This is a genomic window from Desulfovibrio sp., from assembly GCF_041907885.1.
Lineage (GTDB): Bacteria > Desulfobacterota > Desulfovibrionia > Desulfovibrionales > Desulfovibrionaceae > Desulfovibrio.
Window position 1 is genome coordinate 57,672 of record NZ_JAYRGM010000007.1, and the last position, 52,826, is coordinate 110,497.

Below are 52,826 nucleotides of genomic sequence, written 5' to 3' on the forward strand. Positions count from 1 at the left end.
TGTGGCAGATGTCGGCCACTTCGCTTTTGAGATTGTCGGTGTAGGGCTTCCACAGGGGCAGCTGCCAGTATTCTTCGCCGCATGCCCCGCCAGCGGCGCGGATGCGTTCGGCAAGGTCTGCATCGTCGCTGAACAGGCCCGCAACCTGGGTTCCCAGGGCCACAGCGCAGGCCCCGGTGAGCGTGGCGATATCCACCACCGCAGCAGGAACCCAGTTTTTCTGGGCATAGGCCAGGGCGTCGCACAGGGCAAGGCGGCCTTCCGCATCGGTGTTCTGAATTTCAACCGTGTCGCCGTTGGCGGCGCGCACCACATCGCCGGGGCGCATGGCGCGGCCTCCGGGCATGTTTTCGGCGCAGGCCAGCAGGCCGATGACGCGCCGGGGCGCGTCTTCCTGCGCAAGGGCGGCAACAGTGGCCAGCACAGTGGCTGCGCCGGTCATGTCGCCCTTCATCTGGTGCATGTTGGCGGCGGGCTTGAGGCTGATGCCGCCCGTGTCAAAGGTAACGCCCTTGCCCACCAGTATAAGGGGCTTATCCTGCTCGTGCCCTGCGGGAGCGTGCTCAAGCACGACAAGCCGGGGCGGGCGGCCTGAACCCTGGCCAACGGCCATGAGGCAGCCCATGCCTTCCTTATCCAGCTCGGTTTCGTCCAGCACTGTGCAGGCAAAGCCTTTTTCGCGCGCCAGCTCCTGAGCCTTCTGGGCCAGCATTTCGGGGTAGAGCAGGTTGGGCGGGGTGGTTGCCAGATCACGCGCAAGGCTCACGGCCCAGGCGGCATTTTCGCCCCTGCGGGCGGCGGCGTGGGCGGCGTCGGGCACTTCCTGCCCGTCAAAGGCAATGGCCAGCCACTGCGGGTCGGCGTTTTCTGCGGCATCGGCCTTTTTGAGGGCCGTAAACCTGTACAGGGCCAGCTGGGCCGCGCACACGCATTCTTCAACCAGCCGTTCGCGGCCACCGGGCAGTTTTGCCAGCGCAGGTTCGGGCAGCACCATGGAGGTGTAGCCCTGCTTGCGGCACAGCTGCACGGCGGCGGCAATGCCCTTGCGGATGATATCTGTGGTGACTTTTTCGCGCGGGCCAAGGCCCACGGCCAGCACGCGGGGCACGGCAAGGTCGGGGTGGCCGTGTATGAGGGCAAGATCGCCCTGTTTGCCCTTGAAGTCGCGCATGGCAGGGGCTATGACCAGCCAGGGGGCCACCTTGTCCAGTTCCGGGATCTGTTCAAGCAGGGTCTCGCCCTGACATGCGGGAGCCAGCAGAACTTCTCCCTTCCAATGTTCCGGCCCAAGATTCTGAAAGCGTATATCCATAGAGCTGCGTTCTCCTGAAGTACTATGCTGGCGCGGTGCAGGGGCCCTGTGGCAGCCGGCAGGCGGTGGCCTGACTCTTGCGCCGCATTCGAATAGGTGAATATACTTCGCCGTGGCCGTTTTGCCAAGGGCAGGCAGCTGCCCGGTCGCGGAATTCCCGCCAGGCAGGCAGATTCGGGCATATTCCTTGCAATGTTATTGCAAAACTGGCCTCATCAAGGCTTCGTGCGGCCCGCAGGGTTTTGCGGAGCGTCGTGTTATTGTCACTCACAGGATTACCTATGCTTTTGTACGTCCATGTTCCTTTTTGTTCCACCCGCTGCCGCTACTGCGCCTTCCATTCCATTCCGCTGGGGCGTGGGGTGGATGCCGCCGCCTCGCCAGCCGTGCGTGACTATGTGGACACCCTGTTTCTGGAATTGGCCCACTGGGGCGACGAATTCGGCGGCAGCGAGGTGCAGACCGTATTTTTTGGCGGCGGCACGCCCAGCCTGCTTTCGCCGCGTATCATCGGCCTGACCATGGAACGCATAAGCAAGTATTTCAAGCTGGCTCCCAAGGCCGAGGTTACGCTTGAGGCCAACCCCGAATCCCTGCGTGGGGGCCACCGGGCCGCCCAGTATCTGGATGCGGGCATCAACAGGCTTTCCATTGGCGTGCAGAGCATGGACGAGGGCATGCTGCGCCTGCTGGGCCGCCCGCACAAGGCACAGGACAGCCTGCACGTGGCCTTTCTGGCGCGCGAGGCGGGCTGCGCCAACATCAACCTTGACCTCATGTGGGGCCTGCCGGGGCAGAGCGTGCGCCAGTGGCTGCAAACGCTCAAGGATGTCATCCGCATGGCCCCCGACCACATTTCGGCCTATGGCCTCACCCTTGAGCCGGGCACGCCCATCGAACTGGATGTGGAAGAAGGCCGCCTGACCCTGCCGCCAGAGCGCGACCAGAACATCATGTTCATGGAAGGCGCGGCCATGCTGGAGCAACACGGCTATCTGCACTACGAAATTTCAAACTTCGCGCGCATGGGCTTTCAGTGCCGCCACAACATGGGCTACTGGGAGGGCGAAGACTATCTGGGTATTGGCCCCTCGGCCACTTCCACGGTCAACAACCGGCGCTGGACAAATCCCTCAAGCCAGGCCGCCTGGAATGGCCGCACGCGCGAGGGCAAGCTGGGGCAGGAAGTGGAAGAGCTTTCGCCCGAAACGCGGGTACTCGAACTGCTGATGCTGCGCCTGCGCACAGCGCGGGGGCTGCGCATTGCTGCCTACCGCGAAATGACCGGGCGCGACTTTGTGCGCGACCACCAGCGCCTTGTTCAGGCATTGCACGAAAACAGCCTCATACGCATACGGCAGGGCTATCTGCGGCTCACCCGCAGCGGCATGCTGGTTTCAAATTCCATTCTTTCCAACCTGTTTGCCCGTACCCGAGAGGTGCTCAGGCAGGCGGCGCTTGCGGGCGGGCTCAAGCCGCAGCCGGTGGAGGCGCATGCCGATGCTGGTCCACAAAGTTCGCTGCACGAAGACAGCGCAGAAATCCGCCCTGTGCGCTGGCCCAGCGCCTGATTTTGGCCCTTCTGGCTGCCTGTGCAGGAAGGTTTGTGTCTGCCGGGTGTTTACGCGGAGTAAAAATGCCTCTAGTATGCGGCAGCCGGTCTGGACGGTTCCCCCCTCCGTCTGTCGGCTGATGCGACAGGCCGCGCCCATGCGCGGCCATGGCTGATCCTTCCCCGCTGCATGCGCAGCGCGGGACCAACCGTGCAAGCGTCAACGAGAATACGGAGAAAGGGTATGCGGCAAAAGGATTTGGTGGTTTTTGGCATTTGTGTGGCGGCGTTCGGTTGGCTGGCTTTTGGACCCGGAGCGCTAAACGGCTTTATCAGCCTGACTGCCCAGTATCCTTTTGGCATGAGTTTTCTCAAATTTGCCATTCTGGCGACGCTGGGCGAATGCATTGCCCTGCGCATCACCACGGGCGTGTACAACAGGCCCGGTTTTGGCGTGCTGCCCAAGGCGATTATCTGGGGTTTGCTGGGCATAGGCATCAAGATTGCGTTTACCGTGTACGGCGCGGGCACGTTCAAGCTGCTTAATGAAATGGGCCTGCTTTCGGGCGCGCCCACGACCTTTGGCTCCAAGCTGCTCATGTCCTTTTCCATCAGCGTGCTCATCAACGTGCTTTTTGCCCCGGTGCTGATGATCACCCACAAGCTCACCGACCTGCACATTGCAAAGACCGGCGGCACGCTCGGCAGCCTGTGTACCAAGCCCGATGTGGCTTCGCTTTTCTGCTCCATTGACTGGAATTCCATGTGGAGTTTTGTGCTCAAGAAGACCATTCCTTTCTTCTGGATTCCGGCCCACACCATTACCTTTATGCTGCCCGCGCACTTTCAGGTGGTATTTGCGGCGGCGCTGGGCATTGCCCTGGGTGTGATTCTGGCCTTTGCGGGCCTGCGCGCCAAGAAGGCGTAACTATACCGAAAGTCTGCGGGGTGAATCCGCAGAATCATACGAATGAAAAAGACGGTCACTCCCTGGGGAGTGGCCGTCTTTTATTTTGTGCGCGTCTGGGCGCGAGGCAGCAAATCAGAAAAACAGGCCGCTCTGCCGTATGATCTCCTGCCCGTTGGGCAACGAGGGCAGCAGGGTGACGGCCATGATGGCGTAGTGAACCGCCGTGGGCTTAAAGCCGTAACGCGGGGTGCCAAAGATAAAGATAAGGCACAGGGCGGCTACCACAAATACCAGTACGTTTGCCTGGTTCGAGCCCCAGGGCAGGGCAGCCGTGTACAGCAGGGCATAGATGCCCCAGGCTGTGGTCATGGCGCAGAGAAACAGGATGTTGAAGCCGGGGTGGGTGCGCCAGCTTTGCCTGTAGGCTGCAATCATGGTTATCTGCCCGCGCCAGCAGAGCCAAGGTCAAGACCCATGGCCAGAATGGCGGCAATGTTGCGTGCTGCCCTGCGCAGATTTTCGTTGCCTTCGGTAAGGGCCTCGTCAATGGTGCAGGGGCGGTAGAGCACGCTAGAAACAGCGTCGATGCCGTGGGCAAAAACCGCGTCCACATCGTTGCGCAGCGAACCGCCAATGGCGATGACAGGCTTGTTGTGGCGCTTGGCCACACGGGCCACGCCCACCGGGGTTTTGCCAAAGGCTGTTTGCCCGTCAATGCGGCCCTCGCCGGTGACCACAAGGTCGGCATCGCGCACGTGCGCGTCCAGGCCCACGGCTTCGGTGACAATTTCGCTGCCGGGGCGCAGCCGCCCCTTCAAAAAGGCAAACATGGCCGCGCCCATGCCGCCCGCCGCGCCAGCGCCGGGCAGTTCGGCCATTTCCACGCCAAGGTCGCGCAGGGCAATGGCCGCAAAATTCTGCAAATATCCGTCGAGCTGCTGCACCATGTCGGGGCTGGCCCCCTTTTGCGGGCCAAAGATGGCCGACGCGCCACGCGGGCCGCACAGGGGGTTGTCCACATCGCAGGCCACATCAATGGTGCAGCTGGCAAGGCGCGGGTCAAAGGCCGACATGTCGATGCGCGCAAGCCTGCCAAGGCCCATGCCTGTGGGGGCGATTTCCTGCCCTTCCGCATCAAGCAGGCGCACGCCAAGGGCCTGAAGCATGCCTGCCCCGCCTTCGTTGGTGGCGCTGCCGCCAATACCCAGAATAAATTTACGCGCCCCGGCATCCAGCGCAGAGCGTATGAGCTGCCCCGTGCCGTAGCTTGTGGTGTTAAGGGGGTTGCGCATGGCGGGCGGCACAAGGGCAAGGCCGCTGGCTGCGGCCATTTCTATAACGGCGGTCGAGCCATCGCCCGTCAGGCCGTAAAATGCCGCCACCGGGTCGCCCAGGGGCCCGCGCACAATGGTATCCACGCGGCGGCCGCCGGTGGCTTCCACCATGGCCTCCACCGTGCCTTCGCCGCCGTCAGCCACGGGAACCTTGACATAGACCGCGTCGGGAAAAACCTCGCGGAAGCCGGATTCGATGGAAACGGCCACTTGCAGGGCCGAGAGGCATTCCTTGTACGAGTCGGGAGCGATGACGATCTTCATTGCAGATTCCTTGCTGGGGGGGCTGGCGATGGCAGACAGGACATGCATTCCATGATAGCGCCGGGGCCTGTGAAACGCCAGACCCCGGCGCAGTGATTCCTACAGGAACATGGAGAGCAGCAGCGTGCCAAACAGGCCAAGCACCGAGGCTATGGTAGTGCCAGCAGTGTATGTTGCGTACATGGAACCCATGGGAATACCCAGAGATTCCTTGACAAACCAGAAGCCGGAGTCGGTCACGTGCGAAGCGCCGGTTGCGCCAGCGCCGATGACAATGGCCATGAGGGCCGGGTCAATGCCGGGGTTGCTGCTGAGCACGGGCAGGATCAGCCCGGCGGCGGTCATCATGGAAACCGTGGCGCTGCCCAGGGCAAAGCGCAGGGCAATGGCGATGATCCAGGCCAGAATAAGCGGGCTGATGTGGATGCTGGTAAGCACCTGCTTGAGCACCACGCCCACGCCGCTGTCGGTAATGATCTGGTTCAGTGCGCCAGCCGCGCCGATAACCAGCATGATGGAGGCCAGAGGGGCCATGCCCTGCTCGCTGAAGCGGCCCAGCTGATCCCAGTTGAAACCGCGCTTGAGGCCAAACACAATGTAGGCCACCACGGCAGAGATGAACAGGGCGATCATGGGCGTGCCCACAAAGTTCACGTAGGGCATGTAGACAGGCGGATGCTGCTTGTCGATGGTCAGTTCCACCACTGTTTTGGCAATCATCAGCAGCAGGGGCAGCAGCATGACAAAGAGCGAGCTGCCAAAGGGGGGCAGTTCAGATTCCTTGCGAGGCTCGGTATTGGCATAAACGCCGGTAAGGGGCACGGCGGGCAGGCGGCTGGCAATAAACTTGCCGTAGATGGGGCCTGCAACACTGGCGGCAGGCAGGCCCACCAGCAGGCCAAAAAAGATAACCTTGCCAACGTCAGCCTTGAGCAGGTCGGTAACGGCCATGGCGGCAGGGTGCGGCGGTACGATGCAGTGTACCGTGGTAAGGGCCACCACAAGGGCCATGCCCACCTGAATGAGCGGCAGCTTGGATTCCTTGACGATGGAGAACATGAGCGGCGTCAGCAGAATGATGCCCACCTGAAGAAAAACCGGGATGCCGCAAATATAGCCCACAACCATCATGGCCCAGTGAGCTTTTGACTGGCCCAGAATGTTGATGAGCGTCCGCGCCAGTCTTTCTGCTGCGCCAGAAACTTCCATCAGTTTGCCCAGAATGGCCCCAAGCGCCAGAATGGGCGCAAGAAAGCCGAGGGTTTTGCCCAGGCCGCCTTCAAAGGCCACAACAATTTTGGCCAGTTCCATGTTGTGTGTGAGCGCCAGAAAAAGGCTGGCAGCTGTCAGCGAAACAAATGCGTGAATTTTAAAGCAGATGCACAGCACAATGACTATGGCAATGGAAATGCACAGCATGGTCATTGAATAGCCGATGCCGAACGATTGGACGGCAGTCATCTCAACCTCCGTGGATGTGGATGCGCTACGGCGGGCAACAGCCCGCACCAGTAAGGATTGGAAAACAGTTGACGGTCTGGTTTTGTGTGCTGGTACTTTATTCTGCTCGCCCTCCGGCTGCGGTGCGCAAGTCACATCCTCTGCCCAAAATCAGGCCCTCTTGAAATTGGGGGCGTATTCCGCAGCCAGGCGAATGGCCTCAACCATGCTTACGGGGCTGACCTTGCCCGTACCGGCAATGTCAAAAGCCGTGCCGTGGTCAACCGAGGTGCGCAGAATGGGCATGCCCAGCGTGAGGGAGATGGTGCGTTCAAAGTCCACCATCTTGGTCGCAATGTGGCCCTGGTCGTGGTAGAGCGACAGCACGGCATCCCACGCGCCCTTGAGGGCAAAGTGAAAAACCGAATCCGCCGGGTTGGGGCCGTAAACATTAAAGCCCTGCTTGCGCGCTTCTTCGATGGCCGGAACAACCTCGGCGTCTTCCTCGTTGCCAAACAGGCCGTGTTCGCCGCAGTGGGGGTTGAGCCCGGCCACCACCATGCTGGGATTTTTTAGCCCCAGCAGGCGCAGGGCGGCGGTGCAACGGCCAATATAGTCGACCACGCGTTCTTTTTTGACAGCGCGGCAGGCGTCGATCAGCGAGAGGTGGCGGGTGAGAAAGAACACGCGCAGGCTGTGTACCTGAAACATGGTCAGGGGGTCTTTTGTGCCGGTAAGGTCACCGAATATTTCGGTATGGCCGATGTAGGGCACATGGGCGGCCTTGAGCGATTCCTTGTTGATGGGCGTGGTGGCCACGGCTGCGGCCTTGCCCGACATGGTCAGTTCGATGCAGGCCTTGATGTACTCAAAGGCGGCCTTGCCGCACTGGGCCTGAACCTTGCCATAGGCAAAGGTGGACATATCCACGTTGTTGAGGCTGATGATGTTGGCAGCGCCCTCGCGCCAGCCGTTGAGCTCGGTGTCCACCTCGTTGAAGTCGAGGTTCACCTGCATGATGGCCGCAGCACGGCGCATGATTTCTGTATTGCCAACCACCACAACACTGGCAATGTCGGTAACGGTGCTGTCTGCCAGCGAGGCTGCCAGAATTTCCGGCCCCACACCGGCAGGATCGCCCATGGGCGCGCAAATCAGGGGTTTCATCTGTGAATCCTTGTTTTGATCGTGTTGGCCTGCAAGGCTGCTGCTAGGCAGGGCGCTTGCGGGTTGAAATCTTGGTGAACAGGTACTCCACGCATTCCACCAGGCTGTCCTTGTCGCCCACAAAGCCGCCCTTGGTGATCATGGGCAGATCGGGGTGCTGGCCGCCGATGATGTGGCCGTAAACGGCAAGGGGCAGCACCATTACCCGCACGGAAAAGCCGCCCGTTTCCAGCGCGCGCATGACAGAAACCGTCACCTCGCCGCCAGAAGTGTACAGACCGCCGATGCGCAGGCTTTCGTTTTTCAGGGTTTCCTGAGCCACATGGGCCAGGGCCGTGTTGATGCGGCGTGAAATTTCGCTGGGGGCAATGCCAAGGTGCTGTGACATCTCCTGCATGGAAAAAACGTCTTCCTTGCTGGTGGAGGTACACACGCCAAGAACCTTGGCTTCTTCAGGCGCGGCAAAAACGGCATCGAGCACGCGTTGGCACTCAGCCTGCGATTGAGCTTCACCTGCCAGCACCTTGCGCACGTCCATGGGCACGATGTGGCAGGGGTGGGCCAGCCGCAGGGCTTCCATCTGCACGCGCGAAAGCTCGCTTGTGCTGCCCACGGCCAGGAAGATGCGGTTTTCAAACTCCGCACGCGGAGCCTTGATGCGTGCGGCTGCCAGCTCTGCGGTAAATGGGCCGGGATCGTGCGAAACCAGCGGGTAGGGGGCGTCGGCCAGCGACTGGGCGATCACGGACACGTCGTCGTCAGACACGGCGTCGCAGACCACGGCGCGGCAGCCCCGAGCGCGGGCAGCCTCAATGGTCTCGCGCACGGCGGCAGGCCCGGCCAGCACCTTTTCAAGCGGTACAAAGCCGCAGGGCAGGCTGGTCTGGTCGGCAATGATCTTGAGCACAGCCGTGTGGTACACCGGGGTGGCGGCGTCCTTGGCAATGGGCGAGCGTTCCAGAGGCACGCCGTGAACAATCTGGTAGCCGCCCACGCAGATGCGCCCCGAATGCGGGTAGGACGAAACCATCACCGCAAGGGTTTCTGTGTGGCCGTGGGTGTCGTCCATGGCCTTGATGGATGCCTCAAGCTCTGCGCCCACGTTGCCGCGCAGGGTAGAATCTATGCGCTTGGAAACAAGAGCGGGTTTTTCCTTGTTAAACGAGCGTATGCCGTCGTACACGGCCTGCCAGGCATCCTGCTTGTGCAGCAGGCGGCTTTCGGCATTGAGGCACACGGCATCGCAATGCGTGAATTCCTGCGGGTTCCAGTGGGCAAGGCCCAGGCAGGTGGCGCTGGAAAAGCCCTTGGCGGCAAGCAGGGCGCCATTGTCGTTGGCCCCTGTAAAGTCGTCGGCGATAACGGCTATAATCATGCGGTAACCTTCCAGTGGTTGGGCGGGCCTAGTCGGCAATGCGCAGGCGCGCGCCCGCATTGTGCAGAGCGGCCTGGGCTTCTGCGGGCAGGCCGCCGTCGGTGATAATGTGGTCAAAGCGCGCTGCTTCGGCCACCAGCCAGGGGCTGAACTTGGCGTACTTGGAGGAATCGGCCAGCAAAAAGGTTTTGTCGGCGCTGCTCATGAGCTGACGCTTGTAGTGCATCTTGGCGGGGGTGCTGGTGGTGACGCCGTGGCGGGCATCCCACACGTTGGTTCCCACAAAGGCCATGGTAAGACGCAGGCCGCGCAGATAGGCCACGGCATCGCTGCCGTTACAGGCGCGGCTCACCGGGTCCACAAGGCCGCCGGAAAGAAAGACAGAAATGTTGTCGCAGCCCGAAAGCAACAGGGCGATTTCAAGGTCGGGAGTCACAACGCCAAGGCTGGTGAGAGGCAGGGTGGGCAGCAGGCGGGCCAGCTCAAGGCTGGTTGTTCCCGCATCCAGTGCAATAAAGTCTTCGTTCTTGATGTGCTGGCTGGCTACGCGGGCAATGGCCTGCTTGGCCTCAAGCATGGAAACCGCCTTGCGGGCGCGCGGAATGTCGTTGGCCTCAAAGCTCAGGGGAACAGCCCCACCCCAGGTGAGCTCCAGCTGGTTGCGTTCTTCCATTGCCCGGAGATCGCGGCGTACCGTCATGGTAGAAATACCAAGAGCCTCGGCCAGTTCGCGCGTGTTCACTGCGCCCCTGTTCTTGATGAGGCGGGCCATTTCTCTGCGGCGTTCTGCGGGCAACATGGCGGCTCCTGTCTGTGACGCTTGTGTGTTAATTTGAGTTCAAATTTGTTGCTTTGTGTTATGCTCCTGATGGCAGATATCGTCAAGATGGCTGGGGAAATTTGGGCGTGGCATGACAGATTTGTTTTGTATGTCACTTAAAAATTGTTATTTTTTGTTAGAGGATGTTGTGCCCAGGCTGGCCCGTATTTTCTTATTGAGCGCAAAAAACATCCTTTCAAAACAGAAAAAGCCCCAGCGGCAACCGGGTGGATGACCGTGGGGTGTACGTACTTTAAGGTAAAACTGTCTGTGAATACTGTTGCTTGCGCATGCTACAAAACGCAAAAAGGCCGCCGGGCACATGATCCGGCAGCCTTATGCTGAGGTTTACGCGGGTGGGGTAGACCCGCGCTGGCTACTACGCGTTGCCGAAAAACGGGGGCTGGCGCGTCTTGGCTTCGCCGCTGACCCTGAAAATCTGTACGGAATACTGATCCTTGCCGCTGCACATGGGGCAACCGTCTGTAACCAGCATGCATGAGGAATCGAGTTCAAGGGGGTCAATGCCCGCCAGATCGAGAATATGTGTTGCCTTGCCCTGCGCCCACATTACAGGTGCGCCACAGCGGGCACATTCTACATAGAGCATTTCAGGGTCGTAGCCCGTGGGCACGGGGGTTCCGCGCAAGGGTTCGGCAATGGCTTTCATGGTGTTGCTTTGCATATAAACCTCCCTGCTGGCTTTGCGTGCTGCCAGTAGTTTGGCAGCGCGCATACGCAGCCTCGCCTTCCATACATAAGCACAGCGCGCGCCGAGGCAAGCCCCGTGGGTGCAATTTGTTCGCCACGCGCAGGCGCGCATGCGGCGCAGGCAGGGCCGCTTGCCTTGTGCAGCCCGCCCGAATACACTGGGCTCATGTCTGAAAAACACCGTCATATACGTTTGCTCCCGCCTGAATTGCGCAATCAGATCGCCGCCGGTGAAGTGGTAGAGCGTCCTGCCAGCGTGCTCAAGGAACTGGTGGAAAACGGCCTTGATGCCGACGCCACGCAGATTGATGTTTGCCTCGAAAACGGGGGCCAAAGCCTTATCAGCGTGCAGGACGACGGCTGCGGCATTGCCGCAGACGATCTGGAACTGGCCGTAACCCGCCACGCCACAAGCAAAATTTCCAGCCTGGCCGATCTTGAGCACATCAGCTCTTACGGCTTCAGGGGCGAGGCGCTGCCAAGCATCGCCTCTGTTTCGCGTTTTTCCATCACCTCGGCCACGGTTGAGCCCGACGGCCAGCCGCAGGCGCACAGGGTGGAGGTGGAACACGGCCTGCTGACGGTTTCTGCCCCTGCCGCCCTGCACAGGGGCACGCGCGTGGAAGTGCGCGATCTTTTTTCCAACATACCAGCACGCTTGAAATTTTTAAAGACCCCTTCCACAGAGTTCAAACGTGCCCAGGACTGGCTGGCCCGCCTTGCTCTGGCCCGCCCCGCCGTTGGCCTGAGCCTCAGCGCAGGCGAGCGCGAGGCCCTGCGCTTCTTGCCCCGGCAAACGCTGGCCGAGCGTCTGGCCGTGCTTTGGCCCCGGCTGATTGTGGAGGCCCTGCGCCCCTTTGACGCAACCCGCCACGGCATACGCGTGTGGGGGCTTGCCGCCCTGCCCAATGTGAGCCAGCCGCGCGGCGACCGCATGCTTTTTTATGTCAATGGCCGTTCGGTTACGGACAAGCGCCTCATGGCCGCCGTGCGCGAGGCCTACAAGGGCCGCATGACCAGCCGCGACTTTCCACAGGTGGCCCTGTTTGTGGAGATGGACCCCGCCGAGGTGGATGTGAACGTTCACCCGGCCAAGTCCGAGGTGCGCTTTCGCGATGAATCGGCCCTGTTTTCTGCCGTGTTGCACGCCGTGCAGGGGGCCCTGGTCACCTCATTTGACGTGGCCGACAACATCTGGCCCGGTTCCGAAAATGCTTCGGCCAGCACGGCCCAGAACGTGATCCAGAGCGCGGAACAGCCTCATGCTCCCCGGCCCCAGGGTTTTTGGGGCAGACTGGACAATCCGCCGCTCATTGCGCCGCAGGAGCGGGAACTTGGGGCCGATGGCGATATGCCCTGGCAGGCCAGTGAGCCCAGAGATGCGGCCAGCGATGGGATTTCAGGCCGCGACAGCGCCCCTGACGGAGCTGCGGTGTGGCAGGCCAGACCCACCATGGCAACTGACGCGCCGCCCTCGCCGCTCTCGCAGAATGCGCAGCACGTGCAAGCCTCGCAGCAGGGCGAGCCCCTGTTTGTGGCCGGGCCGGATACCCGCATGGACGCAGACGGAGGAGCGGGCCTTGCCGAAGACGCATCCGGCTATGCGCATGCCATGCAGGCCGCTACGGCCCCATTCCATGCTGGCAGTGCGGCGGGAGACGGGGGCGAATCTGCGGTTTTTGCGCAGGGGCAGGAGCGCCAGCCCCTGAATGTGGGGCAGTTTGCCTATCTTGGGCAGGTGGCCATGACCTATCTGGTGCTGCGCGACACATCGGGAGCACTGTTGCTGCTCGATCAGCACGCGGCCCACGAGCGCGTGCTCTACGCCCGGCTGCGGCGCGGGGGTTTTGCCGGGTCTGGTCAGTTGCTGGCCCTGCCGCTTGATCTGCCCCTGCACCCGGCGGAAGCGGAACGCTTTTTTGAACTGCGGCCCCGGCTCGAATCACTGGGCTTTGGCCTGGAGGCCAGCGGCGGCAGCCTGCGCGTCAACGCCATGCCGCCGGTGCTCACCCGCGCCGAGGCCAGGGATTTTTTGCGCGAGGCCCTCGCAGGCCGCAAGGACGATCTGGCCGACATGTTCATATCCATGTCGTGCAAGGGGGCCATCAAGGCCGGGCAGCGCCTTGCCGACGACGAAGCCGCCGGGCTGCTGCAACAGTGGCTGGAAACGCCCGACCGCGAATACTGCCCCCACGGCCGCCCCTGCGTCTTGCGCTGGGACGCCGCCGAGCTGGAAAAGATGTTCAAGCGAAAGCAGTCGTAAGGTAAGGGGGGCATTAGCCCCCCTCGCTTAATTATAAGTCTTCGTCAGCACCGTGATCATCAATCGACTGATATTCCTTCAAATCAAAGGCTGGCTTGAACAGTCGGAAAAAACTTGGCGATTTTACGCCTTCAAATTGTTCAATGGATATCTGTCTGATGCCGTCTTTCAGAAACAGTGTTTCAGAAAGGCTGTCTGGGTACGGTTCTGTATATACAATTCGGCTTAACTGTGCCTGATAAATCTTTTTTGAGCATAGCTCGCAGGGGTATGTGGTTGTATAAATTGTGCCACCGGCAATGCCCGTGCCACCAAATCGTGCGGCCTGCAATATTGCATTCTCTTCTGCATGGAGTGCGCGAGCATATTCTAACCGTTTGACGCTTACGCCATTTTCTAGAATAGAACTATAGCGCTCTATGCTTTCTTTAGCTTGTATGTCGGTTTCTTTGTCCGCTATGTCTTTTGCAATTTTACGAATTTTTCCGTTTAATTTATTTTTAGATTGTAAATCTTTAAAACAAAAGCAGTCGCTGCCTTTTTTACTAATTAATCCCTGCTCTCTGAACTCTGAAATTAAACTATTCCAGTTTGAAAGAAGGTATCCATCTTTAGAAAACTCTGTATAGTCATCTATGCATAATTGTGAACAGCCTAATTGGCCTGAGCCGACAGAGTTCCATCCCGCAGCAATGATGAATCCCTCTGGATTGGTGATAACTGCACCAACCTGTCTGGAGAGGCATGTGGATCGCAAACTGAGTGAGTAAGAGAGGTTCATGACTTCTTCATCTGTTCTAGGGGGGATTATTCCCGGAAAGTCAATAAGCGAGAGAAATCTTATGGCCTCATATCGATAGTGATTTTCGCCTTTTTCAGTTGTTATGGCATAGTCAGCAAGAAGTGTACATCTGGAAACATCTTGCTTATGCAGTTCATGTGGTTCTTTATGTTTCCCAGCGTCTCGTTCATCGCAATATTCATTAAAATTTTTATTGTATTTTTCTATATTCTTGCGGCGAGTTTCTTTAGTAGCAAATAATGAGCATAGATAAAATGATCCATATCTTTTTCTGAAAAACTGTACTTCAGCTGGATTTCGAAATGAACTAATTACAAAGTAATGTCGTTCAGGTTTATTATTGTCATCTTTACTTCTTTCATCATTTTTTACTATCTTGTTTCTTTCATATTTTATTACTTTATTTGCTTCCTTAGCCAGAATTGTAAGATATTCATAGCACTGCGTCTCTTGCTTTCTAAACGGATTGTTTGTTGCTCTTGCATTGTCACCACAATTTTGAAAAAAAACTTCACAGGAGTCTGATGAATTAAATAGCTGTCTTCTAATTATGCCTAGCTGAATAAATAAATTGTCAAATCTGCAATAGTCCTTTTTTTCCCAATTTTTTTCGACGCATGCCAGATTGAATGCCTTGATGTCGGTAATCAGTCTTTTGGACTGATCTATCAAAATGTCGTGTAGTTTTTGATGGAGACTGTCTTTATCATGGAATTCAGCAGTATTGGGTTCGTCAACTATCTTTTCTAACATCAACTTGACCAGTAAATCTGCCATTGAAATTTCAATAAATTTATAACGAAAATTTTTTGATGCGTATTCAAGAATTTTTCTTCTAATTAAAAGCTGCCTCAAATTTTTATTTACAGCTTTTAACTTTTCTTCAAGTTCTTTTGCCCGTTCTTTTTTTCTTTTTTTATCAAAGAGGTGATTTATTTCTGTTCCTATGTATGTTGCCTCATATGTGTTTTGATAATCAGCGTTAAATTCATCTATTTTTTCTTTAATGAATTCAAAATGTTTTTTAATAGACTTATTTACTTGGTGTAAGCCGATATTTAATTGATGCTTGCTGTTGGGTAAAACATGTGAAATAAACTTTGATACTTCACTGCATCCACTTCCAATCGCACCGGTGAGTCCAATTATAAGAAATTTCTTGCGCATAATAATTCCCCCATGTATAAGTGGGATAATTATATAATAATTTATTTCATAAATAAATGTTTATATGAACCCATGTTGAAATTTGTTTAACACGTAAATAAAAAAGCCGCCATTGCGGCGGCCAAGGGAATGAAAATTCAGCGCACGGCGGGCGGCTCCCACGGGAACCGCCCGCCTCTTTGCCTAATCGCTGGCTTCGTCCACCAGATAGACAATGGAATAGTAGGGAATGCCGCCGTGCAGCGACAGGCCGATCTGGCAGGTGCGGCTGGAGGAATAGCCCACATCACAGGTGCTTACCTGCATGCGCAGGCCCTTGAGCGCGGCCTCGTTGAGTTCGGGGTGGGTAAAGCCCCGGTCGCCCGCCCAGCCGCAGCAGTTGATGCCTTCTGGCACAACGACGTTTTCGGCGCACTTGCGGGCCAGTTCTTCCAGCTTGCCCTCAAGGCCCATTTTGCGCATGGAGCAGGTGGCGTGCAGGGCCACGGTTTTGGGCAGTTTTTTGAGCTTGAGGGTGTCCATGAGGTTCTCAAGAATAAACTGCACAGGCTCCATAAGCTTGATGCTTGGGTCGAGGGTCTGCTTCATGTGCAGGAGGCAGGGGCTGGTTTCGCACAGTACGGGGTATTCACCATTATTGGTGGCCTGGCGCAGGGCTTTTTCCAGCTCCTGTTCCTTTTTGTGGGCGGCATCGGCAAGGCCCTTGCTGGCAAAGGCCATGCCGCAGCACAGCTTGTCCAGATCATTGGGCAAGATAACATCGTACCCGCCCTTGAGCAGCACGCTGATGACGGCTTCCGGCTCTGGCCTGCGGTCGCTGTGCTCCTCGCCGGGGCCCATGTTGCGGGCAATGCAGCTGGGGAAGTAGACAACCTTTTTGGCGTTGCCCGTGTACGGCGAGGGCAGATAGACCGAGCGCCCACCCTTGGGCATGTTCTTGTTCCACATGGGAATTTTGTTGAAGCTCAGGCAGCGCAACAGGCGCGAGCCATCGCGCATGATGGTTGTGCCAAGCATGCGGTGCAGGGTGTCCACGCTGTTGAGCGCAATGGACATGGCCTTGCATGTTCCCGCAAAGTGGTCGGCTATGGCCCCGGCAATGTTTTTGCTGAGTGATCCGGCGTCTTTTTTGCGCAGGCTTTTGATGAATACGCCCGTATCCACGCCAGCGGGGCAGCGGGGGCGGCAGAGGCTGTCTGTGGCACAGGTGGCCTTGCCCATGTATTCGTAGCCTTTTTGCAGGGTTTTGAGCTCGCTGCTGCCGGGGTCGGTGGCGCGCAGGCGGCAGATTTCGCGGTACACGGTAATGCGCTGGCGCGGCGTGAGGGTGAGGTCGCGCGAGGGGCACACAGATTCGCAAAAACCGCATTCCATGCACTTGTCCACCAGTTCGTCGGCAGGGTGCAGGGGCTTGAGATTTTTAAGATGCCCCTGCGGATCACTGTTGAGCAGCACTCCGGGGTTGAGGATGTTCTTGGGATCAAGCAGGGCCTTGATGCCCTTCATGATGGCATAGGCCTGCGTTCCCCATTCCAGTTCCACAAAGGGCGCGATGTTGCGGCCAGTGCCGTGTTCTGCCTTGAGCGACCCGTCGTACTTTTCCGTAACCAGCTTGCAGAAGTCTTCCATAAAGCCCTTGTAGCGGGTCACTTCTGCCGGTGCGCCAAAATCCTGCCAGAAAACAAAGTGCAGATTGCCGTCGCGCGCATGGCCAAAGAGCGGGGCCACCGTGTAGCCGTGCCGGGCAAAAAGCTCTTGCAGATCGGTGGCGGCTTCGCCCAGCCTGTCGAGGGTAAAGGCCACGTCTTCAATAACAATGGATGTGCCCACGGGCCGCATGCCGCCAACCGAGGCCAGAATGCCCTTGCGGATGAGCCACAGCTTGGTGAATTCCTCTGGCTTGTCGGTAAAGGCGTAGGGGCGCACAAAGGTGACGCCGCTGAAGGCCGCGTTGATGGTGGCAATGTTTTTTTCAAGCTGTTCGCGGCTAGAGGCGCGGGTTTCCACCAGCAGGGAGCATACGTCGTCGCCCAGGGTTTCGAGGCCTTCGGGCAGGCCGGGGGTTCCCTCAACCGAACGCAACGATGCCCTGTCCATCAGCTCTGCCGCCGCCACGGGCAGGGTTGCCACCGCAGAGGCCAGATCGCAGGCGGCCTTGACCGTGGGCAACAGCAGTAGGGCCGAGGCCTTGAAGGGGGCTTCTTCCACCGTGCGGTAGGTCACCTCGGCAATAAAGCCCAGCGTGCCTTCAGAGCCAACCATGACGTGCTGCAAGATTTCAAATGGGTCTTCGTAATCCACCAGGGCGTTGAGGCTGTATCCTGTGGTGTTTTTGATCTTGAACTTGCGGCGGATGCGGTCGGCCAGTTCCGGCTTGTCCATGATCTGCTTGCGCAGATCGGCCAGCCCGTTGAGAATGTGGGCATGGGTTCTGACAAAGGCGGCGCGGCTTTTGGCATCTGCCGTATCCAGCAGCGTGCCGTCGGCCAGCACCATGCGTGAAGAAACAACAGTCTTGTACGAATTGTCTGATGTGCCGCAGCACATGCCGCTGGCATTATTGGCAAAAATGCCGCCGATAAAGCAGCTGTCGATGGAGGCCGGGTCGGGCCCGATTTTTTTGCCAAATTCGGCCAGAATCTTGTTTGCGCCAGAGCCGATGATGCCGGGTTGCAGGGTGATGCGCTCGGCTCCTTCACCCACGCGCCAGTTGCGCCAGCCCTTGCCGATGCGCACCAGTACGGAATCAGACACCGCCTGCCCCGAAAGGCTTGTGCCCGCAGCGCGAAAGGTTACAGGCACACGCATGCGGTCGGCCAGGGACACCAGCTGCACCACCTCGGCCTCGTCCAGCACATCCACCACGATTTTGGGAATCAGGCGGTACACGCTGGCATCCGTGCCATAGGCCAGCAGGCGCAAGGGGTCTGTGTGGATGCGGTCTTTGGAAATAAAGTCCTGAAGGGCTTCCTTGAATTCCTTGTAGGGGGATGCAAGCATGGACAAACCTCCGTGGCGGCTCATGCCGTCATTGGGTTGGCGCAGATGGTGCGCTGGGGAAAATTGCTGCCGTTGAAACCTGGACGGGAGCCCGGCATTGGTGCAATGCGGGATGTGCTGATCTGGAAATGACAATGGATTAACAGTAACAATTATTGGGGCGAATGGCTACTGTTTTGCGGGCAAAAAGCACTTGGGTTCAGGCACTCCTTGTGCCTCTGCTGCCACTGCGCTACAAATACAGAAAAACAGTTAGCATATGTTTGCCTGTCATGCTCGTGCTGTCGCGCCGGGCTTTTGGGGGAGTGTAATGCCGGTTTAAGGATTTGTGGGTTCTGCTATCTGACCATACCTACGGAGGCTCCATGAAACAGCTGATCGTTGCCTGCTGTGTTTCTTTGGCCCTGTTGCTGCCTTCGGCAGCCCTTACCTGTACCACAACCATCGTCACCAGGGGGGCCAGCGCCGATGGCACGGTGATGGTCAGCCATTCGGACGACAACGACCTTGGCGACCAGTCGCTTGTTTTTGTGCCCGCCCGCGACTGGCCAGAGGGAGCGCAGCGGCCCGTGTACGATTCTGCCGTGGCCGTGCAGGAAAACCCCGCCACCAACACCTTTCTTGTGCCGCGCCTTTCTGATCCCAAGCGTGCGCCCGGCTACAACCACCCCGATACGCCGCATACGGTTCCCATTGGTTTTATCCCCCAGGTGCGCCACACCTTTGCCTACATTGACGGCAACTACGGCATCATGAACGAGCACGGCCTCATGTTTGGCGAATGCACCGACGGCGCGCACAATACCTGTACCGCAGAGCCGGGCAAGCGCATATTCTATTCTTCGGAGCTTTCGCGCGTGGCGCTTGAGCGTTGCAAGACCGCCCGTGAAGCCATTGAGCTGATGGGGGCGCTCATTGAGCAGTACGGCTACTACGGCACTGGCGAAACCCTGCCCGTGGCCGACAAAAATGAAGCCTGGGTTATGGAAATGGCCCCCTCTCCGGCGGGAACCGGCGGCCTGTGGGTGGCCCAGCGCGTGCCTGACGGCCAGTTTTTTGTCGCCGCCAACGAATTCCGCATCCGCGACATCACGCCCGGCAACCCGGACCAGATGTACGGCAAAACCCTGTTTGCCACAGTAGACAAGTACAACATGCGCAGCCCCAAGGATGCCTCCAAGCCTCTGGACTGGCTGGCCACCGTGAGCGATGGCGAATACAACCATCCCTACTACTCGCTGCGGCGCGTGTGGCGGGCGCTCAGCATGGCGGCCCCCTCGCTCAAGTTGCCCGCATGGGTAGAAAGCGGCACAACCCGCGCCTATCCTTTTTCCGTCAAGCCCGACAAACCGCTGAGCATGGACGACCTCAAGCGCATGCACCGCGACCACTACGAAGGCACGGATTTTGATCTTACCAAGGGCGTTGCCGCCGGGCCTTTTGGCAATCCCAACCGTTTTCTCGGCCCCAAGGACCCCAGCGGCGACGTGACCCCGGCCAGCAAGCTTGAAGGCGCGTGGGAGCGTCCCATGGGTATGTTCTACACCGGCTACACCACCATTGCGCAGTACCGCCCCGGCGTGCCGGAGCCGCTCTCGCTGGTGTGCTGGGTTGCGCTGGCCCCGGCGGCGGAATCGGTATTTGTGCCGCTGGCCGTTGCGCCCATGCCCGCAGGCTACGAGCAGGGTGACACCCGCCGTTTTGCCAACGATTCGGCTTGGTGGGCCTATGCGCTGGTGAGCGAATACGCCAATACCCGCTACGACGCCATTTCCAAGGACATTGCGGACAAGGCCGCAGGCATGGAAAAGGGCTTTGCCGCCCGCGTGGCCGCACTGCAAACCGAGCTTGCGCCCAAGGCCGCATCTGCCCCGGCGCAGGCGCAGGCCGCCTTTGCCAAGGCCCTGCGCGCCCAGGCCGAGGGTGCGGTGCGTGACTGGCGCGAGTATTTTCCGCAGCTGGTGGCCCGGTATTGTCAGGGCTTTATCAACAGCCCCGACAAAATGGCCCAGAAGGCCGGGTATTCCGATGCCTGGCTGCGCCGCACAGATTATTACAAGGGCCCGATATCGTACAAAAAGCCCCGGCAGTAGGCTTTGCAGTCTGCCAGAAAGGTCAGGAGGAATACCGCATGCAGTGTAATCGTCGTCGTTTTTTGCAATCCATGGCTGTAACGGGCGCGGGCCTGTGCCTGCCCACCCTTGGCTGGGCGGGCTTTGACCCCTTGTGGAAACCGGGAACCGTCTGCGCCAATCCCATTGATGTGACCGTGTTTGAAATGTTCAAGGTGGGCCCCGGCCCCTCCAGCTCGCACACCATCGCGCCCATGGCGGCGGGCAACGATTTTATCAGCCTGTGCGCCAAACTGCCGCAGGAGCAGCTTGCCCAGGCAGACGCCATCAAGGTGCATCTGTACGGCAGCCTTTCGGCCACGGGCAAGGGGCACGGAACCGACCGCGCCGTGGCGGCGGGCCTGCTTGGGCAAAAGCCCGACGAGTGCAAGGCCGAGTTTCTGGACAACCTGTTTGTGAAGCCGGACGACACCCGTACCGTGGAACTTGGCCCGGCAAAGATTCCGCTCAAGGACTCGGACGTGATTTTTGAGCAGGGAACCATCGAGGCCCCGTTCAGCAACGTGCTGGTCATCGAGCTGCTGGCAAAGGGCAAGGCGCTGGCCTCGCGCGAATACTATTCCGTGGGCGGCGGCTTTTTGCAGTGGAAGGGCTGGAAAGCGCCGGAAAAAGGCAAGCCCGTTCACGCCTTTGATTCCATGAACGGCCTGCTCGAAATTGTGAAAGCCACGGGCAAGAGTATTCCGCTTATCATGATGGAAAACGAGATGGCCATCACCGGCCAGGTAGAGCACAATATCAGGCAGGGCGCGCAGCGTATCATCCATGTTATGGACAGCTGCGCCGCCACCGGTCTTGGGCTGGAGGGCAAGCTCAAAGGGCCCTTTGGCCTTGAACGGCGCGCCAAACTTATGCTGGAGCAGGCGGCCAGCTCGCCGGAACCGGCAGATGCCTTTGCGGCGCGGCTTTCTGCCTACGGGCAGGCAGGGTCGGAAGAAAACGCCATGGGCCATCCCATTGTCACCGCGCCCACGGCGGGTTCGGCGGGGGTTATGCCTGCGGTGGTACACATGCTTATCAAGGAGCGCGGCAAGACAGAGGCCGATCTGGTGGATGGCCTGATGGTGGCCTCCATGGTGGGCACGCTCATCAAGCGGCACGCCAGCGTGGCGGGCGCGGATGTGGGCTGCCAGGGCGAGATAGGCTCTGCCTCAAGTATGGCTGCGGCCATGCTGTCACAGGTAATGGGCGAAACCCCCGATGTGATCGAAAACGCGGCGGAATTTGCCTTGGAGCACCACCTTGGCATGACATGCGATCCCGTGGGCGGCTATGTGCAGATTCCGTGCATTTCGCGCAATGCCATGAGCTCGGTAAAGTCGTGGAACGCCTGGATGATGGCCCGCACCGGGCAGGGAACCAAACACCCTGTGGGGCTTGATCTCTGCATCCGCACCATGAACCAGACTGGCCGCGACATGAAGGACGACTACCGCGAAACCGCCAGGGGCGGGTTGGCCCTGTTCTATACGCAGGGCTGCTAGCGTCTCAAGGTGTCTTTTGCCCTCTGGGCAGCGTCAACGGCCCGTTTCTGCGCAGGTCTGCACATAAGAGTGCTATCCCTGCCCAGAAACGGGCCGTTTTCTTGCCAGAGAACAAAATTCATCCTCGTGACGCAGAGCAAAAGACAATGGGAGGCAATGTTATGCCCGCGCCACCACCCACGCGCTGATCTCGCGGCCAAAATCCGCAAAATCATCAATGTGGGTATGGGCCACGGCGTAGACCACATTCCAGTCAAGGCTGGTGTATTCGTGTACGGCGATGTTGCGCAGGCCAACGCTCTTGGCCATTTTACGCGCTACATTTTCAGACAGCACTCCCTGCCGGTGCAACAGCAAAAAGGCCTCGGCCATGGTAGGAGGCACAGATGCGGATTCGGCGAGAATGGTTGTGGCAATGTCGGTGCTGATCTGCACGGCGCGTTGCAGATTGAGGACAAGAATATCCTGAAGGTCAAAATCTGCCGCCAGTTCTTGGGCACTGCCGGGAGTTTTTGTGCGTATGCGCTGCATGCAGCGTTGCAGCGAAACCAGCTTTGCCTTGATGACATCTGTATCCATCAAAACCCCCGTTCCAGACTCTTTTCAATAATTCTTTGGCGTAAAGGCTCCATGTCGGCCTGGTCAAACAGCATGCGCTTGATCAGCGCGGCATGGGCCGTGCCCGGCCGTTTGAGCGCCAGAATGCCGGTGGTGAGAATCTGCTTCAAAATCAGACCCCAGGCATTGTGCAGGTCTACAAGGTCAATCTCGCGTCCGAGGGCAAGGCTGAGTTCGGCCATGAGCGCAAGCCGCGCCTCTGTGGAAAGCTGCCCATCCGCAAGCACGGCCACGTCCACATCGCTGTCGGGCCGCAGGGCAGCTCGGGCTGCGGAGCCAAATACAAAGGCCAGCTGAATTTCTTCATGCTGGGCAAGGGTGATGGCTATTTGTTGAGCTATGGAGTTGGGCATGTGCGCATCCTGCTTTGGTTGATTGCAAGATAGCAATCAACACAAACGTTGACCAGCGTGCGTGCGCTCTGCCCAAAAAACAAAAGAGCTGAAACCCGCGAGGGCTTCAGCTCTTTTTAATCACGTACAAGCAAACTGGCGGAGGGGGAGGGATTTGAACCCCCGGAAGGCTCACACCTTCAACGGTTTTCAAGACCGCCGCGATCAACCGCTCTGCCACCCCTCCGCAGGGGTGTTTTCTCCGGGTTTGCGCAGTGGCGGCTATGCGCCGCGTACACGCCGGGAGAAAATGTCGACGGCGCGATTACCCTGTTTGCAAGGCAATAGCGCCGCCGAAAAAAATTGTGCCGCTACGCCATTTACTTAATGGCGTCTTTCAGGCCCTTGCCGGGCGTGAACTTGGCAACCTTGCTGGCAGGAATGGTGATTTCGTTGCCGGTGCGGGGGTTGCGACCCTTGCGGGCGGCGCGTTCAACCACTTTGAAGCTGCCGAAACCGGTGAAGGTCACGGATTCGCCAGCGGCGAGGGCTTCGCGCAGCGAGGCCACCACGGCGTCAAGAGCTTCTTCGGCTTTGGCCTTGGTGGGCAGGCCGGCTTTGGCATGGATTTTTTCTACAAGCTCAGCTTTGGTCATGATGCTACTCCATAAAGGATTTCGGTTATTCCCTGCTAGCCGTACCGGGGCGGCATGCCAGTGTTCTGGCTGTGACCCGGTTCGTCGCACTCAAATGAAACTGTCGCCAAAAAGCCGCCAGGCCTTCCAGCGTCATGTGGGGAATCGTAAGCGATGCCGCTTCCTCAGCGGTCAGAACTTTCGTTTCCTTACGTTAGGGGCGGTTTCCTGTCAACGAAAAAGCGCAGAATCCCGCGTCCGCTCTAGCTTTTCAAGAAATACCGTTTGTGCAAACAGTAATTCGCAAAAAATAAAAGCCCTGCGACCTGTTTTTTATCCTGCTGAAATATAATGGTTATAGTAGCTAGCTACAGATCGACCAGGCTCACTTCGCCATCGACAAGTTCGCGGCCCAGAAAAAGGCTGCCCGTGCGGGAAAACCGGGCGGTGTTGTCTGTGGTCAAAAATCTGTAGTGGGCCGGGCCAGTGCCCTGACACAGCAGATTTCTTGTTTGCAGTTCTTCTGCCACGCGCAGGGCCGTGGTGGCGGCAGAATCAACAATGCGTACCTGTGGCCCAACCACGTTTTGCAGGGCCTGCTGCAACAGCGGAAAATGCGTGCAGCCCAGCAGCAGCGTGTCGGGCGCGGCCTGGCTGGCCGCAACTTCTGGCGCAAAAATGTCGGCAAGGTAGCGGCTGGCCACACCCTCAACGATGGGGCCGTTCATCCAGCCTTCTTCTGCCAGCGGCACAAAAAGCGTGCAGGCCCGGCCAGTAACAACGGCCTCGGGCCGGATGCGGGCAATGGCCTGCTGGTAAGCGCCGCCAGCTATGGTGGCCTCTGTGGCAACCACCACGATATGCCCGTTTACGCTGGTCTGCGCCGCCGCCTGCGCGCCGGGGGCCACAACGCCCATCACAGGCAGGGGGGCAAACTGCTCGCGCACGGCGCTCAGGGCCGCAGCGGTAGCCGTGTTGCAGGCGATCACCAGCATTTTTACGCCCATATCCACCAGTTTTTGGGCGGCCTTAAGCGTGTAGCGTATGATGGTGTCGCGCCCCTTGGTTCCATAAGGCAGACGGGCGGTGTCGCCAAGATAGAGCAGGTCTTCGTGGGGCAGGCGTTCTGCCAGCGCCTTGAAAACCGTCAGGCCGCCCATGCCCGAATCAAAGAGGCCAATGGGCAGCCGCGAAAAATCGTTCATTGCACTTCCTTTACAGTGCCGCGCGCAACTGCCAGCGCACAGCTGAAACTTTTGCGCAAGCCTGAAACGGCAGAACGCCCCTGACAGCCCTGCGGCATGTCAAAGGCGCTCCGTCCATAAGCGGGGAGGCCAGACAGTATGGCCAAAAAAATCCGGGCGGCGCGCGCTAGAAACCTTGGCCCAAATAGCGCATGGCTGTAAAGAGCAAAACAAGGGCCAAAAACGCCTTGAGCGCGATGGAAGGCACATACTTCTGGCAGCGGGCCCCGGCATACATGCCGCACATGCCGCCCAGCCCCACCAGCATGCCCATGCGCCAGTCGGGCGCAACGGCCATGGCCGGGTACAGGGGCGCAAGCAGCGCATAAAAAGACACGCCCGCCACAGATGTTATAAAGGTGGCAAACAGTGTGGAACCCGCCACCACATAAACAGGCAGGCCGAAAAAGGAAACCAGAAACGGTGCCATGATTGCCCCGCCGCCAATGCCGTAAATCCCGCCGATAAGCCCCACCACCAGGCTCAGCAGCACCAGTGCGCGGGTGGCGACCACGTACTTGGTTTCCTGAAAAACAAAGGCCACTTCCTTCATGTTCCAGTACAGCACGTGGCAGCACATGAGTCTGCCGTTTTTGTCCTCGCACACGGGCATGTTTTCTTTCTTTTCCTTGCGCGACCACAACGATGCGCGCCCCTGCCATGTGGTCAGGGCCATGCGCCCGCCGATATACAGCAGCACAAGGCCCGCGAACATTTTAAAGCTCTGGGGGTTGGGCAGCAGATTAATGCGCACGATGGCCCCGATAAAAACGCCCGGCAGCGTGCCAATGGCAATGGTTATGGCCAGCGGCCATACGAGCCGCCCCTCGTGCCAGTAGCGCCATACGCCAGAGGGACAGGCAATCACGTTGAAAAACTGGTTGGTGGCGCTGACACTGGGGTTGGTGTAGCCCAGTACGCTCATCTGAAAGGGCAGCAGCAAAAATGCGCCCGAAATGCCGCCCATGGAAGTGAAAAAAGAGATGCCAAGGGCCACCACAAAGGGAACAACCGGGTTGCATTCAATACCAGCAGTGGGAAAGTACATGCGGGCCTCCTGCACTTGTGGCATGGTATCTATTTTGAAAATAAGGATTTTTGCGTTAAGTGCCGCTATCTGATGTTCACGGTTTTTATATTAAGCGTGAACATTGAAATTGTCACGCCATTCCCGATCAGTTTGCTCACTTTTTGTTGCGGCGTGTCGGGGGCAGGCTCACGGTGTGCGTTGCCTGCGCAATGGCAAAAAGGTATAGTGTTTTTTTAAACGCCACTAGCCGCCATTCCCCCCACGGCAACAACAAGCAGAGGATGCACCATGCTGGCCATTCTGGATTATAAGGCAGGCAATCAAACAAGCGTGCGCCGTGCCCTTGAGCATTTGGGTATACCTTGCGCCATCACGGCAGACCCCGCAACGCTGGAAAGCGCCCACGGCATTATTTTTCCCGGTGTTGGCGCGGCTGGTCAGGCCATGCGCGCCCTGCACCCCGCCGGGCTCGACAATCTGCTGCGCGATGCCGTCAAGCGCGGCCAGCCCCTGCTGGGCATCTGCCTGGGCTGCCAGATTCTGCTTGACCGCAGCGAAGAAAACGACACCAAGACCCTCGGCATTGTGCCGGGCCTGTGCCGCCGCTTTGACGACAACATGGTTGAAGAGAACGGCACGCCCGCGCCCATTCCGCACATGGGCTGGAACAGCCTGAACATTTCGGCTCCCTGCCCTCTGCTTGAGGGCGTTGCCCCCTCTGCCGAATTTTACTTCGTACACAGTTATTATGTGGAGCCAGACCCCACCTTTGTGATTGCCACAACCACCTACGGCAAGCAGTTCTGCTCGGTTTACGGGCGCGACGGCCTGTGGGCCACCCAGTTTCACCCCGAAAAAAGCGGGCGGCCAGGGCTGACCATATTGCGCAACTTCTACGATTACTGCGAGGCGCGTCATGCTCAGTAAGCGAGTCATTCCCTGTCTGGACGTGCGTAACGGAAGGCTGACCAAGGGCGTAAAGTTTGCGGGCAATGAAGACATCGGTGACCCGGTGGAAACCGCACGCCGCTATTACGAAGAAGGTGCCGACGAAATCGTTTTCTACGACATCACGGCTTCTGCCGAGGCACGCGGTATCTTTATTGATGTGGTCGAACACGTGGCAGAGCAGATATTCATTCCCTTTTCTGTGGGCGGCGGCATTTCTACCGTGGCCGACATGCGCGCCGTGCTGCTGGCCGGGGCGGAAAAGGTTTCGGTCAATTCCGCAGCCGTAAAGGACCCGCAGATCATCAGCGACGGGGCCGATGCCTTTGGCTCGCAGGCCATTGTGGTGGGTATGGACGTGCTGGCCGTGCCAGTGACGGACGAAATCCCTTCGGGCTACGAAATTGTCATCCACGGCGGGCGCAAGCGCATGGGCCTGGATGCCGTTGCCTGGGCGCGGCGTTGTCAGGAACTGGGTGCGGGCGAACTGTGCGTCAATTCCATCGATGCCGACGGAACCAAGGACGGCTACGAGCTCAAGCTCACACGGGCCATTGTTGATGCCGTGTCCATTCCTGTCATTGCCTCTGGCGGCGCAGGCGAACCGCGCCACATGCTCGAGGCCGTTACCGAAGGCGGGGCATCCGCCGCGCTCATCGCTTCCATTGTGCATTACGGGCAGTATTCCATCCACCAGTGCAAGGAATATATGGCCGGGCACGGGGCCAAGGTGCGCACCACATGGTAGGAAGCGCATTTTGAACCACACAGGCACTGCCCAGGATGCAGAGCCATGAGCAGCAGGCATAACAGCCGCGCGGCGGCGGTTCCGGCGGCGCTGGCCAGGGTGCTTGAAGGCCTGCCGCGCATGGCGGTGGCCTATTCGGGCGGGCTGGACAGCCGTTTTTTGTGTCACGCGGCCCTGCTGAGCGGCTGCGATGTGCTGGCTGTGCATGTGTACGGCCCGCACATCCCACCGCAGGAAAGCGCCGGGGCCGAGGCCTGGGCGCGGCAGCGCGGCTTGCCCCTGCGTATGGCCTTTTTTGATCCCCTTGCGCTTCCAGAAGTGGAAAATAACAGCCCCCAGCGGTGTTACGGCTGTAAAACCGGCCTTGTGGAGCTGCTGCGCGGCGAGCTGGCAGCCGGTGCAGACGGGCCGGGGCGCGTGCTGTGCGACGGAACCAATGCCGATGATTTGCAGGCCTACAGGCCGGGGCTGCGCGCGTTGGAAGAAGGCCGCGTGCGTTCGCCGCTGGCCGAGGCCGGGCTTTCCAAGGCCGCCATTCGCGAGGCCGCCCGCGCCACGGGGCTGGACAGGCCGCAGCAGCGCGCCCGGCCCTGCCTGCTGACCCGCATGGCCTACGGCATGCGGCCAGATGCCGCCACCCTGGCGCGGCTTGCGGCGGCGGAAGATGCGCTTGTTCATATTGGCGGCCCGAACGAAGGCGACGCGGGCAGTGCCAGCAATGCTGGCAGCGCATGTAAGGCGGAACCGGCAGGCCCTCTGGGCGATTTTCGGCTGCGGCTTACGCCGGAGCCGGTGTTGCAGGCAGCGAAACTGCCAGATTCGCTGCGTCAACAGGTGCAGATCATTTTGCAAAGTCACGGCTTCTGGCCCTGCACCATTGAAATCGGCGGCAGCATCAGCGGCTTTTATGATGCTGGCGGAGCCGGGCACAAATCATAACGTATTTTGCATGTTTTTGGCCTCATGCGGCTGTTTTCGGCCCCTCAAGCGCCTCAGGGCTGGACTTTGCCAATAAAAGGGCCTATGAATACCCACTTATATCAACGGGGCTTGCCCCTGGAGGGAACCATGGCACATAAGAAAATTGAGCGTAAGAAAGAACTGGATCGCCGTCGTAAGCGCCGTGAAGAGCGCCTGAAGCAGCGCGTGCGCGAAGCCAAGGCCGCCAAGGCCTAAGCTTTTACACGGGAAACCGGCGTTCCGACGGCTGCGAATCTGCGCGCCGTCACAAATATGGTGCTCAGCCCGGCTGCCCATGGCGGCAGCCGCGCGGGGCGCAAACCAGCAGCAGCGGTCAGCGCGGCAGCATGCCGTGTCATGGCCTTTTTAGCATTACCATGCCTATCTACGAATATCAGTGCCCCAAGTGTCAGCATACGTTTGAGGAATGGGTCAAGGCATCGGAATCACACGGGCAGGAGCCCTGCCCCAAGTGCGGCGAGCCTTCGCCCCGCATCATGTCGCAGACATCGTTCGTTCTTAAGGGCGGCGGCTGGTACGTGAGCGATTATGGCTACCGCAAGGGTGTGAACGAAGAAGGTACCTCCAGTGCCGGTTCGTCTGCCTCTGGCGATTCTGCCGCCTCTTCTGGCGGTCAGGCAGCTGAAAAAGCGCCCGCCGCCACCCCCGATTCTGGAGCCAGTGCCGCCAAGGCGGCTCCCGCCCCTTCGCCAACCACAGGGGCCGCAGCGTCGGCTCCCACCAAGGCCGCCAGCGCGGCTTCATGAGGCAGCCATGATTGATCGCTACACCCGTAAGGAAATGGGCCGCATCTGGACCCTTGAAAACCGCTATCAGGCATGGCTAGATGTGGAAGTGGCAGTATGCCGGGCCTGGAGCGACATGGGCCGCATCCCGGCTGAAGCGGTGGAAAACATCCAGGCCAAGGCCTCCATTGATGTTGACCGCATTCTGGCCATTGAAGAAGTGACCCGCCACGACGTCATCGCCTTTTTGACCTCGCTGGAAGAAAAAGTGGGCGCAGAAGCCGCGCGCTACATCCATCTGGGCTGCACCTCGTCCGATATTGTGGACACGGCCAACGCCCTTTTGCTTGTGCAGGCTGGCAGCCTGATTCTTAAAGATATTCGCGGGCTTCTGGCAGCCATTGAAGCGCTGGCCAACCGTCACAAGGGAGTGTTGTGCATGGGCCGCACCCACGGCATCCACGCCGAACCCACCAGCTTTGGCCTCAAGATGGCCGGTTTCTACGCCGAATTTGAACGCCACCTGGCTCGGGTTGAAGCCGGTGTGGAAAGCATCCGCGTGGGCAAAATTTCGGGCGCTGTGGGCACATACGCATTTTTGTCGCCCGAACTTGAACAGCGCGCCCTGGGCTACCTTGGCCTTGAGGTTGACCCGCATTCCACCCAGATCATCCAGCGCGACCGCTACGCGCACTTCTTTACCTCGCTGGCCGTGCTGGCTGGCGGTGTGGAACGCCTGTGCGTGGAACTGCGCCATCTGCAACGCACCGAAGTTCTTGAAGTGGAAGAAGGTTTTGCCAAGGGGCAAAAGGGTTCGTCGGCCATGCCGCACAAAAAGAACCCCATTTCTGCCGAGAACATGAGCGGCCTTTCGCGTCTGCTGCGCACCAACGCCCTTGCCTCGCTGGAAAATCAGGCCCTGTGGCACGAGCGCGACATCAGCCATTCTTCTGTGGAGCGGGTGATCATGCCCGATTCCACCATTCTGGCCGACTACGTGCTCACCCGCCTCACCAAGCTGCTTGAAGGCCTGGTGGTCAAGCCCGAGCGCATGCGCGAAAACATGGAGCGCTCTTATGGCCTGTATTTTTCGCAGCGCGTGCTGACGGCACTGATCGCCACGGGGCTTCCGCGTCAGCAGGCCTACGAGGCCGTGCAGCGCCTTGCCATGCAGAGCTGGGAGAGCCGCACGCCCTTCCCCGATCTGGTGCGCAACGATGCCGACATGAGCAGCCGCCTGGGCGAAGCCGCGCTGGCCGAGCTTTTTGACCCCGCCTACTACCTGCAACACGAAGACGAAATTTTTGCCCGCGTGTTCAAAAATGCTGCGGCCAATAAGGCGTAAGGAGCTGTCATGCAAACTCTTTATTCTGAAGAAGTGCTGGAACTCAAGCGCCGTCTGGCCCGTCTGCTGGTGGCAAAATCTTACCGCGAGGGAGATTTTGTGCTGGCATCAGGCCGCAGAAGCGATTATTATTTTGATTGCCGCGTCACGGCTCTGCATGCCGAAGGTTCGTGGCTTATCGGAACCCTGTTCAACCACATGCTCCTCGAAATGGACATCAAGGGCGTTGGCGGCATGACCATGGGTGCAGACCCGCTGGTTGCCGCAACCACTGTGATTTCGCATGAGCAGGGCAGGCCCCTCGACGGGCTCCTGGTTCGCAAAGAAGCCAAGGGCCACGGCACGGGCCAGTTTGTGGAAGGTCTGGGCAATTTTCACACGGGTGACCGCGTGGCGATGCTCGAAGATGTTGTTACCACCGGCGGTTCTCTGCTGAAGGCCTGCGATCGCGTGCGCGATGCCGGCCTGTCCATTGTGGCGGTGTGCGCCATTCTGGACCGGGAGGAAGGTGGCCGGGAAAAGCTCCGTGAGGCGGGATATGACCTGCTTGCGCTCTTTACCCGTGCGGAATTGGTGGCCCTTGCGCGCTAAGGCGGCCACTGCCCACCGTGCAGCGCCCCTTGGGGTGTTTGCGCACGGATTGGTCAACTCTGTGGCTGCGCGCGTTATTGGCGGGCTGCGCCAGTGTCTGGTCTGCGGCTTGCTGCTGGCCCTTGGTATTGGTTGCCCGCTGGCCTCGCCGCATCTGGCACAGGCTGACGAATGGCAGGCTTCTCTGTACAACGAGGGGCTGCCCACCCATCTGGTTGCTGTGGACAAAAAGCGCCAGACCTTCATGTTTTTTGAGAAAAAAAGTCCCCTCAAGCTCAAGTACACCTACCCCTGCACCACCGGCCAGCTCACGGGTGACAAACAGTCGCTCAACGACCTGCGCACCCCCGAAGGCATCTATTTTGTGGAATACAAAATTGCCAGCGGGCTGGATTTCAAGGAATACGGGGGCATAGCCTATACCCTTAACTATCCCAATCCCGTGGACAGGCTGCGCGGCAAGACCGGGCACGGCATCTGGATACACAGCAAGGGTTTTGGCATAGAGCCTCTCGCCACCCGTGGCTGCGTGGCCATTGGCCTTAAAGAAATTGACGAAGTGGGCCCGCAGCTCATCCCCGGCACAGCCGTGGTGCTGGCCGAAAAAATGGATGAAACCGCACAGCCCCGGCCCGACAGCGGCACAGCCCAGGAGCTGCGCCGCCTGATGCAGAACTGGAGCGCCGCCTGGGCCTCGCGCTCGATCAAGATGTTCGACTACTATGATCCCGATGCCTATTCCAAAGCCATGACAGAAAACTTTGGGGCCTTTAGGCAAAACAAGGAACGTCTTTTCAAGTCCCTGCAATTCATCAAGATATTCAATCGCAAGATCAATGTGCTCGAAGGCCCCGGTTACTGGGTAACCTGGTCAGAGCAGCTGTATACGGCATCGAATCTTTCCACAGAGGGCGTGCGCAGGCTGTACTGGCAACGCGGAAAAGATCAGAAATTCCGCATTGTTGGTATGGAATGGGCCCCCCGTGATCTTGGCATGCGCGCCGATTTTCAGAAGGGGCAGCTGGTGGCCGAGGCTCCCTTGCAGCAGGTCAGCGATGCTTCTTCCGAAGCGCCGCTGCCTCCCCGTCTCGATATGCCAGAAGCTGCGCCTGACAAATCAGAGCCGCTGGCCCTGGCCGCGCCCCAGCCCTCCAAGGACAAAACTGCGCAGGCTGCCACGGCCAAGCCCGGTCAGGGCGAAAAGCTGGTGGCTGCCAATGATCCGCTTGTTCCCAAGCGCGGCACAACGCCGCCCCCGGCTGAAGTAAACTGGGGCGCCCGCCCAAGCATGGAAGAAGCCGCCCGTAGCGAAGCCGATGCAGCGCAGAAAAGTGCTGCCGCCAAGGCGGCAGAGCAGGCCGCGCCGGTGGCAGGCCAGTTGCCGCCGCCCGCTTCTGTTCAGGCCCCGGTGCAGGCTCCCGCTTCTGCGCCGGTCACAGGGCAGGCTAATGGCCAAATGGTCGGACAGCCTACGGCTCCCGCTGTTCAGGCTGCCGCCCCCGCCGCACAGGCCGCCGCAACGCAGCTGGCCCTTACGCCAGAGGTTGTGGCCGGGCTGGAAAAAGCCGTCAAGGCCTGGAACGCCGATTTTGCGGCCCGTTCCATGGATATTGCCTCATTGTACGATCAGGCCCGTTTTAACCGCGAGGCGGGAACCCCGCGCGGGTATTCGTACAACTCCACCATGCGCGAGCTTGAACGCCGCTTTGCCGCGCCCTGGCTGCGCCTTATCAGCCGCAAGCCCCGTTTTGAAGTGCAGGGCACGCTGGCTGTGAGCCATGTTGAGCAGCTTGTGGTCACACCCAATGCCATGGAGCAGGGTGTGCGCACCTTCTGGTGGAACCGCGATGACAAGGGCGACTTCCGCATTGTGGCCTCGCAGTTCAAGCCTGACGAGCTGGGCCTCGCTGCCGAGTATCTGGATCAGGTCAGCGATGCCGCCAGTGCCATGATCGAAAAGTGGCGCAAGGCCTGGGAAGCCGGGCGCATTGAAGAATACATAGAGTACTACGCCGACGATGCAACACAGCAGGGTCGGTGGGGTGCCAAGAATATCCAGAAGCAGAAAGAGCTGCTCTGGCAGCGTGTAAAGCCCACACTTGTGCAGATCACCGGCCTGCGGCTGGTGGCCGACAGGCAGGGGCTGCGCGCCGACATGAATCAGGTGTACGCCGACAGCTCTGGCCATACCGACCGGGGAACCAAGACCCTGCTGCTGCGCTTTGACGGCAAGAACTGGCGCATAGCGCGTGAAGACTGGACCTTGCTGGGCGCTCCCGTAGAGCCCGTTGGCACAACAGAATAGCGCACTTATACTTGGCCGTCCGAACTGGGCGGCCAATGTTTGCTGGCGCGTTTTTTTGGCAGATGTTTGCAGGTGGCTGTGGCGGCTGCCACCATGACACGGTGTGCGAGCCTCCCCAACTTTAAACGTCAGTGCCCGTGAGGACTGTTTGAAGTACCGCGAAAGCCTCAGCATAATCCTGATGCGGGATAACGGACCCCGGCGCAGCTATCGTGTGCGCAGGGCACGCTTTGTGGCGGCCCTGGTACTCATGGCCTTCATGCCTGTGGTTTGCGGCGTGTTGGGCTGGCTGAGCTGGACGCTGTGGCAGCAGAATGTGCAGCTGCGCGACAATGTGCTGCGATTCGAAAGCGATTATCAGGTTGCCCAGGCCAATGCAGAGCGCCTGGAAAATCTGGAAGAACTGCTGCGGGAAGAAAACATCCCAGGCCGGGAGCTGGTTTTGCGCCGACTTGGCACTGGTGGTGCGGCGGCAGAAGCACCAGGCGAAGGCCCCGCCAACGGCAGCAGTGCCGCCTCGCCCGAAAAGCAGCAGAAAGACACGGCCAAGGATACGGCCAAGGACACAGCAAAAGCCACGGACGGGCCCGGGCACGAGGACTTTCCCGCCATCGACCTTGATTACGTCAAGGTGGGCAACGTTCAGGTGCGCGACATTCGCGGCGGCAAGTTGCGGCTTGCCCTTGATCTGCGCAATACCGACAGCCAGAAGATACTGTCGGGCGTGGTGAGCGGAACCCTGCTGACGGCAGATGGCAAAACCTACCCCCTGCGCCTTGATCAGGAAGATGTGGGCAATTTCCGCATCAGCCGCTTCAAGCGGGCTGTCATGGTGGCCTCAACCGAAAAACAGGTGAGTCTCACCAATGCGCAGGTCATCCTTGAAGTGCGCAGTCAGGAAAACAGCGTGGTGTTTCGCAATATCTATGCTGTGGAACACTAGGCTTCGCCAGCGGTCGGGCAGGGTTCGCCAGGCCGGGCGTTAGGCGGAGGCTGCCGTGGCTGATTCTCACCAATATCATTGCCAGTTTGTCACCATCCACAGCGACTGGCCCTGGCTGCGCCAGACCGAAGATGGTTGCGGCAGCATGGGGCCGGTGCGGTTTGTGCTGGCGCCGCAAGCAGCTGAGCAAGCTTCTGCTGCCGCACAGGCAGCGCAGTGGCTGGTGGTCTTTGACGAACCGCCTTCCGGATTCTGCACCACTGTGCCCCGCGAAAGGCGCATTCTGTTTGTTACTGAACCGCCTGAAATCAAAAAATATCCTCGTTCATACCTGGGCCAGTTCGGCACTGTTGTGGCTCCCTTTGATTTTCGTGGGGTAGAGCGTCGCAGCATGGTCGTTGGCAACCCCTGCCTCAACTGGCACTACGGTGTAAGCCGGGCCGATGGAAAATATGTCAGTACCGTCAGCAGGCTGGACGATTTTCGGCACATGCCCGTACCGCACAAAACAGGCCTTGTTTCCGTGGTTTGCTCCAGCAAAACCGCTACAGAGGCGCAGCGCGCCCGTATTGCGCTGGTAGGCTTGCTCAGGGAGCAGCTTGGGGAGGCGCTGCACGTGTACGGGCGGGGCTTCAACCCCGTGGACGACAAAATGTCGGCCATTGCCCCCTACAAATACCATCTGGTGCTTGAAAACAATCTTCTCCCCCATTTCTGGACAGAAAAACTGGCCGATGCCTGGCTTGGCTGGTCGTTGCCCCTGTATCTTGGTGCGCCCAATCTTGCCGAGGTCTGCCCTGCCGCCGGTTTTGTGCCTCTGCCTGCGGGCAACCCAAAGGCTTGTGTGCAGGCGGTGGTACAGGCCCTCGATGCCGGGCTTTGGGAGGCGCGGCAGGCAGAGCTTTCCCTGTGCCGCACCTGGGTTATGGAAACCACAAATGTTTTTGCCACAGCGGCCCGCATGATCGAAAATTCGCCGCAGCACTGCCGCAAGCAGCGCGGGCTGGCAGGGCCAGAGCCCCTTTTTGGCGTTGGGCGGGCAGATGTGGCCGCCATCTACCTTTTGGGCCGCACGTAAACCACAAGCGCAGCAACGTATGAGTACAAACAGGCCCGAAATAACCGTGGCCATGCCCGCCTACAATGCCGCCGCGCATCTGCGGGAGGCCATGGATTCCATCCTCTGTCAGACGTTCGAGGATTTTGAGCTGCTTGTGGTGGATGACGGGTCAACGGATGCCACCCTTGCTCTGGCAGAATCAACGGGCGACCGCCGCGTGCGTACAGAACGCCTGCCAGCCAACAGGGGGCGGGCCACGGCCCGCAACATGGCTTTGGGCCGGGCACGCGGGCGCTATATAGCCTGGATGGATGCCGACGATATTGCCCTGCCCCACAGGCTTGAATTGCAGCATGCCTGCCTTGAAGCACAGCCAGAGATCCACATTTGCGGCGCTGGCGTGGAATATTTTGGGCATTCACAAGCGCTGGAGCTTTTTCCCGAGCAGCCCGAAGCAGCGCGTGCGGCAGCGCTGTTTGGAGCGCCCGTGCCCAACGGATGCTCCCTGCTACGACTGGACGCGGTACGCGGCTTTGGCTTACGCTACGATGCAGCCCTGGCGCGGGCCGAGGACATGGCCTTTTGGGCAGATGCCCTGCTGGCAGCCGGTCTTCGCGCTACAAATCTGCAAGAGCCGCTGTTGCGTTATCGGTATGCGCCCGCACCGCAAGCCCGGCAGTGGCACGTGCGTGCGCTCGTGGGGCATGTGTTTCCCGCATTGGGCATACGCGCCACCGGCGCGCAGGCCCTGCTGCACGCGGGCCTCGTGTACGGCGCAGATTCCTCTGCCGACCCCGCCGCCAGCGCCTCAGCGCTTGCATGGCTCGACACGCTCTGGCAGGCCTGGAAGGCCCGCTACGGGCACGATGCCCACATGCAGCGACATATTGTGGTATTTGCGGCACGCATACTGCGCGGGGCAGCGGCCACGCCCGAGCAGGCGCAGGCAGCCGCCAAAGCGCTGCAAGGCCTTTCCATTGCAGGGCTGACATAAAAGAATCTGCTTATCTGACAGGCAACGTATCCGTTTTGTTCCGCGCTGTTAGCGCGTTTTTTTTACTGGAGGCAACACCATGCACGATTTTGTCTACTACACGCCCACAAAGATCATCTTTGGCAAAAATACAGAGCAGCAGTGCGGCAGTCTGGTCAAGGCCTGCAAATGCCGCAAGGTATTGATCCACTACGGCGGGCAGAGCGCCCTGCGTTCGGGCCTTGTGGACAGGATCAAGACCGCGCTGAATGCGGAGGGGCTGGCCTATGTCACCCTGGGCGGCGTGGTTCCCAATCCCCGGCTTTCGCTGATCCGCGAGGGCATCGAGCTGGCGCGTAGCCAGGGCGTGGACTTTGTTCTGGCTGTTGGCGGCGGCAGCGTGATCGACTCGGCCAAGGCCATTGCCTACGGCGCTGCCAACGAGGGCGACGTGTGGGACTACTACATGGCCAAGCGCAAGCCCGATGCCTGCCTGCCCATCGGCTGCGTGGTCACCATCGCCGCCGCTGGCAGCGAAATGAGCAGCTCCACAGTGGTGACCAACGAAGAAAACGGATTCAAGCGCAGTTTTAAAACGGACATGGCCCGTCCGGCCTTTGCCGTCATGAATCCAGAGCTGACCCTCACGCTGCCGGCCTTTCAGACCGCCTGCGGCTGCGTGGATATTCTCATGCACACCATGGAGCGCTATTTTGGGCACGGCTCCAACATGGATATTACCGACAGCATCAGCGAGGGCCTCTTGCGCACAGTTATGCACCACGCCACGGTGCTGCGCGACGACCCGGCCAATTATGAATCGCGTGCAGAGGTCATGTGGGCGGGCAGCCTTTCGCACAACGGCCTTACCGGCTGTGGGTCGGACGGCGGCGACTGGGCCACGCACATGATCGAGCACGAACTGAGCGGCATGTTTGATGTGGCGCACGGCGCGGGGCTTTCAGCCATTTGGGGCAGCTGGGCGCGGCATGTGCTGGCGCACCGGCCCGACCGCTTTGCCCTGTTTGCAGAAAGGGTGATGGGCGTTGCGCGGGCAGAGTCGGACATTGCCACGGGGCTGCGCGGCATTGAGGCCATGGAGGCCTTTTTCCGCACGCTGCACATGCCTGTTTCGCTCAAAGAGCTGGATCTCGCCCCCACGGATGCCCAGCTTGCCGAGATGGCAGAAAAGGCCCTTGTGGGCAAAAGCCACATTGGCAGTGTAAAAAAACTGCTGCCGCCCGATATTGTAGCCATTTTTGCAGCCTCGCGTTAGGCGCAACCCGTACGGCCCGCTTCTGGCCGGGCGGCACACGCTGCCGGAAGCGGGCCCCGTACCATCTGTGCGCGGGCCGAATGACCACTGCGCAGGCAGCACAGGAGCCAGCCATGCAAAATGATTTCAAAATGCGCCTTGCGGTACACTTTCCGCGTGCGGTTGTCATGGGCATTACCGGCAACTGGGCCTTTGCCGCAGGCACGGTGCTGCTGGCCCTGCGGCGGCATAACCCCGCGCTCAATGCAGATATCATCGTGTTTTGCGATGACACCCTGCCCGCCAGTGATGCGCGCATTCTGCAAGATATGGGCGCGCAGCTTGTGCCCTTTGCGCCTGTTGACGCAGAGCTTACCCCTGAAGCCCTGTCGGTATTTTCGCCGCTCAGTCTGGCAAAATTCCACTGCTTTGACCTGCTGCGCCAGTACGAGTCTGTTGTCTGGCTTGATTCGGATATTCTGGTTCAGGATGAGCTGGAAGAGCTATTTGCCTGCGGCCCGCTGGCCCTGGCACTGGAAGACCCGGAATTTTCAGATCCGCCAGGGGCCAAATCCGCACAAATCAATCTGCACGGCACTGTGCAGGATTTTGACAGCGGGGCAGACAACCTGAATTCTGGCGTGATTGTGTTCCGCAATGATCTGCCCGCGCCCGAAAATCTGCGGCAGATGTGCCTCGATTTTGTGTGCAGGCACGGTACACTGCTGCGTTATCCCGATCAGGCGGCCTTCAACGCGCTGGCGCAGCGCCTGCTGCGGCAAGAACCGCCCTGCGTGCAGCTGCTGCCCCAGCGCTTCAACGCGCACCCGCGCAATCCGGCGGCAACCTATGCGCCTGTGGTGCATGCCTTTGGAGCCTACAAGCTGTGGAACGACGGCCTTACCGCAACGTGCTTTCCTGAATGGCAGCGCGATTATGCCCGCTGGCTGCGCCTTGGGGGCAGCCCCTATGTTGGGCCTGTGGAAAATGCGCAGTTTTTGGAAGGTGGCGCGTTTTCCCTGCTTGGCGGCCTGTGCGGCAGTATCGAAAAGGCCCAGACAGCACTGGCCGACATGCAGCAGCGTCTGCAAACAGAGAGCGCACTCCGTGCCCGTCTGGAGGCCGTCATCAGCAGGCTTGGCTGAGACGCGCCAGTGTTCAGCCTTACCCGCGCAAGTGCGGCCACATCCCTTCATCCGGCCAGTAGTCGTCCTGGTCGTCTTGCCCTGCGTCCGTAAATCCGTTGACAGGGGGCCGCTGCTCACGCTGTCAAAATTGCCGCACTTTCCATTTATAGGATATCTTTAACAGTTGATATTTACTAAAAAAATTAACAATGGCCGCAAAATTGCATCTCGCATTGCAGGATAACCGCGCACACGCGCGCCGCAATCAAGCGAGGATAGCATGACACCGATCATCTGGTTGCTGGGCCTTTCCGGCAGTGGAAAAACCACCCTGGGCTCTCTGCTGCGCCTGTACCTCGACGGACAGGGCATTGACGCTGAATTTATCGATGCCGACAGCTTTTGCCGCAGCAATAACCTGAGCACGGGTACGCCCCAGCAGCGTGTGCGCAATACCGATGCCCTGCGCGACCACGCACTGCATGTGCAGGCCAGCGGCAAGGTGTGCGTGGTGGCCGCCGCCACCCCTTATGAGGGCATGCGCGAGGCCAACCGGGCCCTGCTGCCCAACTACCGCGAGGTGTGGGTGCGCTGTTCGCTGCAAACCCTGGTGCAGCGTGACACCAAGGGCCTGTATGCCAAGGCCGAACGCGGTGACCTGCACGCGCTCGATTCCGTTTTTGACGCTTTTGACGAACCCCGCTGCCCGCACAGCATCATCGACACCGACAGGTTTTCGCTGGTGGAATGTTACGAGCAGCTGCGCGACCTGACGCTCGACGCCCTTGTGCCCCAAAATGACTGGCACGATGAGCCGCGCCGCATGTTGCCGCATGTTTCGCAAGCAGCGTTTGCAAATGCCGCCATAGCCCTGTAACGGGGCGCACCTGACAACCTGCATAGCCAGGTTCGGCGAAAGATGCCGCGCAGTGCATGCCCCAGGCATGGATTGCGCGGCATCCTACATATAGCGTGCGGCTGTGCCCTCAACGGCAGTCGTGCCAGATACTTACGCCGAATACAGGCCCGAAGTGCCGGAAAACTGCTGCGAGATAAAGGTGGCGTAGTCGTCTGTCATGCCAGATACAAAGTCCAGCACGCGCAGATAGGCCATGTACAGGCTGTCGTCCTTGCCGGGGGCATTGGCCCCCATGAGCGTGAGGGCGCGGGTTTCCTGATAGCTCATGGTATTGCCCTTGGTGAAGTTGAAGCAGGCGGGGATAAACACGTCCAGCAGGCGGCGGTAGAGTGTGTACGTGCCGATCTCAAGCGCTGTTTTTTGCGGGTTGTTCATGATCTTGCTGTTAAAAACCCGCCCGGCGGCGCTCATGAATCCGGCCACATCCTCGCGGGCGTGGTTCAGCAGGCTGCCCTCAAGGCTGCCCGCCATGATGGCCTCGTAATTGTCCATAAAGGTCTGGGTGATGGAGGGAATCATGCGCCCCATGGCCGTGGTGCGCAGCATGCTGGTACGCCTGCGGTCTGAATCCATGCACTCAAGTCGCGGGTCATCCAGGCAAGCGGCGTCAAGCAGGGGGGTCATGGCCTCCTTGAAGTCGGCATAGGAGATGATGCGCAGCTCGCGCGCGTCTTCCATGTCGATGATGCGGTAGCAGATGTCGTCTGCCGCCTCCAGCAGATACGAAAGCGGATGCCTGCGGCAGACCCCGCCCCTGGCAAGGCCCAGAGCATCAAAAATTTCGGCAAACAGCGCCCGCTCTGCCGTATAAAAGTTAAACTTGCTCTTGCCCAGGCCCTGAGCCTCGTAGGCCGAGCGCGGGTATTTCACCAAGGCGGCAATGACAGGGAATGTCAGCCGAAAGCCGCCCTTGTCCTTGTTGTTTTCGAGAGCGTTGATAACCCGAAAGCCCTGGGCGTTGCCGTCAAATGCCGTAAAGTCAGCCCATTCAGAGGGTTGCAGGTTTTTAAAATACTGCTCTTTGTGCCCGGAATCCTTGAACCAGTCGCGTATGGCTTCTTCGCCCGCATGCCCAAAGGGCGGATTGCCGATATCGTGCGCAAGGCAGGCGGCCTGGATGATCTGGCCCAGGTGGTCGGGCGTGAAATCTGGCGGCAGATCGCCGCGCTGGCGCAGGGCAGCGCCCACCCCCAGGCCCAGCGAACGCCCAACGCAGCTTACCTCAAGCGAATGGGTAAGCCGGTTGTGGATATGGTCGTTGCGCACCAGCGGGTGAACCTGGGTTTTTCTTGCCAGCCTGCGAAACGAGCTGGAAAAGATGATGCGGTCGTAATCTGCCAGAAAAGGATTGCGCCCTTCAACCAGCTGGTCATGGTTGATGCCCGCGCTGGCTTTGCGGTTGGGGGCCAGCAGCAATGCCCACTGCTCCATGAATGTGCTCATAATGCCTCCTCCCCTGCATGTACGGCATGCGTGCCACGCCCGCAAGCATGGCGGCAGATGCTTTTCTTTTGCTGCGGGCCTTGCTAGTCTTGTGGAACAGTTTCAACATACCCTTCCGCCATAGACATGGCGGCAACAAACCGTGCAGCAAGGCCCGCCATGACGAACTCGCTTTTTGACATGTCCCTTTCTGCCCATCTGGAACTTTTCAGCACGATGCAAACCCTGCGGCCAGCCGTGGAGGCTGCCGCAGAGCGGATGAAATCCGCCCTGGCCGCTGGCGGCAAGGTGCTTGTTGCCGGCAACGGCGGTTCGGCTGCCGATGCCCAGCATTTTGCCGCAGAGCTTGTGGGGCGCTTTCAGCGCAACCGCGCGGCTCTGGGCTGCATTGCCCTGACCACAGACACCTCAAGCCTCACGGCCATCAGCAACGACTGCGGCTTTGAGATGGTTTTTTCCCGGCAGATAGAGGCCCTTGCCCGCCCCGGCGATGTGTTTGTGGGCATTTCTACCTCTGGCAATTCTGCCAATGTCATTGCCGCAGTCAACGAGGCCCGCAATCGGGGTATTGCCTCCATTGCCCTGCTGGGGCGCGACGGCGGCAAGCTTGAAGCCCTGGCCGACATGGCCGTGGTGGTTCCCCATCAGGTGACGGCCCGCATACAGGAAGCCCACATTTTTATTCTGCACCACTGGGCAGATGTGCTCGAACGCGCCCTTGCGCAAGAATAAGGCCTGACCGCCCCTGTGCCGCGCGGCAGGCTTGCAGCGACCTTTTGGCAGTAACCGCAGGGCATCCGCCCTGAAAAAAAGCCCGCAACGAGGTTGGCCATGGATCAGCAGAACGTCGCCCAGTTTCTTGTTTCGTGCCTCAGGGCCGAAGGTGTTAAATACGTCTTTGGCATTCCCGGCGAGGAAAACATCAAGTTTGTACGCGCAGTGGCCGCCTCGGGCGATATCCGCTTTATTCTTGCCCGGCACGAGCAGGGCGCTTCCTTCATGGCCGATATTTATGGCCGCCTGACCGGCAAGGCGGGCGTATGCACCGCCACCCTGGGGCCGGGGGCCATCAATCTGCTGCTGGGCGCGGCAGACGCACAGACCAACTCAAGCCCGCTGGTGGCCATATCCGCCCAGGTGGGCCTCAAGCGCATTTACAAGGAATCGCACCAGATTGTTGACCTTGTGGGCATGTTCAAACCCGTGACCAAGTGGGCCGATACGGTGCTTACGCCGCAAGCCGTGCCCGAAATGGTGCGCAATGCCTTTCAGGTTGCGCAGGAGGAACGCCCAGGCGCCACCTACCTTGCCATTCCCGAAGATGTGGAAGCCGCCCCCATGCCACAGGCCGTGCCCCTCAATGCCACCGCCTGCGCCAAGGCCATTCCTTCGCCCGCCGCAGTGGCAGAGGCCGCCGCCGTGCTGCGCAGCGCGCGCAAGCCGGTGATCATGGCCGGGCATGGCGTTGCCCGCACTGGCAATGCCGCCGTGCTGGCCGCCTTTGCCGAGCGTTACAACATTCCCGTGGCCACCACCTTCATGGGCAAGGGCGTTATAAGTGACCGCAGCCCCCAGTCGCTGGGGGTTATCGGCTTTATGCGGCACGACTACGAAAACTGCGCCTTTGATCAGGCCGACGTGATTCTCTCCATTGGCTACGAATTGCAGGAATTCACGCCCATGCGCATCAACCCGCGTTCGGACAAGCGCATCATCCACATCAATACCTTTATGCCCGATGTGGACGCCCACTATAACCCCGAAGTGAACATCATGGCCGACGTGGGCCTTGCCCTGGCCGCGCTTGCCAAGGCCCTTGGGGCAGAGCCGCTGCTTTCTGCCGGGCGCGGGGCCAGAATCCGCGAACTGGTGGAGGCCGAGCTTGCCAAGGGCCGCGAGAGCGACGCCTTTCCTCTCAAGCCGCAGCGCATTGTGAGCGACATTCGTGCCGCCATGGGTGACGAAGATATTGTGCTGGCCGACACCGGGGCCATCAAGATGTGGATGGCGCGCCTGTACCCCACCTACGCGCCCCTGACGTGCATTGTTTCCAACGGTCTTTCCACCATGGCCTTTTCCCTGCCTGGGGCCATTGGCGCGCATCTGGCGCACCCCGATCGCAAGGTGCTTGCCGTTATGGGCGATGGCAGCTTTTTGATGAATTCGCAGGAAATGGAAACCGCCGTGCGCGAGAATATTCCGCTCAAGATTCTGGTGTGGGTGGACGACAGCTACGGTCTGATCAAGTGGAAGATGGATATGGAATCGGGCTCGCACGACTGCGTGGATTTTGGCAACCCCGATTTTGTGGCCTATGCCGAAAGCTTTGGGGCCAAAGGCTACCGCATTGAAAGTGCCGCAGATCTTTTGCCCACACTGCAAAAGGCCCTGGACGAACCCGGTGTGTCGCTGGTGGCCTGCCCGGTGGACTACAGCGAGAACATGGCCCTTATCAACAGTCTTGGTGAGCTGACGCCCGCGCTTTGCGCGCTGGATGAGTTGTAGGGGCTGCGCGGCGGCGTGTTCGCCCGTGGCGCGTGTTTTAGTTTCATCAGCGGGGATGATTGTTTTTGGGTTTCTGCCCTGCGGGCATGCAATTTCTCCATCCGGCGAAGTTGGGACGCCTGCGCGGCGCACGGCAAGGCGGGGCCGGTTATGGGGCTACGCCCCCTTCTCGGCCCCCCTTGCATCCCCCCCGAAGCACCCCCTAAGAAGGGTTTTCAATGTCCTTGGCCTTGCGAGGGCACGCGTCCTGTGCTTCGGGAGCTTCCTTCCCTCGCTGCGCTCGCTCAGGTGATCTCCCTCCGCGACGCGTAAATGCCAGAGAACGCTTTCGCTCTGGGCAAAGTCCGCTTCAGCCAAATATTGCAGATAAGTGGCCGTGCTGAAGCAATTCGTTGCATCAACCCCCCAGCGGCATACAATCTTTTTCATCCCGCAGCTCTCTGCCTCTCTTAATTTTTCTACTCGCCAATGCCCTCGTACAGGGCAGAGGACAGATAGCGCTCGCCCGCATCGGGCAGAATAACCACAATGGTCTTGCCCGCAAATTCCGGCAGTTCGGCAATGCGCGCCGCCGCCGCTGCCGCCGCGCCCGATGAAATACCGGCAAGAATGCCTTCTTCGCGCGCCAGCCTGCGGGCAAATTCAATGGCCTCGTCATTGCCCACGGCTTCCACCCTGTCCAGCAGGCTGACATCCAGGGTTTCCGGTATAAAACCCGCGCCAATGCCCTGAATTTTGTGCGGCCCCGGTTGCAGGGGCTGCCCCGCCAGATGCTGGCTGATCACCGGGCTGGCCGCAGGCTCTACCGCAACGGAAACAATGCTCTTGCCCCGTGTGTGCTTGAGATAGCGCGAGATGCCCGTGATTGTACCGCCCGTTCCCACACCCGCCACTATGGCATCTACCTGACCATCGGTGTCATTCCATATTTCCGGGCCGGTTGTGGCCTCGTGTATGGCCGGGTTGGCCGGGTTTTTGAACTGCTGGGGCATAAAAAACTTGTCGGGGTTGGCCGCTGCCAGCTCTTCGGCCCTTCGGATAGCCCCGGGCATGCCCTCTGCGCCGGGGGTAAGCACCAGTTTTGCACCCAGCATGGCAACCACGCGGCGGCGCTCAAGGCTCATGGTTTCGGGCATGGTGAGTGTGAGCTCATAACCCTTGGCGGCGGCCACATAGGCCAGCGCAATGCCCGTATTGCCGCTGGTGGGCTCCACAATGCCCACGCCGGGGCGCAGCAGCCCACGGCTTTCTGCGTCGGCAATCATGGCCGCACCTATGCGGCATTTGACGGAATAGGAAGGGTTGCGGCCCTCAATCTTGGCCAGCACGGTGGCCTTGGAGCCCACCACGCGGTTGAGCCGCACCAGAGGTGTGTTGCCGATGGAAAGGGGATTGTTCTGATAGATTCTGGACATACGCTTTCTCCTTGCCCGCCTTGGCGATGCTGTGTGCAATCCAGATTGTATGGTTCAGCCGTGTCGGGCGGGCTTGGTGTGCTCTGGCCCGGCATTAAATACACTTACTCGACTGACTTAGTGATAATAACAGAACTCCTGAAAGGCAAGCCCTTCTTGCGAGAATATTTTCGCCCGTCCCAAGAGGAAGGAGCGGGGCTGGGATCAGATGCTGAAATCGGGTATATTCGCTGTCTGCGCGTCCAGCAGATCCTGTAGCGTGGTGTTGCCGTACACGTTTTCCAAAGCCTGCCGGGCGCGCTGCCACAGGGGCATGAACACGCAGTCTGGCCCAAGCGAACACTTGCGCACGGGGCTTTCGCCCTCGCAGTCAAAGGGGTGAACCGGGCCATCCAGAAAGCGTATGACATCCAGGGCGGTTATCTGGCCTGCAGGGCGGGCCAGCACAAAGCCCCCGGCCTTGCCGCGACGGCTCTCCACAAACCCGCCGCGCCGTAGCTGATTGAGAATATTCTCAAGAAAACGGGGAGGGATGGCCTGCGCCTCGGCTATTTCCTGAATGCGCGTTGGGCCGTTGCCCGTGCGGCGGGCCAGCTCAAACAGGGCGCGCAGCCCGTATTGGCACTTGAGTGAAACGCTCATGGATAATCCTTGCGTCAATCGGGGAGAAGCGACCTGAAAAGCAATACCTGCCTGGCCAGGGAGCGGCGCAGGCAGGGGCCAGCATTGGGGCGGCGATCAGCCAAAGCTTACGGTTTCGCCTGGGGCCATTTCCACGCAGTTGCAGGAGAGCTGCAAGCGCGCCAGTTCAGCCTTGAAACTCTCGGTGTTCTGGGCCAACAGGGGAAAGGTTCCCCAGTGCATGGGCACAACGGCCTTGCAGCGCAACAGTTTGCAGGCCAGGGCCGCCTGACGCGCATCCATGGTAAATACGCCGCCCACGGGCAGCAGGGCCACGTCTATGTCGTACAGCTGGCCCCAAAGCTCCATGCCGCTGAAAATACAGGTATCGCCCGCATGGTACACGGTGAGCCCGTCGGGCATGCGCACAATGTATCCCGCCGGAGAGCCGGAATCGCTGGAATGGTAGGCCTGCGTCATGGTGACGCTCACGCCCTTGTGGGACACCGTGCCGCCCATGTTGAAGCCGATGCCGTTCATGATCTGCTCCATGGGCACGCCCTCTTCGGCCAGCTTGCCCGCCGTGCCCACAATGGCCCCCAGCAGCGCGCCGGTGCGGCGGCACAGGGATACGGCGTCGCCCACGTGGTCGCCGTGGTCGTGGGTTACCAGAACGATGTCCGCATCACCGGCAGTGTCGGCGGTGACACTCGTAGAAGGGGCAAAAAAAGGATCAATAATCACCTGCGCTTCGGGCGCGGCGATTTTGAACGCCGAGTGTCCAAACCATGTTATGTCGCTCATGCTGCCTCCAGCGTAGTACAGTAATCTTGTTGGAAAAAGTGTGCAGATTTGTGAAATGAAAAGCCGCAGAATATGGTTTGCCTGGCTGCCCTATGCCTGCCCTGTCCAGCGGGCGAGATTGTGCGCAAGCCCCACCTGATCAAAAATGCGGCCACAGAATTGCTCCAGCAGTTCATCCACGCCCGCAGGCCGCAGATAAAAACACGGAGAGAAGGGCATCACCACCGCCCCTGCCTCGCGCAGGGTGAGCATGTTGCGCAGATGGATGGCAGAAAGCGGGCTTTCGCGCGTGACAAGCACCAGCGGCAGGCGTTCTTTCAGCGCCACATCGGCAGCCCGGTGAACAAGGTTGCGCGTGGCCCCGCTGGCAATGGCGCCGACAGTGCCCATGGAACACGGCACTACCAGCATGGCCGCAGGCTCGCTGCCGCGCCGCCACCACGAACCGCTGGCCGGGCCTGCGCCCAGGTCTTCCGCTGGGTACACGGTGTGCGCCAGTGCGGTGAGCAATGCGGCATCCGCGCCGCATTCGGCCTTAAGCACGGCCCGCGCACCCTCTGAAACCACGCAGTGGGTGCGCACCTGGGGCATGGCCGCCAGCAGCCGCATAAGGCTCAAGGCCAGCGGCATGCCGCTGGCACCGCTTACCCCAACAAGAATATCGCGCATGCTTTTTCCACCGTATAAAATCGTTGGGGTATTTTTATCCCACATTGCAGCGGTGCGCAAACCCGCAGGCCGCCAGCGAGTGAGCCAAAAAGGTTTGGTGAAAACAGCAGGGCCGCCAGCCGTCCTCGCCCCGGGATTGAGCTGTGTGCCTGCGCCGAGCCTTGACAGCCGCCAGCACAAAGCATATCAAAAACCTTCTTATGCGCTCGTAGCTCAGTTGGATAGAGCGTTGGCCTCCGGAGCCAAAGGCCGTGAGTTCGAATCTCGCCGGGCGCACCATAAAAATTAAGCCCTTACGATAAAAAATCGTAAGGGCTTTTGCTTTACTCAATTTTTTTCCAACCCTATTTCCAACCTTTTTGCAAAAAATGGAAATTACACCATGCAACTCTTTAGCACATCTACTGCGGAGAATCGCATAGTTGCACAAGCTATCCCAGAATGTTGCGTTCACGACAGACAATGGCTATCTTTCAAGAATGAGCGCAAACAAGGGACATCTTCCTCCACTCAGGCCGTGTATCAAATGCGGCAAAATGCCTCAACGTGAAACATCAAGGCCGGAGGGAAGAACCCACGATATTTACCGCTATGCTTGTGAATGTGGCAACTGTCCACTCCAGTGGTCTGTCAGCGAATCTGCTGCAATTCGTTTGTGGAATGCATATGTTGCGACTTGACCTATACTTCAGTCGAAAAATAAAAGTATAGCAAGGGCAAGGAAGCGGGAAGCCCCCATTTCCCTGCCCAAGAATCAACTGTGATTTTTACCTGCCTTCGCTTTCAGGCAAGGCCAGCCTTTTCGGTTCTTCTTCAGCATTGCATCTGCCGTCTTTCCGATTTTCCAATTCCACCGACAACGCTGCCGCTGTGAACACCCCTGCGATCCCTGCCAGTACGCCGCCTAAAAATGCCCATTTACTGCCCATATTCTTTCTCCTTTCGGGTAGCCTAGTACGGCTAGTCATCCCAATTGTCTTTAATTGCTTGAAGTACAGCTATAACAACTGGTATCCAGCTAAGATAATTCATTTATCCTCCTTTCATTTAGCAGCGCTGGATGCGCCGTTTTTTGTTAAGTAGGAAGAAACGAAATATTCCCGTTCGGCTCCAAGGTCTGAAATCAAGCGGCACCATCATACAGCACCGCCTTTGAGTAATGCAGCCTGCAGCATGGCAAACACGGCAGGCACCAGATCAGGCAGATCGTTGACCACCTTACTTGTGTGCGGCAGCAGGTGCGTGATGTGTTCATCTCGAATGCCAAGGCCGTAAACTTCAAAGCCAAGTTTTTGGGCCACCCCTATGGCATTGTTTGCGGCCAGCGGGTTGTCCGGCATGCCGTCAGTGATTACCAAGATCATCTTGCGTTGTTCTTTGAGAGGCAGCATGTTTTGCAGCACCCACCACAAAGCCCCAGCCAAGGGGGTTCCGCCAGAAGCCAGAATGTCGAACCTATCAGGCAACGGCTGCCCATGCCGCATTATTGGGAATACAGAGTTTGTGACCGTCGTAGCGGGGAAAACCGTAACCGCTGGGTTCACGCCACGAATATGGCTCAGGGCAGTTGCCACGGCATAGCAGGCCCGATTGGCAAGATTAATCGGTGCGCCAGCCATGCTTCCGCTTACGTCCAGCAGGATATGGACAGCGGTGTTAACGCCTTGCTGCTCAGATTCTTTTTGAAAAACACGAGCATTGCCGACCTGCAGACGGTGCAGCGAATTGGCGTGCAGTGTGCCCCTGCGACCAATACTGCATCGCCTTTGTGTCTGTGCCTGCAGAAAGCCCTGAAGGCGAGTGCGCAGGGCAATGCTGGCCTGAAGGGCTTGCAGCTTCTGCTCTGCAGGCAAGGGGGCTGCATGTCGGGTACCTTCCACGGCCACGGTCAGTGCGTCACCAGCTGATTCTGCGCTGCTATTGGCAAGCTCAATCGACATGATTTCGCCGATTTGCTGGGGTAGGTCCTGGACCTCAGCATGAAACAGGGCCTTGAGTGGTAAAGCACTCGATGGTTGGACCGGTTCAGATTGCTGGTCGATTTGTGTGGCAGAATCGTTGGTCTTCCCTGTCGCCCTAGGTGTAGCTCCCTGGTCGTTCGTGCTCGCGCATTTGCTAGTTGAAACATGTCGAGGAGGTTCCCACTGCCTGACGCATATGGCAATTTGTCGAGCATATTCGACTGCTGCCGCAGTATCCGGACAATGGATGTAAACCTTGACCAAGATGGCATCCAGGGCATCTTTCAATCCGGGAAAGTGCTGCTCCACGATGCTTGCCGCGTTTTGGCGTGCCGGGGTCACTTCGTCCACATCCCAAGCCCGCACCGTCAGCAGCACATAGTCCAAAACAGCAAGGGCCGGGGAATCGTCCCCGGCCCTTGCTGGTGCTTGCTCTACAAAGAATCGTCGTATCAGCCAGTTCAGGTTTCTTCGGCAGCCAGGGAAAATGCCTGACAGTTTCTTTTCAACGCGCCAATCCTCAAGGCAGTTGAGCAAATTGAAGGTCACAGGATCAAGGTTTGCAGCTTTCAACACCCCGAAATCAGTGTGCCGTATATGGGCAGCCTCATGGTCTGTGAACCCCTTAGCCAGTGCCAGTAATTCAGGCTCACAATCCATAGGCAACGCGGGCAAGTGAATAACCTTACCGTTGGTGCAGGCTTCCTTACCGCCGATACGCACCTGCACCCCATAGCGGTCGCCAAGGATAGACGCCAGCAGGGGCAGACAGTTGAGAACGTCTTTTGTGCGTACCATGCTGTCACCACAGGCCCAGGCTGGGTATGGCAGGATGCGGCAACGCGCTATCTGCCACAGGAATATCAGGCATAATGGGCTCATCATCCATATTCCCGTCCACGGTGCCATCCATCTGTCCAGCAAGTCCGCCCGGCTCGTGGATAACCTCCGGACCAGCCAAAAGGGCATCCAGCACAAAGGCCGGGCCGTAGCCCTCAATAACTTTCTGGGCGTGGCCCACAAGAGCCGTACTGTCTTTGAGCAGGCAGACCAGTCCCTGCAACAGTAGCAGATCTGTGCCGGTGATGTTGCCCTTCTTGGGCATGCGCAGCAGTGCAGCCTGCACGATGTCAGCCACCGGGGCCACATGTGGCTCTACGAAAGACAAACCCGTGAGCTTGGCATGCAGGGTGCGCAGCGGTGAGAGCGCCTTGTGGGTTACCTCCGTCTTGCCGTGATAAACCCTGCGCCAGATATCGTCAGCCGACTTGGCCACCTCATCAAACAGGGTGCCGCCGAGGCCTTGCACCTCTTCCGCCAGACCGGCTTCCAGCACAGCGGTGTTGTCTGTGTGCTGTTCAAGCGGGGCCACCTTATACAACTGCCAGCGAAAATCCATGCGGGCGCGTACATAGTCAGGCCCCACAAGGGAGTTGCGAATAATTTCGCCCCACTGATGGTGCTTCTCAATCCATGCCTGCACATTTTTGTCGTAACAATCCAGAAATGCTTCCTTTTCTTTCTGGAATTCAGTGCGGATGTTAAGCAGCTCCTGCACGATTTCGCCGGCCTTTTCTTCGGGAATGGCCCAGCCAGACATGAACCGCACCCCGTTCCGGTCAAGGTAGTTGAAGGCGCGGGCTTTGAGTGTGCCGAACACCTTGAGGTTTTCCGGGTCAGCGATGCGCTTTGATCCAAGAGATGCGAGGTCTTCAGGGGGCAGTTCTGCGCCGCCCAGGTCTTCCTGACTCATTTTGCGTCGGGCCGACCACACGCTGACGTTGAGGTTGAGGGCCAGCAAGTTATCAAGAATGCGGATGTCAGAAACAAGTTGTGCCATAGTGGCCTCCTAGAATGAGCTTCTTGTTGTATTGAGGGAGTAGCCTTCTTTGATTTTCTTTTCTGCGCGGGCTTCAAGCTCCATCACGGAATTGTTGCCCTCACAGTTTTCGGCGGGAATAAAATGCTGCTGGCCGACGGTGTCCGGCTTGCCCCACTTTAGCGTGAGGCCCACAGGGCTAGCCTCGCCGATCCAGAACTTGCCGTCCTGCTTTTTGCCGGAAAGATTGTGGATTACCTGAAGATGAACGAGGGGCTTGCCCGCCGTAGGTGTGTGATGCAGATGGCCACGCATGAAGCGTAGTGCTTGCTCGCCTTGCAGGTTTTCTGCATCAGACGTTTCTGTTTTGGGGGTCTCATCTTCCATCTGCTGCGGGAACATGCGTTGGGCCAGCTCGTGCAACATGGCGCGGGTTTCACGGCTGGCTCGAAAACCCAGTGCCCGGTCGAGGGCGTAGGTGACGGGCTGTATGCCCTGATGGGCCAGCGGCTGAAAGCGCACAGTCAAATCCCCCCAGCGCAGTAGGCTGCGTGTGGAGAAGGTGACTTCTATGGTATTGGTCAGATTGCTGGCGCTAGTTTCACCCATGAATAGTTTGCGGACTTCATTGGCATAATCCACCATGGTGGTGCACAGCGATTCGGGGAGCGAAGGGAAGCTCCTTGCGAGCAGGCTTTTTTCCACCTCGGCAGAGGGGTATCCAACTTCACAAATAATGAAACGGTCCAGCCATGCAAGGTTCTGACGCTGGGTCCCCTGGTAGAGGCCGGTGTCATCGCCACCGCCATTGGTATTGGCCGTGGCAACCAGACGGAACATGGGGTGCGGCGCAATCAGTTCTCCGCCGTTTTCCGCTATGCACAGGGGGGAGCCGTCCAGCACGCTGTTCAGGCCTGCTGCTATCTCTGGCGAGGTCAGGTCGATTTCGTTCAGCAAAATTATCGCCCCGTAGCGCATGGCAAGCGCAAGCGGGCCGTATTCAAAGGTCATGCTGCCATTTTTTACTGTCAGGTGACCAACCAGGTCGGCAAACTCCAGCCGCCCATGTCCGGTGACCTCAAATACCGGATAGTTAAGCCTGGCTGCCAGCTGCTTGATGCATGTCGTTTTACCACATCCTGTGGGGCCGAAAACGTACAACGGTTCCTGTGGGTTGAGAAACCAAACCACAACATCGCGGCTGGACTCATGGAAAATATAGTCGTTGTCAATGGCCGGGGTGTAGGTCGAACGGACGGCGTAGCCCCTGACCGTGGTGCCAGAAGGCTTGCCGCTGAAAATCTGACCGGCATCAAGATCCGTGGACTGTAGGTTACTAAGGTCGTCGATAGTATTCATGCCTAGCTCCTTAAAACGAAAACTGCCCCAGGACGGGGCGGTTGTGGCGAATATGATAAAAGTGAGGGGATGGTCATGAGTTCCCCATTTTTTCAGTTTATGGGCGAGATACTCAATTTTTCGAAAGGTGAGCCTGTGCGCTCGCAACGGGTTAGCAATGTATCCACGTCAATATCGCCCATGTGCTCCGCATGAAAAATCTCGGTCAACTCCTCCCGCAGAGCATCCTTGTCCAAAGTGGTGCGGCCAGCTGTCACTGACATGCGGAAGCGGTAGTTTCCCGTGTCTACCCAATCCCGTGTACCAGCATGGCGGTGAACAAGCTTGAGCACAGTTTCCATCTCTCTTATTTCGCTATCTAAAGCGGTGCGCTGTTCCTTGAGGGCAGCCAGCTTTTCCAGTGCGGGCTCCCACTGGGGCATTTGCACGCCTTGCGGGAATTTGGGGCAGTCAACGTTGTGTCCGCAGTACGAGCACAATGGGTAAAAGCCCTGAGCGCAATCCACCTGTTCCAAGGTTATGTGCCCAGCGCGAAATGCCGTTAGCTCACCCCAAAGTTGCGCCGCATGGTCAAGGGCCATATCCAGCATGGCCTGATTGAAGCCATAGGGGCCGAATGTTTTAACCTCTTTCATGGAAAGGCAGAGCAACCACGCTTCCATACTTGCCTCGGCAGCAGTTGGGGGCATCTCAAGACCAAGCTGGGCACGGCAAAGTT

The 52,826-nt window shown here is 59.1% G+C and carries 43 protein-coding genes, 2 tRNA genes and 2 pseudogenes (1 of these 47 only partly in view); 21 read left to right on the forward strand and 26 right to left on the reverse strand.

Annotation, left to right across the window (positions count from 1 at the left end; all coding sequences use genetic code 11):
* Positions 1-1,312: the 5' portion of a leucyl aminopeptidase gene (locus ACE3NW_RS05910; RefSeq protein ID WP_374281375.1), read on the reverse strand. Its footprint begins 191 nt before the window's first position; only the first 1,312 of its 1,503 coding nucleotides appear in the window; its start codon is at positions 1,310-1,312; the stop codon falls past the left edge of the window.
* A gap of 281 nt (positions 1,313-1,593) precedes the next feature.
* Between ACE3NW_RS05910 and hemW the strand changes: the two genes are divergently transcribed.
* Both hemW and ACE3NW_RS05920 read left to right on the forward strand, forming a co-directional pair.
* Complete coding sequence (gene hemW, locus ACE3NW_RS05915; protein WP_374281377.1) at positions 1,594-2,883, forward strand: radical SAM family heme chaperone HemW; 1,290 nt, start codon at positions 1,594-1,596, stop codon at positions 2,881-2,883.
* A gap of 225 nt (positions 2,884-3,108) precedes the next feature.
* Entirely contained in the window at positions 3,109-3,792 is a 684-nt protein-coding gene (locus ACE3NW_RS05920; RefSeq protein ID WP_374281379.1) for a hypothetical protein, read from the forward strand.
* Between the two features lie 114 nt (positions 3,793-3,906).
* Here the strand turns inward: ACE3NW_RS05920 and ACE3NW_RS05925 are convergent, their stop codons facing one another.
* The 7 genes from ACE3NW_RS05925 to ACE3NW_RS05955 all read right to left on the reverse strand — a co-directional run bounded on the left by ACE3NW_RS05925 (position 3,907) and on the right by ACE3NW_RS05955 (position 10,859).
* Positions 3,907-4,209, reverse strand: a complete 303-nt coding sequence (locus tag ACE3NW_RS05925) for a hypothetical protein (RefSeq protein WP_374281381.1) — start codon at positions 4,207-4,209, stop codon at positions 3,907-3,909.
* 2 nt (positions 4,210-4,211) lie between these two features.
* The gene (locus tag ACE3NW_RS05930; protein WP_374281383.1) at positions 4,212-5,372 is read right to left on the reverse strand and encodes a glycerate kinase; all 1,161 of its coding nucleotides are present in this window, start codon (positions 5,370-5,372) and stop codon (positions 4,212-4,214) included.
* 99 nt (positions 5,373-5,471) lie between these two features.
* Complete coding sequence (locus ACE3NW_RS05935; protein WP_374281385.1) at positions 5,472-6,833, reverse strand: gluconate:H+ symporter; 1,362 nt, start codon at positions 6,831-6,833, stop codon at positions 5,472-5,474.
* Between the two features lie 150 nt (positions 6,834-6,983).
* Positions 6,984-7,979, reverse strand: coding sequence for a 4-hydroxythreonine-4-phosphate dehydrogenase PdxA (gene pdxA, locus ACE3NW_RS05940; protein ID WP_374281387.1), 996 nt, complete (start codon positions 7,977-7,979; stop codon positions 6,984-6,986).
* Positions 7,980-8,022: 43 nt separating this feature from the next.
* Positions 8,023-9,354, reverse strand: a complete 1,332-nt coding sequence (locus ACE3NW_RS05945; RefSeq protein ID WP_374281389.1) for a four-carbon acid sugar kinase family protein — start codon at positions 9,352-9,354, stop codon at positions 8,023-8,025.
* Between the two features lie 28 nt (positions 9,355-9,382).
* Positions 9,383-10,153 (reverse strand): DeoR/GlpR family DNA-binding transcription regulator, encoded by a 771-nt coding sequence (locus ACE3NW_RS05950; protein ID WP_374281391.1) that lies wholly within the window; start codon positions 10,151-10,153, stop codon positions 9,383-9,385.
* A gap of 400 nt (positions 10,154-10,553) precedes the next feature.
* On the reverse strand, positions 10,554-10,859 hold the full coding sequence (locus ACE3NW_RS05955) for a hypothetical protein (protein ID WP_374281393.1): 306 nt from the start codon (positions 10,857-10,859) through the stop codon (positions 10,554-10,556).
* Between the two features lie 192 nt (positions 10,860-11,051).
* On the opposite strand from ACE3NW_RS05955, the gene mutL reads away from it, so the two are divergent.
* The gene (gene mutL / locus ACE3NW_RS05960) at positions 11,052-13,148 is read left to right on the forward strand and encodes a DNA mismatch repair endonuclease MutL (protein ID WP_374281395.1); all 2,097 of its coding nucleotides are present in this window, start codon (positions 11,052-11,054) and stop codon (positions 13,146-13,148) included.
* A gap of 31 nt (positions 13,149-13,179) precedes the next feature.
* On the opposite strand, the gene ACE3NW_RS05965 is transcribed toward mutL, so the two are convergent.
* Both ACE3NW_RS05965 and ACE3NW_RS05970 read right to left on the reverse strand, forming a co-directional pair.
* The gene (locus ACE3NW_RS05965; protein WP_374281397.1) at positions 13,180-15,117 is read right to left on the reverse strand and encodes a deaminase; all 1,938 of its coding nucleotides are present in this window, start codon (positions 15,115-15,117) and stop codon (positions 13,180-13,182) included.
* A gap of 183 nt (positions 15,118-15,300) precedes the next feature.
* A complete protein-coding gene (locus ACE3NW_RS05970; RefSeq protein WP_374281399.1) occupies positions 15,301-18,117 on the reverse strand; it encodes an FAD-binding and (Fe-S)-binding domain-containing protein in 2,817 nt (938 codons plus the stop codon).
* 365 nt (positions 18,118-18,482) lie between these two features.
* Here ACE3NW_RS05970 and ACE3NW_RS05975 point away from each other — a divergent pair, with 365 nt between their 5' ends.
* Together ACE3NW_RS05975 and ACE3NW_RS05980 are read left to right on the forward strand one after the other, a co-directional pair.
* On the forward strand, positions 18,483-20,210 hold the full coding sequence (locus tag ACE3NW_RS05975) for a dipeptidase (protein WP_374281401.1): 1,728 nt from the start codon (positions 18,483-18,485) through the stop codon (positions 20,208-20,210).
* Between the two features lie 38 nt (positions 20,211-20,248).
* Positions 20,249-21,733: an L-serine ammonia-lyase gene (locus tag ACE3NW_RS05980; RefSeq protein WP_374281403.1), complete on the forward strand. Its 1,485-nt coding sequence runs from the start codon at positions 20,249-20,251 to the stop codon at positions 21,731-21,733.
* Between the two features lie 159 nt (positions 21,734-21,892).
* On the opposite strand, the gene ACE3NW_RS05985 is transcribed toward ACE3NW_RS05980, so the two are convergent.
* The 6 genes from ACE3NW_RS05985 to ACE3NW_RS06010 form a co-directional block, all read right to left on the reverse strand.
* On the reverse strand, positions 21,893-22,312 hold the full coding sequence (locus ACE3NW_RS05985) for a DUF86 domain-containing protein (RefSeq protein WP_374281405.1): 420 nt from the start codon (positions 22,310-22,312) through the stop codon (positions 21,893-21,895).
* Positions 22,312-22,704, reverse strand: coding sequence for a nucleotidyltransferase domain-containing protein (locus tag ACE3NW_RS05990; protein WP_374281407.1), 393 nt, complete (start codon positions 22,702-22,704; stop codon positions 22,312-22,314). Before ACE3NW_RS05990 ends, ACE3NW_RS05985 begins: the two co-directional genes overlap by 1 nt.
* A gap of 136 nt (positions 22,705-22,840) precedes the next feature.
* A tRNA-Ser gene (locus ACE3NW_RS05995) sits at positions 22,841-22,930 on the reverse strand.
* Between the two features lie 133 nt (positions 22,931-23,063).
* Positions 23,064-23,339: an HU family DNA-binding protein gene (locus tag ACE3NW_RS06000; RefSeq protein ID WP_374281409.1), complete on the reverse strand. Its 276-nt coding sequence runs from the start codon at positions 23,337-23,339 to the stop codon at positions 23,064-23,066.
* Positions 23,340-23,686: 347 nt separating this feature from the next.
* The gene (gene murI / locus ACE3NW_RS06005) at positions 23,687-24,523 is read right to left on the reverse strand and encodes a glutamate racemase (protein ID WP_374281411.1); all 837 of its coding nucleotides are present in this window, start codon (positions 24,521-24,523) and stop codon (positions 23,687-23,689) included.
* 166 nt (positions 24,524-24,689) lie between these two features.
* Complete coding sequence (locus tag ACE3NW_RS06010; protein WP_374281413.1) at positions 24,690-25,610, reverse strand: sulfite exporter TauE/SafE family protein; 921 nt, start codon at positions 25,608-25,610, stop codon at positions 24,690-24,692.
* Positions 25,611-25,880: 270 nt separating this feature from the next.
* On the opposite strand from ACE3NW_RS06010, the gene hisH reads away from it, so the two are divergent.
* From hisH to ACE3NW_RS06075, 13 genes are all read left to right on the forward strand, one after another.
* On the forward strand, positions 25,881-26,519 hold the full coding sequence (gene hisH / locus ACE3NW_RS06015; protein WP_374281415.1) for an imidazole glycerol phosphate synthase subunit HisH: 639 nt from the start codon (positions 25,881-25,883) through the stop codon (positions 26,517-26,519).
* Positions 26,509-27,288 (forward strand): imidazole glycerol phosphate synthase subunit HisF, encoded by a 780-nt coding sequence (hisF, locus tag ACE3NW_RS06020; protein WP_374281417.1) that lies wholly within the window; start codon positions 26,509-26,511, stop codon positions 27,286-27,288. Before hisH ends, hisF begins: the two co-directional genes overlap by 11 nt.
* Before the next feature lie 45 nt (positions 27,289-27,333).
* Positions 27,334-28,227: a PP-loop family protein gene (locus ACE3NW_RS06025; RefSeq protein ID WP_374281419.1), complete on the forward strand. Its 894-nt coding sequence runs from the start codon at positions 27,334-27,336 to the stop codon at positions 28,225-28,227.
* A gap of 398 nt (positions 28,228-28,625) precedes the next feature.
* Positions 28,626-29,015 carry an FmdB family zinc ribbon protein gene (locus ACE3NW_RS06030; RefSeq protein ID WP_374281421.1) on the forward strand — a complete coding sequence of 130 codons (390 nt, stop codon included), beginning with the start codon at positions 28,626-28,628 and terminating at the stop codon, positions 29,013-29,015.
* Positions 29,016-29,022: 7 nt separating this feature from the next.
* Positions 29,023-30,339: an adenylosuccinate lyase gene (gene purB / locus ACE3NW_RS06035; RefSeq protein ID WP_374281423.1), complete on the forward strand. Its 1,317-nt coding sequence runs from the start codon at positions 29,023-29,025 to the stop codon at positions 30,337-30,339.
* A gap of 9 nt (positions 30,340-30,348) precedes the next feature.
* Positions 30,349-30,930, forward strand: a complete 582-nt coding sequence (gene pyrE / locus ACE3NW_RS06040) for an orotate phosphoribosyltransferase (RefSeq protein ID WP_374281425.1) — start codon at positions 30,349-30,351, stop codon at positions 30,928-30,930.
* Complete coding sequence (locus ACE3NW_RS06045) at positions 30,920-33,235, forward strand: L,D-transpeptidase family protein (protein WP_374281428.1); 2,316 nt, start codon at positions 30,920-30,922, stop codon at positions 33,233-33,235. The genes pyrE and ACE3NW_RS06045 overlap by 11 nt, the downstream gene beginning before the upstream one ends.
* 181 nt (positions 33,236-33,416) lie before the next feature.
* A complete protein-coding gene (locus ACE3NW_RS06050; protein ID WP_374281430.1) occupies positions 33,417-34,178 on the forward strand; it encodes a hypothetical protein in 762 nt (253 codons plus the stop codon).
* Between the two features lie 55 nt (positions 34,179-34,233).
* Positions 34,234-35,256: a glycosyltransferase family 10 domain-containing protein gene (locus ACE3NW_RS06055; protein WP_374281432.1), complete on the forward strand. Its 1,023-nt coding sequence runs from the start codon at positions 34,234-34,236 to the stop codon at positions 35,254-35,256.
* Between the two features lie 19 nt (positions 35,257-35,275).
* Complete coding sequence (locus tag ACE3NW_RS06060; protein ID WP_374281434.1) at positions 35,276-36,232, forward strand: glycosyltransferase family 2 protein; 957 nt, start codon at positions 35,276-35,278, stop codon at positions 36,230-36,232.
* Positions 36,233-36,311: 79 nt separating this feature from the next.
* Complete coding sequence (locus tag ACE3NW_RS06065; protein ID WP_374281436.1) at positions 36,312-37,487, forward strand: iron-containing alcohol dehydrogenase; 1,176 nt, start codon at positions 36,312-36,314, stop codon at positions 37,485-37,487.
* A gap of 113 nt (positions 37,488-37,600) precedes the next feature.
* Positions 37,601-38,611: a glycosyltransferase family 8 protein gene (locus ACE3NW_RS06070; protein WP_374281438.1), complete on the forward strand. Its 1,011-nt coding sequence runs from the start codon at positions 37,601-37,603 to the stop codon at positions 38,609-38,611.
* Between the two features lie 262 nt (positions 38,612-38,873).
* Complete coding sequence (locus ACE3NW_RS06075; protein ID WP_374281440.1) at positions 38,874-39,470, forward strand: adenylyl-sulfate kinase; 597 nt, start codon at positions 38,874-38,876, stop codon at positions 39,468-39,470.
* Between the two features lie 132 nt (positions 39,471-39,602).
* Here ACE3NW_RS06075 and ACE3NW_RS06080 read toward each other — a convergent pair whose 3' ends face one another.
* Positions 39,603-40,955 (reverse strand): deoxyguanosinetriphosphate triphosphohydrolase, encoded by a 1,353-nt coding sequence (locus ACE3NW_RS06080; RefSeq protein WP_374281442.1) that lies wholly within the window; start codon positions 40,953-40,955, stop codon positions 39,603-39,605.
* A 159-nt stretch (positions 40,956-41,114) separates the two neighbouring features.
* On the opposite strand from ACE3NW_RS06080, the gene ACE3NW_RS06085 reads away from it, so the two are divergent.
* Together ACE3NW_RS06085 and ACE3NW_RS06090 are read left to right on the forward strand one after the other, a co-directional pair.
* Positions 41,115-41,687, forward strand: a complete 573-nt coding sequence (locus ACE3NW_RS06085; protein WP_374281444.1) for an SIS domain-containing protein — start codon at positions 41,115-41,117, stop codon at positions 41,685-41,687.
* A gap of 99 nt (positions 41,688-41,786) precedes the next feature.
* Complete coding sequence (locus ACE3NW_RS06090; RefSeq protein ID WP_374281446.1) at positions 41,787-43,460, forward strand: acetolactate synthase large subunit; 1,674 nt, start codon at positions 41,787-41,789, stop codon at positions 43,458-43,460.
* A gap of 458 nt (positions 43,461-43,918) precedes the next feature.
* Here ACE3NW_RS06090 and cysK read toward each other — a convergent pair whose 3' ends face one another.
* From cysK to ACE3NW_RS06110, 4 genes are all read right to left on the reverse strand, one after another.
* A complete protein-coding gene (gene cysK, locus ACE3NW_RS06095; protein ID WP_374281448.1) occupies positions 43,919-44,875 on the reverse strand; it encodes a cysteine synthase A in 957 nt (318 codons plus the stop codon).
* A 204-nt stretch (positions 44,876-45,079) separates the two neighbouring features.
* A complete protein-coding gene (locus ACE3NW_RS06100) occupies positions 45,080-45,517 on the reverse strand; it encodes an Rrf2 family transcriptional regulator (protein ID WP_374281450.1) in 438 nt (145 codons plus the stop codon).
* Between the two features lie 96 nt (positions 45,518-45,613).
* Complete coding sequence (locus ACE3NW_RS06105; protein WP_374281452.1) at positions 45,614-46,300, reverse strand: metal-dependent hydrolase; 687 nt, start codon at positions 46,298-46,300, stop codon at positions 45,614-45,616.
* A 90-nt stretch (positions 46,301-46,390) separates the two neighbouring features.
* Positions 46,391-46,969, reverse strand: a complete 579-nt coding sequence (locus tag ACE3NW_RS06110; protein ID WP_374281454.1) for a UbiX family flavin prenyltransferase — start codon at positions 46,967-46,969, stop codon at positions 46,391-46,393.
* A gap of 202 nt (positions 46,970-47,171) precedes the next feature.
* Between ACE3NW_RS06110 and ACE3NW_RS06115 the strand changes: the two genes are divergently transcribed.
* Positions 47,172-47,248: transfer RNA gene (locus ACE3NW_RS06115), tRNA-Arg, on the forward strand.
* Positions 47,249-47,736: 488 nt separating this feature from the next.
* Here ACE3NW_RS06115 and ACE3NW_RS06120 read toward each other — a convergent pair.
* The 5 genes and pseudogenes from ACE3NW_RS06120 to ACE3NW_RS06140 all read right to left on the reverse strand — a co-directional run.
* Positions 47,737-47,898 (reverse strand): hypothetical protein, encoded by a 162-nt coding sequence (locus ACE3NW_RS06120; protein ID WP_374281456.1) that lies wholly within the window; start codon positions 47,896-47,898, stop codon positions 47,737-47,739.
* A 207-nt stretch (positions 47,899-48,105) separates the two neighbouring features.
* A complete protein-coding gene (locus ACE3NW_RS06125; RefSeq protein WP_374281458.1) occupies positions 48,106-49,728 on the reverse strand; it encodes a hypothetical protein in 1,623 nt (540 codons plus the stop codon).
* A gap of 4 nt (positions 49,729-49,732) precedes the next feature.
* Complete coding sequence (locus ACE3NW_RS06130) at positions 49,733-50,770, reverse strand: DUF3150 domain-containing protein (RefSeq protein ID WP_374281460.1); 1,038 nt, start codon at positions 50,768-50,770, stop codon at positions 49,733-49,735.
* A gap of 369 nt (positions 50,771-51,139) precedes the next feature.
* Positions 51,140-52,108 (reverse strand): annotated as a pseudogene (locus tag ACE3NW_RS06135) (AAA family ATPase); the annotation flags it as partial.
* A gap of 92 nt (positions 52,109-52,200) precedes the next feature.
* Positions 52,201-52,826: pseudogene (locus ACE3NW_RS06140) on the reverse strand (hypothetical protein); the annotation flags it as partial.

Excerpts from the sequence above, each read along its gene's own strand:
- hemW (WP_374281377.1), top strand. The coding sequence starts at position 1,594 with ATGCTTTTGTACGTCCATGTTCCTTTTTGTTCCACCCGCTGCCGCTAC.
- ACE3NW_RS05920 (WP_374281379.1), top strand. The coding sequence starts at position 3,109 with ATGCGGCAAAAGGATTTGGTGGTTTTTGGCATTTGTGTGGCGGCGTTC.
- ACE3NW_RS05925 (WP_374281381.1), bottom strand. The coding sequence starts at position 4,209 with ATGATTGCAGCCTACAGGCAAAGCTGGCGCACCCACCCCGGCTTCAAC.
- ACE3NW_RS05930 (WP_374281383.1), bottom strand. The coding sequence starts at position 5,372 with ATGAAGATCGTCATCGCTCCCGACTCGTACAAGGAATGCCTCTCGGCC.
- ACE3NW_RS05935 (WP_374281385.1), bottom strand. The coding sequence starts at position 6,833 with ATGACTGCCGTCCAATCGTTCGGCATCGGCTATTCAATGACCATGCTG.
- pdxA (WP_374281387.1), bottom strand. The coding sequence starts at position 7,979 with ATGAAACCCCTGATTTGCGCGCCCATGGGCGATCCTGCCGGTGTGGGG.
- ACE3NW_RS05945 (WP_374281389.1), bottom strand. The coding sequence starts at position 9,354 with ATGATTATAGCCGTTATCGCCGACGACTTTACAGGGGCCAACGACAAT.
- ACE3NW_RS05950 (WP_374281391.1), bottom strand. The coding sequence starts at position 10,153 with ATGTTGCCCGCAGAACGCCGCAGAGAAATGGCCCGCCTCATCAAGAAC.
- ACE3NW_RS05955 (WP_374281393.1), bottom strand. The coding sequence starts at position 10,859 with ATGCAAAGCAACACCATGAAAGCCATTGCCGAACCCTTGCGCGGAACC.
- mutL (WP_374281395.1), top strand. The coding sequence starts at position 11,052 with ATGTCTGAAAAACACCGTCATATACGTTTGCTCCCGCCTGAATTGCGC.
- ACE3NW_RS05965 (WP_374281397.1), bottom strand. The coding sequence starts at position 15,117 with ATGCGCAAGAAATTTCTTATAATTGGACTCACCGGTGCGATTGGAAGT.
- ACE3NW_RS05970 (WP_374281399.1), bottom strand. The coding sequence starts at position 18,117 with ATGCTTGCATCCCCCTACAAGGAATTCAAGGAAGCCCTTCAGGACTTT.
- ACE3NW_RS05975 (WP_374281401.1), top strand. The coding sequence starts at position 18,483 with ATGAAACAGCTGATCGTTGCCTGCTGTGTTTCTTTGGCCCTGTTGCTG.
- ACE3NW_RS05980 (WP_374281403.1), top strand. The coding sequence starts at position 20,249 with ATGCAGTGTAATCGTCGTCGTTTTTTGCAATCCATGGCTGTAACGGGC.
- ACE3NW_RS05985 (WP_374281405.1), bottom strand. The coding sequence starts at position 22,312 with ATGGATACAGATGTCATCAAGGCAAAGCTGGTTTCGCTGCAACGCTGC.
- ACE3NW_RS05990 (WP_374281407.1), bottom strand. The coding sequence starts at position 22,704 with ATGCCCAACTCCATAGCTCAACAAATAGCCATCACCCTTGCCCAGCAT.
- ACE3NW_RS06000 (WP_374281409.1), bottom strand. The coding sequence starts at position 23,339 with ATGACCAAAGCTGAGCTTGTAGAAAAAATCCATGCCAAAGCCGGCCTG.
- murI (WP_374281411.1), bottom strand. The coding sequence starts at position 24,523 with ATGAACGATTTTTCGCGGCTGCCCATTGGCCTCTTTGATTCGGGCATG.
- ACE3NW_RS06010 (WP_374281413.1), bottom strand. The coding sequence starts at position 25,610 with ATGTACTTTCCCACTGCTGGTATTGAATGCAACCCGGTTGTTCCCTTT.
- hisH (WP_374281415.1), top strand. The coding sequence starts at position 25,881 with ATGCTGGCCATTCTGGATTATAAGGCAGGCAATCAAACAAGCGTGCGC.
- hisF (WP_374281417.1), top strand. The coding sequence starts at position 26,509 with ATGCTCAGTAAGCGAGTCATTCCCTGTCTGGACGTGCGTAACGGAAGG.
- ACE3NW_RS06025 (WP_374281419.1), top strand. The coding sequence starts at position 27,334 with ATGAGCAGCAGGCATAACAGCCGCGCGGCGGCGGTTCCGGCGGCGCTG.
- ACE3NW_RS06030 (WP_374281421.1), top strand. The coding sequence starts at position 28,626 with ATGCCTATCTACGAATATCAGTGCCCCAAGTGTCAGCATACGTTTGAG.
- purB (WP_374281423.1), top strand. The coding sequence starts at position 29,023 with ATGATTGATCGCTACACCCGTAAGGAAATGGGCCGCATCTGGACCCTT.
- pyrE (WP_374281425.1), top strand. The coding sequence starts at position 30,349 with ATGCAAACTCTTTATTCTGAAGAAGTGCTGGAACTCAAGCGCCGTCTG.
- ACE3NW_RS06050 (WP_374281430.1), top strand. The coding sequence starts at position 33,417 with ATGCGGGATAACGGACCCCGGCGCAGCTATCGTGTGCGCAGGGCACGC.
- ACE3NW_RS06060 (WP_374281434.1), top strand. The coding sequence starts at position 35,276 with ATGAGTACAAACAGGCCCGAAATAACCGTGGCCATGCCCGCCTACAAT.
- ACE3NW_RS06065 (WP_374281436.1), top strand. The coding sequence starts at position 36,312 with ATGCACGATTTTGTCTACTACACGCCCACAAAGATCATCTTTGGCAAA.
- ACE3NW_RS06070 (WP_374281438.1), top strand. The coding sequence starts at position 37,601 with ATGCAAAATGATTTCAAAATGCGCCTTGCGGTACACTTTCCGCGTGCG.
- ACE3NW_RS06075 (WP_374281440.1), top strand. The coding sequence starts at position 38,874 with ATGACACCGATCATCTGGTTGCTGGGCCTTTCCGGCAGTGGAAAAACC.
- ACE3NW_RS06080 (WP_374281442.1), bottom strand. The coding sequence starts at position 40,955 with ATGAGCACATTCATGGAGCAGTGGGCATTGCTGCTGGCCCCCAACCGC.
- ACE3NW_RS06085 (WP_374281444.1), top strand. The coding sequence starts at position 41,115 with ATGACGAACTCGCTTTTTGACATGTCCCTTTCTGCCCATCTGGAACTT.
- ACE3NW_RS06090 (WP_374281446.1), top strand. The coding sequence starts at position 41,787 with ATGGATCAGCAGAACGTCGCCCAGTTTCTTGTTTCGTGCCTCAGGGCC.
- cysK (WP_374281448.1), bottom strand. The coding sequence starts at position 44,875 with ATGTCCAGAATCTATCAGAACAATCCCCTTTCCATCGGCAACACACCT.
- ACE3NW_RS06100 (WP_374281450.1), bottom strand. The coding sequence starts at position 45,517 with ATGAGCGTTTCACTCAAGTGCCAATACGGGCTGCGCGCCCTGTTTGAG.
- ACE3NW_RS06105 (WP_374281452.1), bottom strand. The coding sequence starts at position 46,300 with ATGAGCGACATAACATGGTTTGGACACTCGGCGTTCAAAATCGCCGCG.
- ACE3NW_RS06110 (WP_374281454.1), bottom strand. The coding sequence starts at position 46,969 with ATGCGCGATATTCTTGTTGGGGTAAGCGGTGCCAGCGGCATGCCGCTG.
- ACE3NW_RS06120 (WP_374281456.1), bottom strand. The coding sequence starts at position 47,898 with ATGGGCAGTAAATGGGCATTTTTAGGCGGCGTACTGGCAGGGATCGCA.
- ACE3NW_RS06125 (WP_374281458.1), bottom strand. The coding sequence starts at position 49,728 with ATGGTACGCACAAAAGACGTTCTCAACTGTCTGCCCCTGCTGGCGTCT.
- ACE3NW_RS06130 (WP_374281460.1), bottom strand. The coding sequence starts at position 50,770 with ATGGCACAACTTGTTTCTGACATCCGCATTCTTGATAACTTGCTGGCC.